This window comes from Gardnerella massiliensis, assembly GCF_003408845.1.
GTDB classification, from domain to species: domain Bacteria; phylum Actinomycetota; class Actinomycetes; order Actinomycetales; family Bifidobacteriaceae; genus Bifidobacterium; species Bifidobacterium vaginale_H.
In genome coordinates, this window is the sequence record NZ_LRTV01000001.1 from 547484 (window position 1) to 605154 (window position 57671).

Annotated in this window: 43 protein-coding genes and 1 tRNA gene (1 of these 44 cut by a window edge); 8 read left to right on the forward strand and 36 right to left on the reverse strand. The window is 47.1% G+C overall.

Annotated elements, in window-relative coordinates:
* Positions 1 to 183: 183 nt before the first annotated feature.
* A tRNA-Arg gene (locus AXE77_RS02165) sits at positions 184 to 256 on the reverse strand.
* Positions 257 to 401: 145 nt separating this feature from the next.
* A complete protein-coding gene (locus AXE77_RS02170) occupies positions 402 to 1595 on the reverse strand; it encodes an SLC13 family permease (protein WP_116711907.1) in 1194 nt (397 codons plus the stop codon).
* Positions 1596 to 1921: 326 nt separating this feature from the next.
* Between AXE77_RS02170 and AXE77_RS02175 the strand changes: the two genes are divergently transcribed.
* A complete protein-coding gene (locus AXE77_RS02175; protein WP_205727510.1) occupies positions 1922 to 3673 on the forward strand; it encodes an acetolactate synthase large subunit in 1752 nt (583 codons plus the stop codon).
* A gap of 76 nt (positions 3674 to 3749) precedes the next feature.
* On the opposite strand, the gene dnaG is transcribed toward AXE77_RS02175, so the two are convergent.
* The 10 genes from dnaG to AXE77_RS02225 form a co-directional block, all read right to left on the reverse strand.
* Positions 3750 to 5909 (reverse strand): DNA primase, encoded by a 2160-nt coding sequence (gene dnaG / locus AXE77_RS02180; RefSeq protein ID WP_430886645.1) that lies wholly within the window; start codon positions 5907 to 5909, stop codon positions 3750 to 3752.
* A 199-nt stretch (positions 5910 to 6108) separates the two neighbouring features.
* Positions 6109 to 7518: a hypothetical protein gene (locus AXE77_RS02185; RefSeq protein ID WP_116711909.1), complete on the reverse strand. Its 1410-nt coding sequence runs from the start codon at positions 7516 to 7518 to the stop codon at positions 6109 to 6111.
* A gap of 361 nt (positions 7519 to 7879) precedes the next feature.
* Entirely contained in the window at positions 7880 to 9193 is a 1314-nt protein-coding gene (locus AXE77_RS02190) for a deoxyguanosinetriphosphate triphosphohydrolase (RefSeq protein WP_430886638.1), read from the reverse strand.
* Positions 9194 to 9229: 36 nt separating this feature from the next.
* The gene (alr, locus tag AXE77_RS02195) at positions 9230 to 10582 is read right to left on the reverse strand and encodes an alanine racemase (RefSeq protein WP_116711910.1); all 1353 of its coding nucleotides are present in this window, start codon (positions 10580 to 10582) and stop codon (positions 9230 to 9232) included.
* A 140-nt stretch (positions 10583 to 10722) separates the two neighbouring features.
* Positions 10723 to 11265: an N-acetyltransferase gene (locus AXE77_RS02200; protein ID WP_116711911.1), complete on the reverse strand. Its 543-nt coding sequence runs from the start codon at positions 11263 to 11265 to the stop codon at positions 10723 to 10725.
* A gap of 24 nt (positions 11266 to 11289) precedes the next feature.
* A complete protein-coding gene (locus AXE77_RS02205; protein ID WP_116711912.1) occupies positions 11290 to 11784 on the reverse strand; it encodes an S-ribosylhomocysteine lyase in 495 nt (164 codons plus the stop codon).
* A gap of 102 nt (positions 11785 to 11886) precedes the next feature.
* On the reverse strand, positions 11887 to 13578 hold the full coding sequence (locus AXE77_RS02210; protein ID WP_116711913.1) for an ABC transporter ATP-binding protein: 1692 nt from the start codon (positions 13576 to 13578) through the stop codon (positions 11887 to 11889).
* 7 nt (positions 13579 to 13585) lie between these two features.
* Complete coding sequence (locus tag AXE77_RS02215) at positions 13586 to 14434, reverse strand: ABC transporter permease (protein WP_116711914.1); 849 nt, start codon at positions 14432 to 14434, stop codon at positions 13586 to 13588.
* 58 nt (positions 14435 to 14492) lie between these two features.
* Positions 14493 to 15458 carry an ABC transporter permease gene (locus AXE77_RS02220; RefSeq protein ID WP_116711915.1) on the reverse strand — a complete coding sequence of 322 codons (966 nt, stop codon included), beginning with the start codon at positions 15456 to 15458 and terminating at the stop codon, positions 14493 to 14495.
* A gap of 306 nt (positions 15459 to 15764) precedes the next feature.
* Positions 15765 to 17504 carry an ABC transporter substrate-binding protein gene (locus AXE77_RS02225; protein ID WP_116711916.1) on the reverse strand — a complete coding sequence of 580 codons (1740 nt, stop codon included), beginning with the start codon at positions 17502 to 17504 and terminating at the stop codon, positions 15765 to 15767.
* 530 nt (positions 17505 to 18034) lie between these two features.
* On the opposite strand from AXE77_RS02225, the gene pdxS reads away from it, so the two are divergent.
* The 4 genes from pdxS (at position 18035) to AXE77_RS02245 (ending at position 20800) form a co-directional block, all read left to right on the forward strand.
* Positions 18035 to 18868 carry a pyridoxal 5'-phosphate synthase lyase subunit PdxS gene (gene pdxS / locus AXE77_RS02230; protein WP_240612637.1) on the forward strand — a complete coding sequence of 278 codons (834 nt, stop codon included), beginning with the start codon at positions 18035 to 18037 and terminating at the stop codon, positions 18866 to 18868.
* Positions 18865 to 19479, forward strand: coding sequence for a pyridoxal 5'-phosphate synthase glutaminase subunit PdxT (gene pdxT / locus AXE77_RS02235; protein WP_205727511.1), 615 nt, complete (start codon positions 18865 to 18867; stop codon positions 19477 to 19479). The genes pdxS and pdxT overlap by 4 nt, the downstream gene beginning before the upstream one ends.
* Before the next feature lie 707 nt (positions 19480 to 20186).
* Positions 20187 to 20519 (forward strand): type II toxin-antitoxin system RelB/DinJ family antitoxin, encoded by a 333-nt coding sequence (locus AXE77_RS02240; RefSeq protein WP_116711918.1) that lies wholly within the window; start codon positions 20187 to 20189, stop codon positions 20517 to 20519.
* Positions 20520 to 20521: 2 nt separating this feature from the next.
* Positions 20522 to 20800 (forward strand): type II toxin-antitoxin system YafQ family toxin, encoded by a 279-nt coding sequence (locus AXE77_RS02245; protein WP_116711919.1) that lies wholly within the window; start codon positions 20522 to 20524, stop codon positions 20798 to 20800.
* A 162-nt stretch (positions 20801 to 20962) separates the two neighbouring features.
* Here the strand turns inward: AXE77_RS02245 and AXE77_RS02250 are convergent, their stop codons facing one another.
* From AXE77_RS02250 to map, 13 genes are all read right to left on the reverse strand, one after another.
* Positions 20963 to 24346 (reverse strand): BspA family leucine-rich repeat surface protein, encoded by a 3384-nt coding sequence (locus AXE77_RS02250; RefSeq protein ID WP_240612619.1) that lies wholly within the window; start codon positions 24344 to 24346, stop codon positions 20963 to 20965.
* A 421-nt stretch (positions 24347 to 24767) separates the two neighbouring features.
* Positions 24768 to 25535 carry a type III pantothenate kinase gene (locus AXE77_RS02255; protein ID WP_116711920.1) on the reverse strand — a complete coding sequence of 256 codons (768 nt, stop codon included), beginning with the start codon at positions 25533 to 25535 and terminating at the stop codon, positions 24768 to 24770.
* 141 nt (positions 25536 to 25676) lie between these two features.
* A complete protein-coding gene (locus tag AXE77_RS02260) occupies positions 25677 to 27113 on the reverse strand; it encodes an extracellular solute-binding protein (protein ID WP_116711921.1) in 1437 nt (478 codons plus the stop codon).
* A 16-nt stretch (positions 27114 to 27129) separates the two neighbouring features.
* Positions 27130 to 29085, reverse strand: coding sequence for a glutamine--fructose-6-phosphate transaminase (isomerizing) (gene glmS, locus AXE77_RS02265; RefSeq protein WP_116711922.1), 1956 nt, complete (start codon positions 29083 to 29085; stop codon positions 27130 to 27132).
* 177 nt (positions 29086 to 29262) lie between these two features.
* Positions 29263 to 30081 carry an amino acid ABC transporter ATP-binding protein gene (locus tag AXE77_RS02270; protein WP_116711923.1) on the reverse strand — a complete coding sequence of 273 codons (819 nt, stop codon included), beginning with the start codon at positions 30079 to 30081 and terminating at the stop codon, positions 29263 to 29265.
* A gap of 124 nt (positions 30082 to 30205) precedes the next feature.
* Complete coding sequence (locus AXE77_RS02275; protein WP_421778484.1) at positions 30206 to 31147, reverse strand: amino acid ABC transporter permease; 942 nt, start codon at positions 31145 to 31147, stop codon at positions 30206 to 30208.
* A 250-nt stretch (positions 31148 to 31397) separates the two neighbouring features.
* Positions 31398 to 32324: an ABC transporter substrate-binding protein gene (locus tag AXE77_RS02280; RefSeq protein ID WP_116711924.1), complete on the reverse strand. Its 927-nt coding sequence runs from the start codon at positions 32322 to 32324 to the stop codon at positions 31398 to 31400.
* A 534-nt stretch (positions 32325 to 32858) separates the two neighbouring features.
* Positions 32859 to 33356 (reverse strand): SsrA-binding protein SmpB, encoded by a 498-nt coding sequence (gene smpB / locus AXE77_RS02285; protein ID WP_116711925.1) that lies wholly within the window; start codon positions 33354 to 33356, stop codon positions 32859 to 32861.
* 70 nt (positions 33357 to 33426) lie between these two features.
* Positions 33427 to 34836, reverse strand: coding sequence for a CHAP domain-containing protein (locus AXE77_RS02290; RefSeq protein WP_165846028.1), 1410 nt, complete (start codon positions 34834 to 34836; stop codon positions 33427 to 33429).
* Between the two features lie 94 nt (positions 34837 to 34930).
* Positions 34931 to 35854, reverse strand: coding sequence for a permease-like cell division protein FtsX (ftsX, locus tag AXE77_RS02295; RefSeq protein WP_116711926.1), 924 nt, complete (start codon positions 35852 to 35854; stop codon positions 34931 to 34933).
* Positions 35854 to 37368 (reverse strand): cell division ATP-binding protein FtsE, encoded by a 1515-nt coding sequence (gene ftsE, locus AXE77_RS02300; protein ID WP_116711927.1) that lies wholly within the window; start codon positions 37366 to 37368, stop codon positions 35854 to 35856. The genes ftsX and ftsE overlap by 1 nt, the downstream gene beginning before the upstream one ends.
* A 76-nt stretch (positions 37369 to 37444) precedes the next feature.
* Entirely contained in the window at positions 37445 to 38587 is a 1143-nt protein-coding gene (gene prfB, locus AXE77_RS02305; RefSeq protein WP_116711928.1) for a peptide chain release factor 2, read from the reverse strand.
* A gap of 117 nt (positions 38588 to 38704) precedes the next feature.
* A complete protein-coding gene (gene map, locus AXE77_RS02310; RefSeq protein ID WP_116711929.1) occupies positions 38705 to 39478 on the reverse strand; it encodes a type I methionyl aminopeptidase in 774 nt (257 codons plus the stop codon).
* Between the two features lie 114 nt (positions 39479 to 39592).
* Between map and AXE77_RS02315 the strand changes: the two genes are divergently transcribed.
* Positions 39593 to 41734 (forward strand): M13 family metallopeptidase, encoded by a 2142-nt coding sequence (locus AXE77_RS02315; protein ID WP_116711930.1) that lies wholly within the window; start codon positions 39593 to 39595, stop codon positions 41732 to 41734.
* Positions 41735 to 41866: 132 nt separating this feature from the next.
* Here AXE77_RS02315 and AXE77_RS06710 read toward each other — a convergent pair whose 3' ends face one another.
* Entirely contained in the window at positions 41867 to 43132 is a 1266-nt protein-coding gene (locus tag AXE77_RS06710) for a CAP domain-containing protein (RefSeq protein ID WP_205727512.1), read from the reverse strand.
* Between the two features lie 327 nt (positions 43133 to 43459).
* Here AXE77_RS06710 and AXE77_RS02325 point away from each other — a divergent pair, with 327 nt between their 5' ends.
* Positions 43460 to 43945, forward strand: a complete 486-nt coding sequence (locus tag AXE77_RS02325; protein ID WP_116711931.1) for a single-stranded DNA-binding protein — start codon at positions 43460 to 43462, stop codon at positions 43943 to 43945.
* A gap of 506 nt (positions 43946 to 44451) precedes the next feature.
* Here AXE77_RS02325 and AXE77_RS02335 read toward each other — a convergent pair.
* A complete protein-coding gene (locus AXE77_RS02335; protein WP_165846029.1) occupies positions 44452 to 46284 on the reverse strand; it encodes a proline--tRNA ligase in 1833 nt (610 codons plus the stop codon).
* Here AXE77_RS02335 and AXE77_RS06615 point away from each other — a divergent pair.
* Entirely contained in the window at positions 46283 to 46564 is a 282-nt protein-coding gene (locus tag AXE77_RS06615; RefSeq protein WP_116711932.1) for a hypothetical protein, read from the forward strand. The genes AXE77_RS02335 and AXE77_RS06615 overlap by 2 nt on opposite strands.
* Here AXE77_RS06615 and AXE77_RS02345 read toward each other — a convergent pair.
* The 9 genes from AXE77_RS02345 to AXE77_RS02385 form a co-directional block, all read right to left on the reverse strand.
* Positions 46561 to 48033 carry a PIF1 family DEAD/DEAH box helicase gene (locus tag AXE77_RS02345; RefSeq protein ID WP_116711933.1) on the reverse strand — a complete coding sequence of 491 codons (1473 nt, stop codon included), beginning with the start codon at positions 48031 to 48033 and terminating at the stop codon, positions 46561 to 46563. The genes AXE77_RS06615 and AXE77_RS02345 overlap by 4 nt on opposite strands.
* A 21-nt stretch (positions 48034 to 48054) precedes the next feature.
* A complete protein-coding gene (orn, locus tag AXE77_RS02350) occupies positions 48055 to 48762 on the reverse strand; it encodes an oligoribonuclease (protein WP_116711934.1) in 708 nt (235 codons plus the stop codon).
* A 170-nt stretch (positions 48763 to 48932) separates the two neighbouring features.
* Positions 48933 to 50477, reverse strand: coding sequence for an IMP dehydrogenase (gene guaB / locus AXE77_RS02355; RefSeq protein WP_116711935.1), 1545 nt, complete (start codon positions 50475 to 50477; stop codon positions 48933 to 48935).
* A 249-nt stretch (positions 50478 to 50726) separates the two neighbouring features.
* The gene (locus AXE77_RS02360; RefSeq protein WP_116711936.1) at positions 50727 to 51830 is read right to left on the reverse strand and encodes an MraY family glycosyltransferase; all 1104 of its coding nucleotides are present in this window, start codon (positions 51828 to 51830) and stop codon (positions 50727 to 50729) included.
* Between the two features lie 117 nt (positions 51831 to 51947).
* A complete protein-coding gene (locus AXE77_RS02365; protein WP_116711937.1) occupies positions 51948 to 52640 on the reverse strand; it encodes an L-threonylcarbamoyladenylate synthase in 693 nt (230 codons plus the stop codon).
* Positions 52618 to 53553: a peptide chain release factor N(5)-glutamine methyltransferase gene (gene prmC, locus AXE77_RS02370; protein ID WP_116711938.1), complete on the reverse strand. Its 936-nt coding sequence runs from the start codon at positions 53551 to 53553 to the stop codon at positions 52618 to 52620. Before prmC ends, AXE77_RS02365 begins: the two co-directional genes overlap by 23 nt.
* 129 nt (positions 53554 to 53682) lie before the next feature.
* The gene (gene prfA / locus AXE77_RS02375) at positions 53683 to 54780 is read right to left on the reverse strand and encodes a peptide chain release factor 1 (protein ID WP_116711939.1); all 1098 of its coding nucleotides are present in this window, start codon (positions 54778 to 54780) and stop codon (positions 53683 to 53685) included.
* Positions 54781 to 54873: 93 nt separating this feature from the next.
* Positions 54874 to 55086: a 50S ribosomal protein L31 gene (rpmE, locus tag AXE77_RS02380; protein ID WP_004113085.1), complete on the reverse strand. Its 213-nt coding sequence runs from the start codon at positions 55084 to 55086 to the stop codon at positions 54874 to 54876.
* A gap of 129 nt (positions 55087 to 55215) precedes the next feature.
* On the reverse strand, positions 55216 to 57671 hold the final stretch of the coding sequence (locus AXE77_RS02385; protein ID WP_240612620.1) for an InlB B-repeat-containing protein. The gene runs 7870 nt beyond the window's last position; only the last 2456 of its 10326 coding nucleotides appear in the window; its start codon lies off the right edge, out of view; its stop codon occupies positions 55216 to 55218.

The window sequence follows — 57671 nt, forward strand, 5'->3', positions numbered from 1 at the left end:
ATTACTTTACAGCTGCGTAAAGGAAATAACGCTCGCGCGTTTGGATGGCTTGGATTGTGTGGTGCTCGCGCTTTAAGCGCTCGCTACCGAGCTTGCGTTGAAAGCACACCGTGCTTTCAACCCTAAGCAAGCTCGGCACTTTTAAAAAGCCCGAAATTCTAATAATTTCGGGCTTGGTAAAAGTGCCCCCGACGCGACTCGAACGCGCAACCAACGGATTAGAAGGCCGTTGCTCTATCCTTTGAGCTACAGAGGCAAACAAATGGTCATTATACCAAAACGGCACTATCAACGCGCCTATAACGCACCATACAATCCACAAATAACACTTATTTAAGTAAAACAAATCAACATTTATTCAGCGCAACAAACGCTACCAACAAACGCTATCAAAACAAACGCTACTCAATAATCCACGCAAGCGACATTAACACCGCAAGGAAGAACACGTTTACAATCGTATACGTAAGCAAATAGCGTCCCTTATGCTCAGCATACTGATGCGTAATACCCTTGTAGGAAATAAGCGAAGCCATAGACGCAATCAACGTACCCATGCCACCAAGGTTCGTACCAATAATCAGCATCTTCCACTGATCACAGAATCCAGAAAGCAAAATCGTCGTCGGCACGTTACTAATAAACTGGCTCGAAGCCACAGAAACTTCCATCGGATGCGTACCAACCCACATTTGCGCAAGATCGCTAAAACCTGGCACGCGACGCATATTACCAATAAAAATGAAGAACATAATAAACGTAAGCGGCAACGCCCAGTCGAGCACACGGAACACGTGGCGATCGCAGATCAGAAAAGCAACCACCATAATCACCAGCATCAGCCAGTCCGGAATCCAACCACTTACGCCGCACAAGCACACCACAAACAGCAGGCTATACACAACCACGCGCCAACGCGTAAAACTCATGCCGTAGCCCATCACACGAATCTCATCCGGCTGCGGATGGCCATGCGAAGGGGCCAGCACACTCTGCTCAATATCGTCCCCTTGCAATCCCGCAAACTGATCAACTTTACGCGACTTAAAGAAAACGAAAGCAAACGCAACCATCAACACTGCAGCAGTAACAGTGTACGGTGCCATAATCTTCAGAAAATCCTGCGTCGACATGTGCGTCAACGCTTTTAAGTACAGATTATGCGCGTTACCAATAGGAGTGAGCATACTGCCAACATTGGCGCCGATGGTCATCAGCGTTATCACAAGAATCGCTTGTTTTTCAGCATTTGCCATCACTAACACGGATAGCGCAAACGGCACAAACGTAACCAACGCAACGTCGTTCGTAATCCACATTGCAGAGAAAAACGTGAGCGACATAAGTACAAGCACAAGCCCGCGCTCCGTGCGCACATGCCGCAAAAGTCGCGCGCCAATCGAACGAAATACGCCAATACGCTGGAAGCCACACACAACCATCATTAAGCAAACAAGCTGAGAAATTGTGTTCACATGAATGTAGCCCAAATATTGAGAGTCTGGAGGCACGAAAAAACAAGAAATAATCGCTAAAATAGCCGCAACAATAAGAATGGTTTCACACTTGACCAAATTAAGTAGCCAGCGCTTCATCATTCCTCCGTACGGCAGCGAATACAACTTGTTCAATTATACTAGAAACCCATTCCCACAAGGCCCCTATTTTCCCGACCAAATCGTTGCAATAGCAACGTATTGAGCATTATGAAGGCCGAGATTTAGCCGCAAATACGTGAGGCAAAAATCCGCCCTTTTTCGTGACACGCGCGGCAAATAAGCATGTCGCGAAAGACAAGAATACGTATATCATATAGAAAAGAATTTGTTGACTACACAACTAAATAAATAAGTAGCTACACAACTAAATAGCTACACAACTAAATAGCTACACAACTACACAACTACACAAGAAGCGAAATATGGCAGAATCACAAGAAACAGAAAATCTGAATATTGCACAAAAACTTGAGCGACAGAAGCATCTTCGCGAAAACCATCAGCGCAACACTGCAGATTTAGTTGTTGAATGTTTGGTAAATGAAGGAGTTGAAGTAGTTTTCGGCATACCAGGCGAGGAAAATATTCCACTTCTTGAGGCAATTGAGCGCGACGGCCGCATTCGTTTTGTGCTCACTCGCCACGAGCAAGGCGCTGGTTTTATGGCGGCAACTTACGCTCATATTACTGGAAAACCGGGCGTCTGCCTGGCAACTCTTGGCCCTGGTGCGCTCAATCTTACGCTTCCTGTGGCTCAAGCAAACGCAAGCACTACCCCACTTGTAGCAATTTGTGCGCAAGGTAACGTTTCCAGATTGTATAAGGAATCTCACCAAATTATTGATTTGGTTGCACTGTTCCAGCCGATTACGCAATGGTCTTCTATGATGCTCGCTCCAGCTTCCGCGCCAGAAATGGTTCGTAAGGCGTTCTCTATTGCGGGCCGCAATCGTCCAGGAGCCACCTGCCTCGTGATTCCGGAAGATATTAGCGAAATGCCTGCGCCAGCCGACGCAAAGCCACTTCCACTGCCGCATCCGCTGCACATTATGCCTGCTCCGGACACCATTGAAGAAGCAGCGAAAATTATTAGCAAAGCAAAACAGCCTATTATTTTGGCTGGAAACGGCGTTGCGCGCTCTCACGCAGAAAATCAGCTTCTTGCATTTGCTGAGCAGCTTAACGTGCCAGTTGCTACTACTTTTGAAGGTAAGGGCGTTTTCCCGGATAATCATCCGAATGCGCTCGGAGTTGTTGGTTTTATGCATCGCGACTACGAAAACTTTGCGTTTGACACGGCTGATTTGATTATTGCCGTCGGCTTCTCGATTCAGCAGTTCGATCCGAAGAAAATCAACCCGAATATTGATAAAACTATTATTCATATCAATACTTTTGTGGAAGATACCGACGCACACTACCCTACTGCGCTGAATATTATGGCAAATATTGGCCAAACGCTTAAAACTCTTACGGAAGTGCTAAAGCAGCGCAACGTAACCTTCGACGTAAGTCACCCGCGTATTCGCCAAATGCTTACGGAAGAATTACATTCTTGCGAAAACGACGAGAGCATGCCAATGAAGCCTCAGCGTGTAGTTTACGATATTCGTCGCGCTGTTCCTGAAGGCACGAAGGTGCTGGTTGATACGGGTGCTTTGAAAATGTGGATGGCGCGCTTGTATCCAACTATGCACCCGAATACTTGCATAATCGACAACAGCCTTTCGACTATGGCTTGGACGCTTCCGGGAGCTGTTGGAGCTTCGTTCATTCGCGATAATTCCGGCAAAATGAACGCAAATCCGGTGCTGGCTGTGATGGGCGACGGCAGCTTCATGATGAACGTGCAGGAGATTGAGACAGCTGTGCGCGTTGGCAGCCGTATGGTGGTGCTGGTTTGGGAAGATAACGCGTATGGCTTAATTAAGTGGAAGATGGAGCTTCACGCCGGCGAGCACGAGTACGTGGACTTCCATAATCCGGACGTGCCAAAATTGGCTGAAAGCTTTGGTGCACGCGGGCACGCTGTTAAGAAGCCGGAGGATTTGTACAATATGCTTCGCGATGCGTTGGCGCAGGAAAGTGGCGTTGACGTAATTTCTTGCCCGGTTGATTACAGCGAGAATATGAAGCTTATTGAGAAGCTCGGCGATATTGACTTCAGCAACTGAGTCTTAATAATTTTTGTAAGCAAAAAGGTTACGCAACCAAACTAGATTGCGTAGCCTTTTGTTTTATGTTGGAAACTTACATTATTTGCGACTGAAGGTTTTTGCGAGCCGCTTCCATTGCAGTAATTTGCCCGAGAAGCGTAATCTTTTCTTGCCCATCCTGCAACTTCGCCATGCGCGCCCGAGCAGCACCAATGCGCCGCATGAGGCCAATATCGAGCAGACGAATCAACAGTTCGTTAGCATACTTGCTTTCCGCTGGCGTAGCCCTACGCACATAATCAGACGGAGACCCAGATACAGCCTGCTGATTCTGTTGGTACTGCTGAGATTGCGCACTATATTCGTCGCCAGCTACTGAAACTGATGAAGCTGATGAAGCTGCTGGAAGCGGTAACGGCATTACCGAAAGCTCCGTAATAACCGGCTCAAGCAGAGGTCCCGCAGACTTCGTCATTATATGAAGCCATAAACCTTGCGTAACGTTGCCAGTCGGCAATCCACCAGCAGCTACGAAAGCTTGGAATAAAGTGCGGAACACAGGCGTCATAAAATTATTCAACGTAAGCTGCGCAAATAATTTCTCGTCAAAAGCAAGCGGAACTTGCAACAGCAGCGCCATAAACTGCTGTTCACACATAAACACGGCATCGTCCACTCGATAATAATGCTGATTTTGCGCAGCACTGCGAGCTAAAGCCATGCGAGAGGTTTGATCAGAGGATTGAACATCTCTCAACTGCTGCCCGCCAAGCGCATCTGAATTATATCGAGAAGCGTAAGCGTCGTCGTCACGAACTTGCAGACGACGGCGAGCCGCTGCTACTTCGCGACGCATCACTGACAGATCAATTCCAATTCGACGCACTGCTTTGCGCGTGTACAAATCAAGTAACGAACGGTCACGAATCTGCGCAATAAGCGGAGCAACCGCCTTAACCGCACCCATTTGGCCGGTCGTAAACGAAGTATCAAAACGGTTAATTACCGTGTCAATAACAAAATCGTAAAGCGGACTTGCGTGCGCAACTAACGAACGCACAGCCTCATCTCCTCGCTGAATACGCAAGTCACACGGATCGAGATTGTTATCAGCCACCGCAACAAACGTTTGTGTCAAAAACGTGGAATCAAGACCAAAAGCGTGCAAAGCAGCCTTCTGCCCAGCCGCATCACCGTCAAAAGTGAACACAATACGCGAACTTACTGACTGTCCTTCAACTTTCAGCGGACCAACCAACTGAATTGCACCTAAGGAATCGTCCGCAATAAGGCGACGCACAATTTTCGCATGTTCCACGCCAAAAGCCGTACCACATGTGGCTACTGCCGTATCGACGCCCGCCACATGGCACGCCATAACATCCGTGTAGCCTTCAACAATTACAACTTGGCGCTTTTTTACAATATTTGCTTTCGCTAAGTCGATTCCATATAACACTTGCGTTTTGCGATACAGTGCAGTGTCGGGAGTGTTAATATATTTTGCGCTAATAGTATCGTCGTCGTATAGTTTGCGAGCGCCAAAGCCGAGAGTTCGGCCTGTTGAATCGCGAATCGGCCACGTTAAACGCCCTCGGAAGTAATCGTAAATACCGCGCTGGCCAAGGCGAGCAAGACCAGCATCGAGCAACTCTTGACGCGTAAAGCCTTTATTTGCAAGATATCGGACTAAATTATCCCATCCTTGAGGTGCGTAACCGCATGCGAAATGCGCACTTTGTTCCGGAGTAAAGTTGCGTCCTGCAAGAAGGTCGCGAGCGGGAGCTGCTTCTTTGGTATTGAGTTGCGAAACAAAAAACTTTTGTGCTTCTTCGTTTGCTGCAAGCAATCTAGCACGTTTAGATCCGGCGTGAGTTTGTGCGTCACCATCCTGCGATTGCTTGTAGTGCATTTCAATATGGTATCGATCCGCCAAAAATTCTACAGCTTCGCGGAAATCAATATTTTCTTTCTGCTCCACGTACTTAAAAACGTCGCCGCCGGCGCCGCAACCGAAACAATGCCACACGCCTAAACTTGGACGCACACTAAAGCTTGGTGTTTTTTCATCGTGGAATGGGCAAAGTCCTACGAAAGTGCCGGTTCCGGAAGGTTTGAGCGTCACCGTTGCGGACACAATATCGTATAAGTCTGCCACGGCGCGCACGCGCTCAATATCTTCTTTCACAATCATTCCAACCATGATATCTAGCTTATCGCAAACCGGCGGCGAGCGTGACACTTGTGAGTACAGAAGGCGACACTATTATTCCGCTTCAAACGCGAGAAGCACCCGCACGCGTTTCTAATCACAAACCCCTGTAGTTAAGCCCGTATAAAGAAGAGGCCTTACGTGCAAGCAAAAGCAAGCGCGCAAGGCCAAGGAGAAAGTACATATGAAGTTGTGTTGAAATTATTAACTGAAGATGACAAGCGGACGGAACCGCTCGATGTTACTCTGCGAGCAACGCGTCAAAATCAGCGTCAAGTAACGACTCAAGGGAGGAATGCAACTCATCTAAGTCCAAATCCTCGAAATCGAAATCGAAATCAGCCGAATCGGAAGACTTAGAATCGGCAGACTTAGAATCGGCAGCAGACTCTAATTCAGCAGTGAAGTCGGATTCGATAGTGCCAATAAGTTCATGGAATTCTGGCGTGTCAACATACTTAACTAATTCAGTCCACCAATCCTCGGCTTCTTCAGCTTCCGAAATTTCCGGCACTTCCGAAATTTCCGGCACTTCTGGTTCTACTTCTGCTGGAGATTCGGCCGCTGGAGCTTCTGGAGTTGCAGGAACTTCAGGGGTTTTAGCTTCTGGCGCCGCGTTTTCAGGTGCATTTGCTTCTGGCGCCGCGTTTTCAGGTGCATTTGCTTCTGGCGCCGCGTTTTCAGGTGCATTTGCTTCTGGTTCCGCAGGTGCCTTTACTTCAGGAGCCGCAGGAGCTGGAACAGAAGGAGCTGGAGCGGAAGGAACTGGTTTACCATAATTAGCAATGGCATCCTTAACAGCTTTAGACAATTTACCATTGAAATCTTTATCAGCAGCTTCAGCAGTTTTTGTATCAGCAAGTGTTAACTGCAAGAAAGTCTTATCACCGAATCCATTTTTAACTTCAAGGAATTTGCGGGCAGCTTCCTTTTCGCTTTCAGTAGAAGGAACTTTATTATCCCTAATCATTTCAGCTGCTTTAATATTCTTGTTATAAACGTCTTCCGAAGGCTGGCGCAACGTCTTTAGAGCATCGTTGTACTTTGCAATCTGCTTTGCTGAGATCTTTTTATCTGCACCATCTTTACCTTTACCGGTGATAAATGTGCTTTTGAATTCTTCAAAAGATATACCAGTTCTAGCAACAGATTCTATGGCGTTATCATCGCTGAAATCTGTTTCATCGTTTGAACCTGAAGGATTTACAGAACCAACTTTACCAACTCCGTTTGCAGCAGCTTGCTTAACAGCCTCCACATGAGACTTGGATGCAGCAACAGCCGCTTCCTTTAATTCTTTAAGCTTTTCTGCACTCTCACCATTTTTCAAGGCCTTTACGTAGGCATCGTTTTTCTTGAGAGATTCAGCGAATTTTGTTTCGCTGTTGCGTTTAATAGTAGCCTTATGAGCCAATTCCTTAAGATTTTTAAGTTCTTCTTCGCTCTTATTCTTAGATGGGTCCAAAGCCTCCACATAGTCTTTATTGGCTTTAAAATAATCGTTAAAAGAGCTAGAACTCTGAGCAACATGAGCGTTGTTGGCGACGCTGTGATCGTCAGCATACGCAGTATTGGTAAAACCACATACAGCTACAAAAGCTGAAACAGTCAGACCGGTGGCGGCAACAGTTTTCGTAAACTTGGTATTCATATTGTTCCTTAAATCCCTTTCTCCATGCAATCTACACGAAGAAATATTGCATTAGCATTTCTGTTTTACGGCGATGAGCCGCGCTTGTTAGTAAAACCTGAGTGAGAATTAAGTAAAACTATCAAGTACTAAAAATATACCATATACCCGTATACAGCAGTCAATAAAATAGAAAAAATATACAAAGGAGCAGAAATAATTATTCTTTTCTTGCGATTTTACAGAAAAATTTTCAGATTAAAGTAGGATTTAATTACCAATTTTCGGCATTATTAAGCCATTTATAACAGGACACGCCGAAACCCCCTCCCCCTAAGGATTTTGGCTTAACAAAAGCAAAAGCTAACTCAGCATACGGCGCCTAGCATAACGCCGCATGAAGCGCAGCAGCTGATCCATCCGTAAGACTTGCCACCTGATCAATCGCCACACGCAAACGCTCATTATCGTTACTGCACTCGTTCCAATCGCCCATAAACACTGCTTCCATAGCATCGTGCGCACGTGGCGACTTACTCATAAACACTTCCACCAAATCCGTCAGAATCTTCTGCTCACGCCTATAAAACTCGTGTTCTCTAGGCTCAATCACAAAATGCACTGCCAAACTTTTTAGCATTACAATCTCATACGAAGTATCTTCTGGAATCACCAAATTCGCCCGGTAACGAACCAGTGGACCGTCACCGTAGCAAGCGCGAGTGGCATGCTCGACAGATCTTGCGAAACGTCCAATCAGCGCACTCGTAATATTCTTAAGCTGCGCCAACGCTCGCCTGGAACCATCGAAAGAATCAGGGAACATGTTAAGAGAACGCAAACGACCCAAAGCCGCCAAAAGCTTGTCAGCATCCCACTGATTCCCATACCATGCGTGCATTTCGTCAATAACCTGATCCACTACGTGAGCATCCGCCACCAAAGCAGGGTCGAAAGCGCCCGTCACAATCGCATCTTCAACATCGTGCACGCTGTAAGCAATATCATCAGAAAGATCCATTATTTGACATTCCATTGGTTTTGCTTCGTGCGGAGCGCCACGTTTTAACCACTCAAAAACCTCACGATCGTCCGGGTAGACACAGAATTTTAAGTCTCGCTCTCCCTTGTCGTGAGCTTGAGCTTCTTCTAATCCCCACGGGTACTTTACGGCAGCATCAAGTGCTGCACGCGTAAGATTTACTCCGGCACTACGACCGTTTTCGCGGAAAACTTTCGGTTCCAAGCGCGTAAGTAAACGAAGCGTTTGCGCGTTGCCTTCAAAACCGCCAATATCCTCCGCAATTGCAGCGAGCGCACGCTCACCATTGTGTCCAAAAGGAGGATGCCCTAAGTCGTGCGAAAGGCAGGCGCAGTCAACCACGTCCGGATCGCAACCTAGCATCGCAGCAATTTGCCTACCAATTTGCGCCACTTCCAACGTATGAGTAAGCCGCGTGCGAGCAAAATCGTCCGATCCCGCCACAAACACTTGACTTTTAGCCCCGAGACGACGCAATGCCGACGAGTGAATAATGCGCGCACGGTCTCGTTCAAAAGGCGTGCGAGCGCGAGTGTGATGAGGTTCACTAGCCCAGCGTTCGGTATCGTGCTTGCTGTATTCGCCAACGACTTCGTTATCTGACGTAATCACTTCGTCGCTAATTACTTCGTCGCTAATCGCTTCGTCGCACATCGCAAACCTCTTTCATATTTCATATCAAGATTTATTTCATATCAGGCTTTGAGCGTCAAGTTTTGCAATATCGCAATCGTCCAACACTTCGTAAGCGTTACGATACAATCGCGGCACGCGAGGTCCAATACTAGTCATTATTTCGTAGCTTATTGTGCCGGCAGCCTCGGCCCAATCGTCCGCTGTCGGTTCGGCGTAATCTACTCCTCGCCCAGGTCCAAAAAGCGTTACCGTATCGCCTTCATGCACACCAAGTTCTTCCGCATTTCCCTTTAAATCTACGATGAACTGGTCCATGCATACGCGCCCCGACACATTCAGTATGCGCGCACCTTGCGTTGTTTCAACGCGCACAGGGCCTCCCGGCTTATCGACATGTCGTGTTCCTTGCATATCGAATCCAGAAGCGGAACGTACGATGCCGTCCGCGTAGCCGAGTGGCACAATGGCAGTGCTGGTGTTATCTGGGGTTAAGTAAGTGCGTCCGTAAGAAATTCCGTGCCCTGCTTCCACTGATTTTACTGTGCCGAGTTGGGCTTGAAGTGTCATTGCTGGAGTTAATCCGTACGTTTGCGATGTCCCCATTGAGGGGTCTGGCTCATATCCGTACAAACCAATGCCAGGACGCACAAGTTCAAAACGGATTTCCGGACGATTGAGCGTTGCAGCAGTATTGGCTAAATGACGGATTTGCGGCGCTACTCCAGCCTCACACATTCTGTGCGTAAACTCGTGGAATTGCTGAATTTGTCGATCGGTTGCGTCCACAAATTCTGGCACATCTGGAGAGTCTGCCACGGCCAGATGGCTCCATTGCCCAACAACTGTTATAACGCCTTCGTGCGCGTAGCTGCTGAGTTTGGCAAGCGCATTATTAAAGCCTGCTGGAGTGAAGCCGTTTCGCCCGAAACCGGTGTCTACTTTTACGTGCACGCGCGCCGGTTTATGTAAGGCTCGCGCCGCCTGCGCTACTGCATCAAGAGAGTCAAGGGAACCTACAGAAATGTCGATATTGTTGTCGATAAGATCAGCAAAAGGCGTGGTTGGTGCGCTGGTAAGCCACGTAAGAATATGGCAACGACTCTCACTGATGCCAGCTTTGCGCAAACGTAACGCTTCGTATGGTTGCGCTGTGCCGAGCCATGTTGCACCGCCTGCTAAAGCAGCCAAAGCACACGGCAATAATCCGTGTCCGTAGGCGTCTGCTTTTACTACTCCCATTACTTCTGGAGCGTGTTGCCCTGGTTCCACATCTTGCCCAACTCGCGAAACCAGCATGCGCATATTGTCGCGGAGCGCACGCAAATCAACAATTACCTGCCCTGGGTATAGCCGTAAAGCGCGAGCATAGTTTTCCGCCAACATTGTTGCAATATCGTTTGTATTCATCACTCACCTGTTACTTGTGCTCGTTATTACGCTTTACTTATTACGTAATTTTATAGTAGTAAATAGTAGTGGATAGTAGTAAATAGTAGTAAATAGCTGTAGATAGTAGAAGCAGTACGCGTACGCTTGGTACCGTCTATTTATTGCATCACATGGTTGCAAGAGCGCATCCATTGGTAAGCAATACGCGTCGCACTATGCGCTCGGTCAGGAATAACAACCAGTCCACATCGGCTAAAACCTGCACGCGTAATTACTTTTTGCATAATAAGATTGTCTGGATGCGTGTCGATACGCACGTTATTGTAGTGCTGCTTGGTCCATTGCAAGCATTCCGTCGCCATTTTTGGACGAATTCCGGAGGATGCAAGCCGGTGAATAGTAACGTACGGCAACACGTCGTCAAGCCACGCTCCGTCGATATGTGCGTATACTTCGTCAAGCCCCTCGCATACAGCAAACTGCGCTAGAATACGTTCTTCGCCGCTATCCGGGTCGATGTCAACAATTAAGTTGAACCGCCGCAAACGAATGTCTTCAATAACACTTGACATTAACGGAAAACTATTGCCCCACTGGTGCGGATTGCCCGTAGTGCGCATAAATTTGCGAGCATTTTCGTAAATATGTTCAATATTGCGCACGTCACCTAACGTCGCTTTTCTTAATGCTATATCTTTCATGCTAGCCTCTATACCAAGATTACTTCACACAATCTTACGTTCAAAAGGATCTGAACTAATTCCTTTCGCAAGAATATCTTTACACCACTGCTGAGCGCCAAATAAGCTATGATCTCGGTAATTTCCGCAAGATTCTATAGTGGTTGCAGGAACATCATCCCAAGTCGCCTTAAATGCAATAAACTCAAGCGATTCCTTCAAAGCGCGAGCAACATCTTCAGTACTGTGCTCACCCCACGTAAGTAAGTGGAATCCGGTTCGGCAACCAAATGGCGAGCAATCAATATAACCATCAATTCGCTCGCGAAGCAGCACCGCAAGAGTATGTTCAATCGTGTGCAATGCGGCCGTTGGTATCGCTTCTTCATTAGGCTGAGTTAAACGAATATCGTAGTTGGAAATTACATCTCCGTGAGGGCCGTGTTGCGTATCAATATAACGCACGTAAGGTGCCTTTACTTTTGTATGATCAAGTTCAAAACTTTCCGGACGCGGATGCGAAACCGCACGCTCACTCATAATCTATCCCTCACTTACTGTTGCGTTCCTATTACGTTTTCACTCTCTATATTAGACGGTACGCGTCAAATAAGTTGGGAAGATTGAGTTTAGAGCATTGGTTTAGAGCATTGACGCTTGTATAAGTGCGCGTGTGTAATCTTTTTGCGGGTGGTCAAGCACGTCGGCTACGCTTCCAGATTCAACAATTTTCCCTTCTTTAAGAACAATAACGCGCTCTGCTAAATGCTGGATCATACCCAAATCGTGGCTTACGAAAATGCAGGACATTTTTGGGCGATCTTTTCGAATAGCAGCAAAAGCGTCGAGAATACGAGTGCGCTCAGCAACGTCAATTGCGCTCATTGGCTCGTCTGCAACTAAAACGCGCGGATTGTTGATGAGTGCGCGGGCGATTGCTACGCATTGGGCTTGTCCGCCAGAAAGTTCGTGAGGGTATTTTTCCGCAAAATCATTTGGATTTAAGCCAACTAGTTTTAGCACGTCGTCAACTCGCTTATTAATAGTTGCGTCGTCTAATTGAAGCGATTTTTTCCAAATATTAAGCGGTTCTGCGACGCTTGAGCGCACAGTCCAACGCGGGTCGAGCGCAGCAAATGGGTGTTGAAAAACTATAGCGGTTTCTTTTCGAATATTTGCAGAAGATTTTGCAGAAGATTTTGCAGAAAAATCAGCAGAAGATTCAGCAGAATTTACTATTTTCCCGTCGTAACTAACGCTTCCTTCGCTAATCTTTTGAAGACCTAAGATTGCGCGAATAAGTGTTGTTTTGCCGCTTCCGGAACCGCCTATAATTGCTAACGATTCGCCAACTCGTAGGCTTAAATCTACACCTTTGAGTATTTCGGTACGATTTCTTTCGTGACCAAGTGTTACGTGAATATTTTTTGCAGAAAGTAAGATTTCACTACTTTCGTTACTATTTTCGTTATTTTCGTAACTTTCGTTATTTTCGTAACGTTTTTCGTTACTATTTTCGCTACTATTTTCGTAACGTTTTTCGCTACCAAACGTATCGCATTGTGTTACACGTAACGTAAGCTTTCTAGCAGCTTCAACAAGTTGCTTTGTTGAGGCAACTTGCGGATTTTTCAACAAATCTTGCACATCCGCACTATCGACCAATCGACCCGAATCAAGCACATAGCAACGTTGAGCTGCGCGAGATAACACTGAAAAATCGTGCGTTACGAACAGCATAGACGCACCCATATCGTCAACAAGCGAAGTCAACATATCTACCACATCGCGTTGAGTTACGGAGTCGAGTGCTGTAGTAGGCTCATCTGCGAGAATAAGCCGAGGAGACGTAATTAATGCCGTCGCAATACCAACTCGCTGCTGCTGGCCACCCGAAAGTTCAAAAGTACGCTGAGACGCAAGTTTGCTCGCCAACCCAACCTTTTCAAGCATAAGGCACACACGACGATGGACGTCTTGCGGATCAAGCTGATAATGCAAACGCAACGGCAGTGAAATCTGCTCTTCAACACTCAACATAGGATTAAGCGCACGATTTGCCTGCTGAAATACCACTCCCACGTATTTACCGCGAAGGCGCGCCAACAAATCATCCGAAGCACCAACCGTCTGCGTTTCGCCAAGCTTACACGAACCAGTAATATGAGCAGACGACGGCAACAAACCCGTAGCGGCACGAAGTAGCATGGATTTTCCAGAACCAGAAGACCCCACCAAACCAACGCGCTCACCATCCGCAACACTCAACGACACGTTGTTAAGAATACGAGTATCACCAAGGCTTAACGACAAATTTCGTATATCTAAACTCATATCCTGCCTACTTTACTTGTTTTCCTAGCGACGGGTTGGTAACTTCACGTATCACATCTCCAAAAAGATTGAGAGCAACAACCACCACCGTTACTATGAGTCCAGGCCAAACCACAGCCAAAGGATTGACGTGAATAAGCGTCACCGACGTCGCCAACACGCGTCCCCAACTCGGTACTCCCGAAGGCACACCTACGCCCAAGTACGTTAAACCACTTTCCGCTAAAATTACCGTTCCCGCAGAAAGCGAAAGTTGCACCATCGCAATCGGCATAATATTAGGAAATACGTGACGAAAAAGCACGTAGCTTCTTCTCGAACCTTGCGAAATTGCAAAAGTTACGTAATCGGATTGCAACACTAGTTGCGCACTTGGGCGCACAATACGCGCCAAATTAAGCCCGTAACCAACCCCGCACGCAAGCATAATCACAACCACACTCGCACCAAGCGGCACAGCCAGCATAAGAGCAATCAGCACCGTAGGAATAGAAATTAGCGCATCTACCGCCATAACACTTATCGCACTCACGAATTGCGAACGCGCAATCATCACACTTAATAAGCAAGCACCAATAGCAGACGCAATCAGCACCGTACACAGTACCAGCAACAGCTCAACGCGAGAACCAGCCATAAGCCAACTGAGCATATCCGAACCAGTACCATCCGTACCAAGCCAGTGCTTCCAAGACGGCTTCTGCCATACCTCGTACCCGTTTGTTTTCAGAAGTGGATAAGGCGTCCAAAATAGCGAAATTGCGGCAATAGCAATCCACAACGCAAGCACCACGCACACAAATTTCCCAAAAGCAGCGCGCCACACACTTTGCAACAAACGCAACAAATGACGCATATAAGTCACCTTCTTACCAACATTTGCCAACTTCTACCAACACACGAGACGACAACATTCAGTCATATACCTGCTGCGACAAACGCGGATCCAACGCACGATGCACTATATCAACCAACAACCCAACAAACAAAAACAGCGCAGCAAGCATGAACAGCTCCCCCTGAACCGCAATCAAATCACGCAAACCAACGTCACGCACCATACCCATACCCATGCCAGGTAACGAAAACAGGTTCTCAATAACCATCACGCCCATAACCATGTGAGCAAAAGTCAAACCGATAACAGACACAAGTTGAGGAAGCGCCAAACGCAAACCAACACGCCACATAACCCGCCTACGAGTCATGCCGCAAGCCATAGCCTGGTAAGCAATCTCACTGCGCGAAATATGCTCAAGAGTGGCAGCAGTATAACGCATAAAGCTAGAACCTACGATTATGCCAACCGTAAGCGCCGGCAACAGTAACGAAAGAAGCGCCTCACCACATTCACTCCAGCCATCAGTCGGAAAACCCTGAGTAGGAAGCAAACTAATAACGCCAATGCCGCGCCCAAATAGCAAAATCAGCAGCATACCACCCCACAGAGCCGGCACGGAACCAGCGGCGAGCGCCGTAAAACGAGCTACAGCTTGCGGCACCTTACCCTCATGCGTAACCTGCCAGCAACCAAGCGGAATGCCAAGAATAAGCGCAAAAGCGAGGCCTAGCAAAATCAGCGGAAACGTAATAGTCGCGCGAGCTGCAATCATGCTTGCTACGGACCTACCGGTAAGCATAGATACGCCGAAATCGCCTCGCAAAACTCCGAAAAGCCAATCGGTATATTGCGTAAAAAGCGGCTTATTTAAGCCAAGCTCAGCCCGCAGCTGCTCAACTTTGCCATGAGGGGAATTAAGACCAGCCATAACTTGCGCGACGTCGCCCGGAAGCACGCGAAGCGCAAGAAAAACGGCCGCAGAAATGCAAAACAGGGCTGCAATAAACAGCAGCAACCGTTGGCATATCATGCGAAACATAAATCGCCTCCTTTTTATGGGCTTACAGTCCAAGTGCAGCGCAAGTACGGCGCAAGCACAGCGCAAGTACGGCGCAAGTATACAATTCAGACACTAGCGCAGATTACGCGCTGCGTTAGTGTCCCATTTTGCTGATTTTGGGACACTAGTGCAGTCGTCGCGCTGCGCCAGTGTCCCATTTTGCTGATTTTGAGACACTAGCGCAGATTACGCGCTGCGTTAGTGTCCCATTTTGCTGATTTTGAGACACTCGCGCAGATTACGCGCTGCGCCAGTGTCTCTAGATTGCGACTAGCAAATCCAACATTAGCTAAGGCGCAGATTGTAAAGCGGCAAAAGCTCCTGATTCATGTCGAACGGCATACCCTCGAGAGCCTTCACTTTCGCAGTCACCACGCGATAATTAAACAGCCAATCAGCCGGCGCGTCCTTGCTAATAATGCGTGCAGCCTCAGCAAGCAATTTAGCAGAATCGCTCTCGGACGCACTAAGCATTGCCTTAGCGTACAAATCTTGCACCTGCTTATTGTCGTAACCGTAGTAGTAAGTAGGATCCGCCCACTGGCCAAAATCGTGGCTTTCATTGTGATCGACCATCGACAAATCGTACTGCTTATTCTTATACACATCCTGCAGCCAAGTAGTAAACTCAACCACATTCACTTTCAAATCAATGCCGGCTGGCTTAAGCTGCGAGCGCAATTGATCGCCAAGTTGCGTACCGTAAATATTCGGATAAGTAAGCGAAAGTTGCAACGGATGAGATTCGTCGAAGCCGGCTTCTTTCATAAGCGCCTTCGCACGACGCAAATCATGCGGATACAATTTCGTCAAATCCTCATAACCCGGGTCGAGAGATGGAATTGGGCCGCCAAGTGCCACATCCGTGCCTCCTCGAGACGCAATAATCTGCTTATGATCAATCGCGTAACGAATCGCCTCACGCACACGCTTATCCTTAGTGCGCTCACCCTTCATGTTCATTGCAAGCACAAATTTATCGGTGCCGTTCCCAGCTCGCACAACGTAACGCTTAGTATCATCCTTAAACGGCTTAGCAAGCTGCCCGGAAATAGGCGCTAACGCTTGCACAGCTCCGGAAGAAAGCGCGTCAACAGCAGCGTTGTCGTCCACAAAGTAGCGCACAACAATTTTGCTGGTTTTAGCAGGATGAATACCCTTATAGCGCGGATTTGCCTTCAAAACAACGCGATCGTTCGGCACGAACTTGTCAATTAAGTACGGACCGGAACCAACCGCCTGCGTTTTAGCATCGTAACTAGCGTTTCTGTCGAACACTAAACCGGAGCGGCTGCACAAAGCCCACAGCAGCTTAGCGTTAGGTTCCTTAAGCGTAATCTCGAAAGTATAATCGTCCTTCGCTTTTGCCGACTCAACTTTGCCAACCATATTCGAGCCGCGATACTGCTTAGAAACAAGCTCGTTAAACGACCACGCTGCATCCTTTGCCGTCAGTTTGTGACCGTTAGAAAACGCGGCGCCCTTACGCAAATGGAACGTGTAACGCAGGCCGTTTTTGCTAACTTCCCAGCTTTTTGCGAGAGATGGAGAAACTTGGTTTTTTGCATTTCGCGCAACCAAGCCTTCGTATACGTTGCCGATAAGCAGCTGGTCGAGTGAGGAACCGGACTGGTTGCGAATATCGAGGTTCGTAGGAGCAAGTTTGAGTCCGATTGTGACGGTTTTGTGCGACACGGTGTTTGCTGCGTTTGGAGTAGATTGACGCGGGCCGCCGGTAAACGTTGCAAAAATTGCACTAACCACCGCGATAGTAATAATGGCTAAACTGAACATCCAAGCTTTGCCAAGCTTACGTCGTGCGGCAGGTTGCGACGATTTTTCAGCATCGTTCAGTGAAGCGTCCGTGCTCGCGCCGTAAGCTGCACTCGTTGAACTTACGTGGCCTGCGTCTGTTGCGTTTGCTTTAGACGCACCATTTTGTGCTTCGCGCTGAGCCTTACCAGAGAATGTTTCGGTCGCGTCGTTTTCTTTGTACGCGCCTTCCTCGGGTTTCGTGTTACCCATACCATAAACCTTTCTAAATGGCATTGAAATATTAAATTGTTATCTTTAATTAAATTGTTATTTTTTATTGCGTTTTATTAAATTTTTTAATTGCTTGACGCTTGATTACATAGTGACACAAGTCGCCAGCCCTACCAATCGTAGTCTATTGACAAACCAGGCTCACCGTAGATTCCCTCAAAAAACTCATCAATAATTTGTACTAACACAACACAAAAAATTTATACTAACGAAATACGAGAATTTGTACTAACGTAATACGGCACAATACGAACGCAATATGAATATGATTTTAATCACACGCACTTGTGGCACGCGCGGTTGTAGTATTTATTAGGTATATCCTACGAATGTGGTTAAATTCCAACAGAACGTAAACTTGCAAACGTACGCAAACGCGCATAATACATCTAATAAAGCGAGGAATGATGTCTGAAAACTTGAATACTGCAGCAACCGTGAATGAATCCTCGGATCCGCAAAATAAGAGCGGCGAAGACCGCACCGCTTTGAACCGTCAGTTGGCTCAAATGCTTAAGGGCGGCGTGATTATGGACGTCACCACCCCTGAGCAGGCAAAGATTGCTCAGGATTCTGGAGCTTGCGCTGTTATGGCTTTGGAGCGTATTCCTGCGGATATTCGCGCAGCCGGCGGCGTTTCTCGCATGAGCGACCCAGCTATGATTCACGGAATTCAAGAGGCTGTGTCTATTCCTGTGATGGCAAAGTGCCGTATCGGTCACTTCGTTGAAGCGCAGGTTCTTGAGGCTATTGAGATCGACTACATTGACGAAAGCGAAGTGCTTTCCCCAGCCGACGACGTGTACCATATTAACAAGCGCGACTTTGCTGTGCCTTTCGTGTGCGGCGCCAAGGATTTGGGCGAGGCTTTGCGCCGAATTAACGAAGGCGCTTCCATGATTCGCACCAAGGGTGAGCCGGGCACTGGCGACGTGATTCAGGCTGTGCGCCACATGCGCATGATGAATTCCGCAATTCGCAAGCTCACCAGCATGCGTGAGGACGAGCTTTTTGAGGAAGCTAAGAATTTGCGCGTGCCTTTCGAACTCGTAAAGTACGTTGCGCAAAACGGCAAGCTTCCTGTAGTGAACTTCGCCGCCGGTGGCGTTGCTACCCCAGCCGATGCTGCTTTGATGATGCAGCTTGGCGCCGAGGGCGTATTCGTTGGATCCGGCATCTTTAAGTCCGGCGACCCAGCAAAGCGCGCGGCCGCAATCGTTAAGGCTGTAACTAATTACAAGGACGCTAAGCTGATCGCCAAGCTTTCCGAGAATTTGGGCGAAGCTATGGTTGGCATCAACGAGCAGGAAATTAAGCTTTTGATGGCTGAGCGAGGCGAGTGATTTTGTCAAACTCACCTATCAATACTGATAACTCCACTACTGGTAATTCCGCTCATACTGTAGCTGTTTTAGCTGTTCAGGGAGCTTTTCTTGAGCATCGCTTGATGCTGGAAAAGCTTGGCGCGCGGGTTATAGAGCTTCGCCAGGCGCGCGATTTGGAGCAGTCTTTTGACCGACTAGTGCTGCCTGGTGGCGAGAGCACAGTGCAGGCTAAGCTTCTTCGCGAGCAAAATATGCTCGAGCCTTTGCGCGAGAGGATTGCTGGCGGCATGCCGGTTCTTGGCACTTGCGCCGGCTTGATTTTGCTTGCAAAGAACGTGGAAGGTAACGAGGTTAACGGCTTCGGCACGCTGGATGTGACGGTTAAGCGCAACGCTTACGGCCGCCAGCTTGGCAGCTTCCACTGCGAGGCTGATTTTGGCGATCTTGGCAAGGTGCCTATGACGTTTATTCGCGCGCCTTATATTGCGGAAGTCGGCTCTAACGCTGAGGTGCTTGCAACTGTTGACGGTCACGTGGTGGCCGCGCGCCAAGGCAACCAAATCGGCACGTCCTTCCACCCGGAGCTTGACGACGATACGCGAATTCACCGGCTTTTCCTGGATTTGTAAATTGGATTTATAACTCCGGCAAATGTTCCATAAAAGGCCAAAACAGCAACAAACGCCGGGAATTTTCCGGCAAATGTTCCATAAAAAGGCCAAAATAGCAACATTTGCCGGAGAAAAAACTCCCGCAAATGTTCCAAAAAACGGTAAGCTCGCACGAGTTTACCGTTTTTCGTTACTCGCGCAGTTTGCGTACTGCGTTAGTAACGTATAATCCCGTTTTTTCGTTACTCGCGCAGTCTGCGTACTGCGTTAGTAACGTATAATCCCGTTTTTTCGTTACTCGCGCAGTCTGCGTACTGCGTTAGTAACGTATAATCCCGTTTTTTCGTTACTCGCGCAGTCACTCATCTGCACCAGTGTCCGAAGATTGCCAACCAGAGACAATAACGCAGAACGCAATCTGCAATAGCAACAAAGTTTTTAACGCAGACGTCAAAAAGTCATCAAAATCTAAAAGTTTTTAACGCAGACGTCAAAAACTTTGAATTTTATGTAAGTTGCACAGTAAACGTAAACGCACAGCAAACGCAATACAATTGTAATACAGTGTAAAACGTTTATAGCATATTATATAACAGTGCAACACATTGTAGAATGTAATAACAAACGTATTTAACATTTACTTAAGTGCAAAATACTAAATACTAAATACTAAGTGATACGAAAATCCGAGTACATATAACTAAAAACTAGTAAGGAAGCATATTATGGCAATCAGCGCAACCGCAACCGCAACCGCAACGAAATCAAAGACTACAGCGAAAACCGCAAGCATCAACGTGCGCGTCACCAAGGAAGTTAAAGCGCAGGCAGAAGAATTATTCGCCAGCTTCGGCATAACTCTCAGCGACGCAATCAACATGTTCTTACACAAGTCGCTTATGGTAGAAGGACTCCCATTCGACTTAAAGCAGCCAAAATACAATAAAGAAACAATCGCCGCGTTTAAGGAAGCAAATGATATTTTATCCGGGAAAATTCCAGCAAAACGCTATGACTCAGTATCCGAGATGATGGATGACATTTTTAAGGAAGACTAATCATGCTTACTTTAACATACACTTCACAGTTCAAAAAAGACATGAAGCGAATCAGAAAACGCGGTTATGACACTCGACTTGTTAATGCAATACTAGAAAAATTGCGCAACGAAGAGATTCTTGACGAATCGTACCAAGATCATCCTCTTAAAGGAAAATATTTAGGCTTCCGCGAATGCCATGTAAAATCAGACTGGCTATTGATTTACATAATTAAGGAAAACGAGCTTGTTCTAACAGCATCTCGCACGGGAACGCACTCAGACGTGTTCAACGAATAACGCTCCGGCCACAACAAAATCCCAATAAACCACCACACAACTCTGCCCTGCCTTCGTCAATCGAGACGAAGGCAGACCTCGCTTGCGTTGAAAGCACCCCGTGCTTTCAACCCTTAGCAAGCTCGGCGCTCCGAATTGCCTTCGCGCGCTAAATCGCAGCGCTCAGGCAGATCGTCGCGCAAACGCCCCAGCAACAGCGAACATTGAGAACAGTCCAATAGACAAGAACGTAAACATAACAGCCGACTGGCCGCCAGTATGCGGCAAAGGCACCGGCTTAACAAAGGTCTCCAAATAGTACATTGTAGTGAAGAACACTAAAGGCGACTTTGGATTACTAATAGGCACAGCATCATCGCTATCGCCAAGTTCTGTCCATGTGCAAGTGTTTCCGCTCGACTTCTTAAACATGATTTTATAAGTACTGCCCTGTTCTTCTTCAGGCGATTCAGGATCTACAGGAGCTTCCCCTCCTTCACCCTCGCCATCTCTTACAGATCGCGATTTCCTTGCGGATCGCAATTCCTTTACACGCGATTTCCCTACACGCGATTTCAACTTTGCACTACGCGGTTCAGAATCAGTATCAGTATCGGAAGGATTATCAGTATCTTCGTTCGCTTGAGAATCATCTATAGTGCTTCGCAACTTTGATGCGAAACTATTTTTTACAATTCTGTACGCATAATCCTGCGATTTTTCATCCTGCTTCTTCTCTAACTTACTCGAATTATACAGTGCAGGAACATAGTAAGTATAAGTAGTACCACCCGAGTCTATATTGCAATCACATGTCATATTGTCATTTTTTATATCGCCAGGCTCCATTAGCTTGGCTTTAACAGGAATGTAGTATGCAATATTTTTAAAATCATCATCGTTTGAAATTGTATCTAAAATCGTAACATTATTAGTTACGACTATATTATTGCTGTGATAATTCTCATCGAGGGAGAATATTCCACCCGTAGCAAAATTACTTTTGATAGGATCATCATCAGGATGATCATCAAAACCTTGAGACTCCCATCCATTCGCAATCAACGTGCCTTTAAAACCACCAAACATACCATCAACAGAAACAGTAGTAGACTCAGAATTAGTAGGTTTTGTAAAGTTCTTATTGCTGAAATCTAATATAAGACTGTCGCCACTTTCTGCTCCTGCATTGGAAAACATCGAACCAAGATCCGTAACTTTTGAAATATCCCACTTGCTTAAATCTGCAACGCCGGTAAGTTTTTTGCAATCAGAAAACATGCTAGACATATTCGTAACATTGCTAACATTCCACCCTTCTAGACCTTTAAGATTACCCAAGCGAGTACAACCACTGAACATGTTAAACATATTCGTTACACTGCCAACATTCCAGCCACTCAATGCACTTATATCAGTCAATCCTGTTATTTTTATTATTACATCACCTTTTTTGTTTGTATGCTCAAAGTAGCAATCGGAGAACATGCTGCCCATGTTCTCAACACTGCCAACATTCCACTTTTCTAGACCGCTAAGATTACTCAAGCTATGACAACCGCTGAACATGCCACTCATGTCCGTGACACTGCCAACATTCCAACCGCTCAAAGGTTGAAGACTGGTTAAGCCATTACAACCGCTGAACATGCCACTCATGTCCGTGACACTGCCAACATGCCAACCGCTCAAAGGTTGAAGACTGGTTAAGCCATTACAACCGCTGAACATGCTACTCATCTTCTCAACATTGTCAACATTCCAGCCGCTCAAAGGTTGAAGACTAGTAAGACTGCCACAACCGTCAAACATGCTGCTCATGTTCTCAACACTGCCAACATTCCAGCCTCTCAAAGGTTGAAGACTAGTAAGAAAACTGCAGCCATAGAACATTCTAAACGTGCTAGCTAATTGGTCTGTACTGCTCTTACCTGTTTTATTCCAATTAGATAATCCACTGATACTATTGAGCTTAGAGCAATATGCAAACATGCCATCCATTTTTTTAACGTTACTTACATCCCAATTTCCTAAGCCTTCAGTACTTTCGATGTTGCCGCACAGCGCAAACATTACCATCATGTATTCAACGTTCTTTACATTCCACTTTTCCAAAAATTTAAGCGAACTCATACTCTTGCAATATTCGAACATACCGCTCATTGCCGAAACGCTTTTAGTATTCCATTCTTTCAAACCGTCAAAATCTTTTATCTCGGTGCAACCCTCAAACATTCTGTTCATGTTCATAACCTTGCTAACATTCCACTTACTTAGAGGTTCAACCGAAGTAATCGCCATCTCACTTGCATACCCTTCTACTGGATTCAAAGCATCATGTTTATCTTGGTCCTTAATAACAGACGCGAACATTCCAGACATATTTCTAACATTGCCGACATTCCAGTTACTCAACGCACTTATATCAGTCAATCCTGTTACACCAGTGATCTTGCCATCATCATCGTAGATACGCCTAGCACAACCACTGAACATGCCACTCATGTTCGTAACATTGTCAACCTTCCAATTAGCCAAACCTCTAATATCACTTAAACCAGCGCACCCCTCGAACATGCTCTCCATATTCGTAACCTTGCTCACATCCCACTCACTCAAAAAACTAAAATCAGTTAATGAGGAATCCTTAAATAGATAGGACATGTCTGTAACGTTACTTACATCAAACCTGTCGTCGTTGCCAATTCTACTAATATTTTCCCCTGAAAAAAGACCTTCCTTACCTTTTGACAAACTACCGTAGCCATACGCTTTAACACCGTCTCCAAAAACGATTTCGCCACCACCAGCAGGGAGAGACTTAATTTTTTCACGAATAGCACCAAATGCGCCACTCTTCCCATTGGCACTGATAGCACATTTAGCTTCCCCTGATGAAGACGTAATCGTGACTTTAGTATTATCCTCGTTAACTTTAGCCACACAAGCAGGAAGTGCTTTAACTTGTTCTAGGCTTAATTTCTCCATAGCCCCAGTGCTGCGATCTTGATCCTTAGCTTTTTTATCTTTGCCATCTTTTTTGGCATCTTTTTTGGCAGCCTTGCCATTAGCTTTGTCAGATTTGTCTTTACCCTTGTCGGCACCTTTGCCATCTTTTTTAGCGTCTTTGACAGATTTTGCGCCATTCCCAATAGTATCGCCAGCAGTTTTCCCGGCACCATTGCCAGAATTATTCTTATCTACAGACCCCACCCCATTAGGATTTTCACTATTCCCATTACCAACTTTATTGTCTGTTACTTTATTGTCTACATTATTATTTTTACCAGTTTCCCCCTTAACTTCCCCTTTAGTCTCTTTTTTATTATCAGTTTCGCCTTTAACAACTCCCCCTTTAGCCCCTTCATTACCGGCTCCCCCTTCACCCGACTTACTCTGACCCTTATCATTCTCAGTAACAGCAGCCAAGGCAGCAGCAAACAATGGATTCTTCGTTATGTTGGCATAAGCCACCCCAGGCAGCACGGTTACGCTTAAAATCATAGAAACTACGCATAAAACGGCACCAATTGTCGAAAGAATACGATGCTTCCTACTCTCCTTCATCAATCTTCCTCTCATGTGAGCAAATCCCCTGCCGGCGCATAAACGATGCACAAAAAACAAGCGCGCATCAAAGAAAGTTCACCGGCGAACGCAATCTTTACACATAACTATTCACTAGTGTACGCCTAAATGCGAAAAATTGGTATAACAAAATCGCTATAACAACCTACTGCAACAAACTTATAGTTCAAGTACATCTTAATTTCGCATAATTCAGTAGTAGGGATATTAACGTGGCGGAGATTTGAGATTTTTCGCGCTGAGCGAAGGACGCTCGCGCGGATTGCGACGCGCTCGCTACTGAGCTTGCGTTGAAAGCACCCCGTGCTTTCAACTTGAGCAAGCTCACGCTCCGAGTTGCTTTCGCGCGCTACGCTCTGAGCGCGAAAGCAGGTCGTCGCGCAGACAAATTCGCATTATATTACCGCATATTACGCTTATAAATTTCATCCATACCTTTGAAAATCAAGTCAGGATCGTAAAAGTCAATCGTTTTCACATCCTTCTCAAACAATCTACCCAAACCGCCAGTAGCAATTACCTTAAACGGCTCGTTAATCTCAATCTTGAACTGCTCAATCGTGCGCTCAATTCCGCCCAAAAAACTGTAGTATAAGCCAGCTTGCATCGCAGGTCTAGTTGATTTTGCGAGAACAGACTTCGGCCGCGCAATCTCAACTTCCGGAAGCTGAGCCGTGTTATCCCACAGTGCTGCAGCCGCAGTTCGAATGCCAGTGCAAATCAAACCGCATGTAATAGCTCCGCTTTTATCAACATAGTTGTAAGTGGTTGCAGTGCCGAAATCTATTACAAGCGCTGGCCCACCGTACTCATTAAACGCACCAACGCAATCAGCCAAGCAATCAGCTCCAAGAGAACGCGGCTCGTCAATTCGAATATTCATGCCTGTTTTAACGCCAGGGCCAACAATCATAGGATCAACATGCAAAAACTTTATAATACTCGCGCGGAATGAGTGCATAACTTTTGGCACTACTGACGCAACAATAACGTCCTCGACATCGCTCACCTTAAATCCGCTTAAATTAAGGAATTGCGTAATCATAATTCCGTACTCGTCGGAAGTGCGGTTTGATTTAGTTGTCATGCGGTAGGTTCCCACAATGCGATTGTTTTCCAAAAAACCAAGCACAATATTCGTGTTACCAATGTCGACTGCTAGCAACATAAGAACTCTCTTTCCTTAAAGTTTTTATATTCTTAAGTAATTATTTTAATATTCAACTTACTTTAATAAGTAACTTAATTTAATAAGTAACTTACTTTACTAATTAACTTACTTTAATAAGTAATCACTTTAATAATTAAGTTACCTCATAATAAAGCCCTGATTGTAGCCGTATTCTTGCAAATCCTTGCTCCACAGCTTAAGCCCGTCTTTTAAGGAAATTCTAGGGCCAGGATCGTCCGGAAGCCAAAGTTGACTTCCGTCGTCCTGTGTAATTCCAGCATCAATCATTTCTTGAACATTCAGGCGCGCGCGCGATTTTCTACTCCAATCGTACGCTTGACCAATAGTCGACCGAAAATCACTACGCGAATACACTTCAAACGGCAAATACCGGTACCCCGTACTTACACGGTTAGCAGCCTCAGCAAATACGCGATTAAACTTTTGACCACCAAAATACGGTATGTCAATTCCGCGCGAATCACGAATAGTTGTACGATTCAAAAATGCTGAATCCCCAAGCGTCACAACATCCGCAGGAAACGCTCCACCGCTCACGCGCGTATTAATACCCTGCATGTCATGGCACACAAAATTCACGAAACGCATAGCCGCTTCCGGCTTTCGGCTTGACTGCAACACCGACAGCGCAGAACCGCCCATTTCCGCATTGCGCTTTTCGCCGTGCAAAGTAGGAACTTGCGCAACTTTCCACAACCCTGCTGTACCAGGCACATTCTCAAGCAGCAGCGACGGCATCCACGCTCCAGCAAATACGGACGCAATTTTGCCAGCCCCAACACCATTCTTCCAACGCTGCGTCCACGTAGTAGTGCGCGTATCAATTAAGCCTTCGTCAATCATAGACTGCCAAAACTTAGTAAAAGCCTGAGTTCCCTTGTCGTACCCTAGTCGAACAGTCACCGTTTTGCCGTCGTGCGAAGTAATAAAAGGCTTACCTCCCGCCAACCAAATCATAGCGTTATAAAAGCTCGCATCCCCCGAATCTGCAGCAATATACACGCCAATGTCTTTCAGCTTTCGAGCGGCGTGACGATAATCTTCCCAAGTGTGTATTTGCGTTGCGTCCACGCCAGCCTGCTTAAAAACGTCGTCGTTATAAAACCAAGCCATTGGCCCAGAATCCATAGGCAAACCGTACACGCGCCCGCCCAATTGCACAGACGACCACGTACCAGGAGTGTAAAACGTTTGCGTACCTTGCACGCGATCCGTAATATCTAGCAACTGACCGCTAACAGCGTATTGCGGAAGCGCAAAATACTCAAGTTGCGCAACATCTGGCATACCGTAGCCGTCTTGAATAGCGCTGTTGAGATTGTTGTATCCACTAGTATCCTTGACTACTACGCGAACGTCCGGATTAAGCCGCTCAAATTGCACCGCAAGCCGCTTCATGCTTGGCTCCCACGACCACACGGTAATGCTCGTGCGAGCGTCCGCATGAGAGCAGCCTGAAGGAAGCGTTATCGCAAACACGCATAAAACTAGCAGCAGTAGCCGCTGCAAACGCTTGCCCAGCTGCAAAATTGTTGCGAACACACGCACACGCATAAAACAGCCGCCCGCACTATTCCACAGTTACAGATTTGGCGAGATTTCGCGGCTTGTCGACGTCGTAACCTTTCAATTTCGCCATATCCATAGCAAATAATTGCAACGCAACTACGTCAACAAGCGGACTTAAAAGCGTCGGGCACTCAGGTCTCCAGAACACAATATCCGCATATCTTGCAGCGTCCGGATCACCTTCTTCCGCAACCGCTATAGTAAACGCTCCGCGCGCTTTTACTTCTTCAATTCCAGAAATCACTTTCGCGTGCAAAACGTCGCGTCCGCGAGAAGACGGCACAATTACCACCACCGGCTCACCGGCATCAACCAGCGCAATCGGACCATGCTTAAGCTCGCCTGCTGCAAAACCTTCCGTAAACGTGTACGCAATTTCCTTAAGCTTCAGAGCGCCTTCCATAGCAACCGGGTACCCTACGTGACGACCCAAGAACAGGAAAGACTTAGCTTCCAACGTATGCTCAGCCGCTTTCATAATTGCGTCAGATTGAGTATCGAGAACCTGCTGGATTTTACTTGGCATAGTTTTAAGTTGCGCCACAATTTGCTGAATTTCGTCGCGATACATCGTGCCTTTTACTTGCGCCAAATAAAGACCAAGCATATAAGCTGCTACGATTTGCGCTACAAAAGCTTTCGTAGAAGCAACAGCAATTTCCGGACCAGCATGCGTGTAAAGCACAGCATCGGATTCGCGCGGAATACTAGAACCCTGAGTATTACAAATTGCAAGCACACGACTTCCCTGCTCGCGCGCGTGACGCAAAGCCATAAGCGTATCCATTGTTTCGCCAGATTGCGAAATAGCAACAACCAACGTGCGATGCGTCAAAATAGGATCGCGGTAGCGAAACTCGTGCGCAAGCTCCACCTCAACCGGCACACGCACCCAATGCTCAATCGCATATTTTGCAACCAAACCGGCGTAACTTGCCGTGCCGCAAGCAACCACAATAATCTTGTCAATCGCGCGCAACACATCCTGACCAATATGCACTTCGTCAAGAACAATATTTCCTTGCGCATCAAAACGACCGCGCAAAGTGTCGGCAACGGCGTGTGGATCTTCATGAATTTCCTTATCCATAAAGGAATCCCAACCGCCTTTTTCAACAGCAGACGCATCCCAATCAACTGTAAAACACGTAGGATTTTCCACGACTTTGCCGTCAAAATCAGTAAGTAGCAAGCTAGCTTTACCATCGCCGTCAACATCGCCGTCAACAGCGCCGTCAACAGCGCCGTCAACAGCGCCGTCAATATTGCCAATGCAAACAGCCTGATCTTGCCCGACTTCCAAAACACGATCCGTATAAGCTACAAAAGCAGCCACATCCGAACCCAAGAAGTACTCGCCCTCGCCAAGGCCCACAACCAGCGGCGAATCATGACGAACAGCAGCAACAATACCTGGCTGACGAACGTCCACAGCTAAAAGCGTAAAAGCACCCTTAAGCATTTTCGCAGTGCGACGAATAGCCGTAAACAAGTCCGGCTTACCGGTTTCTTCCACGATTTCGTTCGCGACCTTACCAAGCAATTTTGCCGCAACTTCCGTGTCAGTTTGGGAAGAAAACTCGTAGCCTTCTTCGTGAAGTTGCTCTTTTAATACCACAGCATTTTCAATAATACCGTTGTGAATAAGCGCGATTTTGCCGTCAGCACTCGTGTGAGGATGCGCGTTTACGTCGCAAGGAGCACCGTTAGTAGCCCAGCGAGTATGCCCAATTGCGGCACTCGCTTCCGGCATAGGATTTGCGCTAATATCTTCTCGCAATACTGCAAGACGACCTGCCTTCTTGCGCACAGCAACGCAATCCATTCCAGGAGCAACCAACGCCACACCTGAAGAATCATATCCGCGATACTCTAAACGCTCTAATCCACCTAAACAAACTTCCAAAGGTTTTGCGCAAACTTTTCCAAAACCTGCGTATCCTACAATGCCACACATAATCTTCTATTGTACGATATGCGAGCGAGCGCACGCCAGAGACGCACATAACAACACGCAAAAAAGTGATGCAAGTTACGCCTAAATTTGCGCAAGTTACGCCTAACGCTGGTTAAGTTGATTAAGTTACGTATAGCGCTACTTAAGTTACGTTTAACGTATAGTGCTGCGCAAGTTTTATAAAACGTGCTGCAGAAAATCTTGGAAACGCTCAGTTTGTGGATTCGTAATAATATCAGCCGTGCCCTGCTCAACTATGACGCCACCATCCATGAACACAACTTGATCCGCGACTTCGCGCGCAAAACCAATCTCGTGCGTTACTACAATCATCGTCATGCCGTCTTTTGCAAGATCGCGCATAACGTTAAGCACTTCGCCAACAAGCTCCGGGTCGAGCGCAGAAGTAGGCTCATCAAACAGCATAATCTCCGGCTTCATAGCAAGCGCACGCGCAATAGCCACACGCTGCTGCTGACCGCCGGAAAGCTCCGCCGGGTAATGATTCATGCGCTCAGCCATACCAACGCGTTTAAGCTCTTCAACAGCTAAGTCGTGCGCTTCTTGAGTGTTCATACGCAATACGTGCACAGGCGCTTCCATAACGTTTTCCAAAGCCGTCATGTGAGGGAAAAGATTAAAACGCTGAAAAACCATACCGAGTTTCGCACGCTGTTGAGCAATCTCTTTATCGTTAAGCGCTTGTAAACACTGCTTTCCTTTACGCGTCACTTGCTTTACACCAATACGCTCGCCATAAATGCTTATACTTCCCGCAGTCAACGTTTCAAGTTGGTTAATTAAGCGCAAAAGCGTGGATTTTCCAGATCCGGAAGGCCCTAACATTACCGTTACGCTACCCGGGTTTACTTCCATAGTAATGCCGTTTAATACTTGCAAGTTACCAAATGATTTGTGCACGTCCTTAATTACGACTGCCGGAACGTTTGCTGCTGGAACGTTTGCTTCCGGAACGTTTGCTGCTGTATTTGTCATCTTTCAAAATCCAATCTAACCGTTATTTCGCTACGTTATTTCGCTACGTTATTTCGCTACGTTATTTCGCTACGTTATTTCGCTACGTTATTTCGCTACGTTATTTCGCTTTATTAAGTACTTATTAAGCATTAAAACCGAGCATAGTAGCGTCGTTACGTCCTTTAACATTCTTTTGTTGAGCATGCAAAGACTGGTCGCCGCGCTGACCTTTATCAGTGTCTAACTGAGCATGTTTCACAATATCTCGCGCTTCAAAGCCCTTGCCAAAATGCTTCTCCAACATAGATTGCAAAACCATCAGAATAGAAGTAATAACCAAATACCAAATACTCGCCACAAGAAGCAACGGAATAGGCTTATAAATACGATTAGCTATAGCATTCGTAGCAAACTGAAGCTCCAGCGTAAACGGTACTGCAAGAACCAAAGAAGTAGTTTTCAACATGCCAATAGTTTCGTTTCCAAGCGGCGGCACAATAATGCGCATTGCCTGCGGAAGAATCACTCGCCTCATCGTTAAAGCTCTACCCATGCCAAGCGCCTGAGCCGCCTCAACCTGGCCCACGTCGACAGCTTCCAAACCAGCTCGCACAATTTCCGACAAGTACGCTGCTTCGTTCAGCGACAAGCCCACAACAGCCGCCGTCAGCGAAGTCATAATTACATTAGAATCAATAGACCAAAACTCTATGGATGTAAACGGAATACCAATGCTCAATCGCGGCACAAGCACCGCAAACATACCCCAAAACACGAGCTGCGTGTACACAGGCGTGCCACGGAAGAACCAAATAAAGAACCAGCTCACACCGCGAAGAACCGGGTTTACTGACTTTCGCATCATCGCTAAGCCTATGGCGAGTACGATAGCAATCACCATAGCGAGTAGCGTAAGGAGTAACGTCCAGCCAATACCGGTAAGTACGTTGTCGCTTATAAGATACACGCCTACTACTTGCCATTCAAATCGCGGATTCGTAATGATGCTGTACAGTAGCGAGCACGCTAGGATTGCGACGATTATGCCAGCTACGATTGGTCCCGGTTTTGCTACCGGCAAAATATGTTCAGCTTGGGACTTTCCGAACTGGGCTTTTTCGTACTGAGACTTTCCGTACGGAATTGTGGAAGATTTCTTAAAAGAGTCCAACTTATGCTCCCTGTAAATACGTTTATTTTGATACAAGTATAGTAAAACGAAACAATCTGAGCCACGAGAAAAGTCGTGACTCAGAATAGAAATCAAAATTTATGGAGAGACGCGAATCAAACACTCAATCAAACGCGAATCAAACGCGCAATCAAACACGCAATCAGACCTGCGGATTTACTACCGTCTTTTCAATTGCTACGTCTTCCACGCCCCACTTCTTCAAAATCTCCTTATAAACACCGGACTTCATCAGCTTATCAATGCCAGCTTTTACAGCCTTCAGCATTGCAGTGTCGCCCTTCTTAACTGCTGCACCCATTGGTTCGGAATCCTTGCTGTTTTCGAGGATTTCGAGCTTACCAGGATTCTTAACAGCAGCGTAACCAGCAACCGGAGTATCGGCATACATAACGTCAGCGCGACCGGAAAGAAGTGCGGTGGTTGCGTCAGTCTGTTCCTTGAAGCTCATGATTTCTAGCGGCTTATCGTTATTTGCAGCGCACTGTTTCTTAGCTTCTTCCATAATTGGTTCGCCGACGGTGCCAGTTTCCAAAGTTACTTTTTTGCCGCAAAGATTCTTTGTATCTACCTTAGTAGGATTGCCTTTGCGCACTTCGAAAGACAAGCCCGCGTTTGCGTAAGCAATAAAATCTACTGACTTCATACGTTCAGCATTAACAGTAAAGCCGGAAATACCAACGTTATATTTGCTGCCGATTGCAGGAATAATAGAATCGAACTGAGCGTGCATAATTTTTGCGTTCAATCCCATTACTTTTGCCAAGGCTTTAGAAAAGTCGATTTCGTAACCAACTGGAGTCTTGCCGTCTGCTGCAAAGAACTCTGCAGGAGCGTAGCTCACGTTGACGCCGACGGTCAGCTCACCAGTCTTCTTAACTGCTTCTGGAACTAATGCCGCTACTGCATCGTCCTTCTGAACTTTGCTTACGTCGTAGCTACGTGCAATATCTGGATCAGATGCTTTGGAATCAGCAGGTCCGCAGGCAGCGACGCTACCGATTAATACCAAAGACGCAATAGCTGCAATAGACTTAATGTACTTAGTAGACTTAGTAGACTTGAACATTTTTCTTCTCCTAAAAGTATTTAAAATTTATAATTTGCATTGATGTGTATAACTATACACGACAACCCTACTATTTTCGCAACTATTTATGCAAAATATGTATATACAGAGATAAGTATGCTGTTTATTAGTGAAATACTTGGCTTTTTGCGAAAACCTAACGCATATTATTCGCAATACTGAATATTATACGGCGTGTCGCTTTATTCGCGCGAGAGTTTTGGTGCTTTTATGGAACATTTGCGGGAGTTTTTTCTCCGAGGTTTGCGCTGACGACTGCGCGAGGGTCCGAAGAACGGGATTAAGAGACCCTAACGCAGCGCGACGACCTGCCTGAGCGCTTGTTCCTTTACACGCACGTAAAGTTTCTGTCGCTTTTCAGCGAGATTCCGACATTTACTGTACACGCGCGTAAAGTTTCTGTCACTTTTTGGCGATATTTCGACATTTCCTATACACGCACGTAAAGTTTCTGTCGCTTTTAAGTGAGATTCCGACATTTACTGTACGTGGCTGTAAAGTTTTTGTCGCTTTTTAGTCAATACTTCTAGAACGCAAGTTTCTGTAACGCATAGCGCGCAACGCCTCGCGCTTATCCTGCTCCTCGCGCAACGCTTGACGCTTATCAAACTCCTTCTTACCGCGAGCAAGAGCAATCTCAACCTTCACGTAACTTCCCTTAAAATACAGCCGCAAAGGAACAACAGTGTAACCTTTGGCCTCAGTTTGCCTAGAAAGCTTAGCGATTTGCGCAGCGTGAAGAAGCAGCTTGCGTTTGCGCTTTGGAGCATGATTGTTCCACGTGCCGTTCAAATACTCGGGAATATTTGCGCCTTCAAGCCACATCTCGCCGCGACGATCAATATTGACAAACGATTCGGCTAAGGAAGCTCGCCCTTCGCGCAACGACTTTACTTCCGTTCCCGTTAAAGCAAGACCGGCCTCGTAACAATCTTCAATAGCATAATCGTGATGCGCCTTACGATTTTGAGCAACCGTAACCGTACCATCTTGAGCAGGCTTATGGACCATAACACCCCCATACACAAATCTCAATGTGCGAAACGCAACAAAATAGCGATGCAATTAGTAGTGCTAATTTCTAGTAGTGCACATATTCGTAGGCACCAGGATTATGAATGGTTTCGTAAGCTGGGAACGTTGGGAAGCCAACGCCACCTTCAGAAATCAGCACAGAACCATCCGCATTCACACGCTCAACAACCGCCACATGCCCGTACTGCCAATCAGCATTCCACGTGCCAGCACTCTGACCTCGAGCAAACACCATCACCGCGCCAACATGCGGCGTGCGATTTACCAAATATCCCAAACGACGGCCGGAATTAGCCCAGTCCGCACCATTACCCATAAAGGAGCCGACAGGAAGACCGAGCTGCGTACGACGCAAATAAGCCCACAATGTGCACTGACGAGCAGGATATGCAGTACCGCCAACAGAATTGCCGGTATTGTGACCGTAGCAGAAGTTGGAACGCTCAGGGCAATTACCAGGAACCGTATAAGACATGCCGTTAGCAGCACCGTTAGAAAGCGGCATAGGAGGAAGCGACACGTTGCCGCCAAATCCGCCGCCCCTCACCTGCTGACGGTTGCCAGAATTAGGATTGGCGCGCGCAACAGCTTTATTAGCAAGAGCGCGAGCCTGAGCATCAATCGCAGACTTCATAGCAATAATTTCCGCGGCTTCTCGAGCGGACTGAGAAGTTAAACTCCCCTTCTGACTCTCCAATTGCTTGCGAATATTCTCACCCTGATCACGTAAACTCTGCAAGGCTTTCTTGCGATCGTTAGCAGCCTTAGCAGCAACCTGCGCACTTTGAGCCTGCACATCCGCTTGCTGCTTGAGCTTGGCAATTTCCGTTTCAATAGCAGCCAAACGTTGGCGACGGTTCATAGAAGTGTTCAACTTTACTGCAGCATCATTGGCAGCGTTAGCTTCACTACGTGCAACAGCCGCCTCTGATTGTAACTTGCCAACAAACTGTTCAGTAGTAGTAGATTTCGTAACAATATTCATAATGTCGGAAGCTTGAGAACCGTGGAAGCTATTACGAGCAAGTTGCGCAACCGCAGCCTTAGCATCATCAAAATCTACACCAGTTTTTTTAATTTTCTCTTCCAAGTCACGCTTATCTTTTTGAGCTGATTCCAAACGCAGCTGAGTGGATTCAGCAAGGCTAAGAGCCTGAGCCGCTTGTTCGTCAGCCTGTTGCGCTGCACGAATTTGATTAGGAATTTGGCGCTCGTTTAAATCATTCAGCTCAAGAATCTTATTCGCTAACTGCTTATTCACGCCCGCAAGCTGACGTTTCAAATTCTCATTATGCTGAACTTTACGGTTATAATCGTTCATATTTACCGCATGCGCAGTAGGTGCAACCATCAACGAACCAACCACACTAGCAAGCATCATCATGCCAGCAACTAGTAAACTCATTATTGTATGAGTGCGCCGAATTGCGACTACGCCACGTCGAGCCTCGCTCATATCACTTCCCTTTCAACATCACTACTGCGAATTATAGCGTTAAATAAGCAGCCACGCGAGTTAAGCCATTGTATTATCCGTTTTTAAGCCGTATTTAAGCCTTCAAGTAGCGTCTCAACGCAACAGCAGAAGCAATTACCGACAATACAACAGCACCCGCTACCAGCATAGGAACGCACAACCAAACGGTAGATTGCGTCACAAACGGCATCCAACGCACGTTTTGCGCAAGCCAATCTGTTACGAAAACCTTAACAACTAAGCTCAACGCGCCGCCTGCAAGCAAAGAACCAGCACACGAAGCGAACGCACCCTCAAGTATAAACGGCATACGAATTGTCCAGTTGGAAGCACCAACCAAACGCATAATTTCAGTTTCTTGACGACGGCTTGCAGCAGACATACGAATCGTAGTACCAGTAAGCATAATAGCAACTACAACCATAACCGCAGCAAGCACAATCGTTACCGCAGTAGCACGATTGAGCACGTTAAAAACGGGATCGAAAATCTGACGCTGATCTACAACTTCTTCAACGCCGTCACGCCCAGAAAGTACTTCTGAAACGACTTGATACTTCATAGGATTCGTAAGCTTTAAACGAAGCGAATCCTGCATATCTGCCGCTGTCAACGTGCGGCCTTGGTACATTCCGTTAGGATACTGTTTTAAGAAAGTATTTTTGTAGAATTCGTTACGACTTACATACGTTATGTTGGAAACGTCGTCGCCTAACTCTTGGTGAATAATATGCTCAAGCTTCACGATCTCAGCATTGGTAGGAGCTTTTCCGGCAGCGCACGAAGGTGACTGACTCGTACCATCCGGACACAGCCACGCAACAACCTCCACCTTGTCGTACCAGTCGCCTTTTGCTTTAGTAATCTGCGCTTGCATGAGCACCGAGGCGCCAATAAACAGGAATGAAATAAAGGTCACGAGCATGACTGAAAGAATCATCGAAACGTTGCGGCGTAAGCTAATGCAAGTTTCGGAAAAAATGAATCGTAAACGCATTATTTCGCTCCTTCAGCTCGGTGCGTGTTGTCGTCAGCATGAGTATGGCCGGTGGTTGGCGGCTTAGGAGGGGCCGGAGGCATAGGAGGAAGTGCGTTTGCCGACGCTTCTTCGTGATTTTGAGGCTGATGCGCTTGCGTTTCGGTTCCTTGCGTTTCGGTTTCGTACGTCACTTTAGACACTGATTCAGATTCTTCAGATTCTTCGAATTTTTCGGATTCCTCAGCTTCCTCAGATTCTACAGATTCCTCAGCTCCCTCAGTTTCTACAGTTTCCTCAGATTCTTCAGATTCTACAGCTTCCTCAGATTCCTTAACTTCTTCCGCTTGCGCTTGAGCCGTCTCATTATCTACGTTAGGAGAAGTGTGTTCAGCGAGACCTTCAGCAGCGTTAGCACTATTTTCAGCAGCGTCAGCACTATTTTCAGACGACTTTTCGCTACTTTCTTCCTCATGCGCAAGTTTGGAATCTTCCTCAAGATCCTCACTGTCATCTTTCACAATCAAGCCGCGACCCCACGTCATGGTCGTTTCTATAGACTGGAACACCTCACCATAGCGGCCAGTTCGACCAGAATGAACCGACTGCGCAAGGCGCGCAATCCCCTCATTTTCAGCTGAATTATTGCGCAAGGATTGCGTCACCATTTCAACAGCTTCACGAGCCTGAGCAGCGCGACGAGCTTTCTTAGAGAGTCGCCTATGACGTTCAACATGATCAGGCTGATCATCTGCAGATATGCTTACGCTACTACGATTTTGGTCATGCTCAACAGCCTGCTGCGCTTTTGACTTCTGCTCAACGTCAGAATCAGGGAAGTACAGTGCAGAATCGTAGGATCCTTCACGTTCGTCGCGCACAATCTTTCCTGTATGAAGTTCGACCACGCGCTTACGCATTGAATTCACGATTTCCTCATTATGCGTAGCCATCACAATCGTGGTACCCGTACGATTAATAGCATCCAGCACTTCCATAATGCCGAGAGAAGTCGTAGGATCCAAGTTACCAGTAGGCTCGTCGGCAAGAAGAATTTGCGGATGATTTACGTACGCGCGAGCAATAGCCACACGCTGAGCCTCACCACCAGAAAGTTCGTGAGGATAATTGTTTTCCTTACCCGTTAAACCAACTGTTTCCAAAACGCGCGGCACAAGCGAACGAATAGTCGCCCTACTCGTACCAATCACTTCCAAAGCAAAAGCAACATTTTGGTACACGGTTTTGTTATTAAGTAACTTATAATCCTGGAAAATAAAGCCAAGCGAGCGACGATACTGCGGCACCTGGCGGTTAGAAAGTCGTCGCAAATCGTTGCCAGCTACGTGAATTTCGCCACTATTTGCTTCTTCTTCGCGAAGCAGCAAACTAAGCAATGTAGTTTTCCCAGAACCGGAAGCACCAACCAAAAACACAAAATCTCCACGATCAACATGCAAAGACACATCGTCTAATGCCGGACGCGTACCTCGAGGGTATATTTTTGACACATGATCTAATGAAATCAGCGACATTTTCAATCCTTCCGAAGATTATGTGTAATTGAGATTATGTGTATTTGTTGGTTTTTAGTTCTAAATTAACTTTAGTTTAAGATTCTTTTTCCGCTTCAGCTTCTTTTTGAGCCGCAACTCGCTGCTCGTGACGCCAGCGAATACCAGCTTCAATAAAACCGTCAATATCACCGTCAAAAACAGCTTGAGTTTGCGAAGTTTCGTAACCAGTGCGCAAATCCTTCACCATTTGATACGGGTGAAGTACGTAAGAACGCATCTGATCTCCCCAACTTGCCTTAATATCTCCAGCAAGCTCCTTCTTTTTCGCAGCTTCCTCTTGATGCTTAATCACAAGCAAACGCGACTGCAAAACAGCCATTGCGGCAGCACGATTCTGGATTTGGCTTCGCTCATCTTGCATAGAAACAACCAAACCGGTTGGCAAATGCGTAATACGAACAGCAGAATAAGTAGTATTTACGCCTTGTCCGCCAGGGCCTGAAGCTTGGAAAGTATCCACGCGAATGTCAGAATCTGGAATATCGATATGATCCGTAGCTTCAACAAGAGGAATAACTTCCACAGCACTAAATCCAGTTTGACGACGGCCTTGATTGTCAAATGGCGAAATACGAACCATTCTGTGCGTGCCACCTTCTACAGAAAGGCGACCATACGCGTAAGGGGCATCCACTTGGAAAGTTGCGGATTTAATACCAGCTTCTTCCGCATAAGACGTGTCCATCATCTTAGTTTTGTAGCCGTTACGCTCCGCCCAACGCAAGTACATACGAAGAAGCATTTGCGCAAAATCAGCAGCGTCAACACCGCCTGCGCCCGAGCGAATCGTAACAACTGCAGAACGAGCATCGTATTCGCCGTCAAGAAGAGTCTGCACTTCCATATCGTCAAGTTCGTGAGCAATATTTCCAAGCTCCTCTTGGGCCTCGCTCATAGAATCAGCATCGCCTTCTTCTTCACCAAGCTCAATTAAAGTTTTAGTATCCTCAATTCGCTGCTCGACAGCTTGCAAACGCTTCAGCTGAGACTGAGCTGCAGAAAGCTTACTCGTAACTTGCTGAGCATGCTCAGAATCGTCCCAAAGTCCAGGCTCCGCAGCCTGCTTTTCTAAATCAGCAATCGTAGCCTTCAACGAATCAACGTCTAAAGCTTTAGAAATCGAAGAATACTTTGCTTCAACATCATTTAACGCTTGGGAAAAATCAAATTCCGCCATTTACTTAACGTACCTCTTTACATACTCAATAACTCGTCTTACGCAATCACTATTCGCAAAACTCTTAGCAAATAAACTTTTTTACTTTTTGCTATTTACTTTTTACTCTTTACAAGTTTAACGTACAGTCAAAATCTCAGGACCATTCTCCGTAATTGCAATCGTATGCTCGCTGTGAGCGCCGCGAGAACCATCCGAAGAACGAAGCGTCCAACCATCTTTTGGATCCTGATAAATTTCGTCAGTAGTCTTTAAGAACCACGGTTCAATAGCAATCACCAAGCCCGGGCGAAGCTTGTAACCGTGGTGAGCACTGCCATCGTTAGGAACGTGCGGATCACCATGCATAATGTGTCCTACGCCGTGGCCGCCAAACTCAAGGTTTACGCTGTAACCATACTCGTGAGCAACGCAACCAATAGCTGCAGAAATATCGCCAAGACGGTTGCCTGGCTGAGCCATGTTAATGCCAGCTTCCAGCGCTTCCTCAGTGCACTTAATCAAACGCAAATCCTCAGGATCCGCATGCTTTCCAACCACAAAGCTAACAGCAGAATCTCCAACCCAACCGTCAACGTTAATCGCCAAATCAAGAGTCAGCAAATCGCCGTCTTTAAGATTGTAATCGTATGGAACTCCGTGAAGAACAGCATCGTTTACAGAAGTGCAAATGTAGTGCGCAAAAGGACCAGTTCCAAAATCAGGAGCGTAATCGACATAGCAAGAAGACGCACCTTTACGGCTCACAATACGCTGGCGAACGAAGTCATCAATCTCAAGAAGATTCGTGCCAACTTTGGTCATTGCTTGTAAGTCTTTAAGAATACTACCGACGAAGCGACCTGCAGGTTTCATCGCTTCAATTTCAGCTGGAGTTTTCAGTTCAATCATGATTTAAGACTAACGCGCAGGCACGAAAACGGCGCAAAATATGGCGAAAATACGAGGAACATATAGCGAAAATACTAACTGAATAGTGTCGCTTAATAGTTGTAAGCTAAGCTCATGTTTAATAACAATGAAGATAATAACAACAATAATAAGGAATCACAGAAAGAAATTTCTGCTGTAGATTTCGACCCTGCCTCCTTCTCATCCGTTACCCGACCACAAGACGATTTATTCCGTTACGTAAACGGTCCTTGGATTGACACTTACACTCTTCCAGAAGATAAGCCAATGTTTGGTGCTTTCTACAAGCTTTCAGAAGATGCAGAGACGCAAATTCGAGATATTTTAGAAAGCGAAGATTGCCCAGCCAAAAAGTCGCAAACTTTGTACCGTAAATATTTGGATACTGCAGCTATTGAAAAAGCTGGGATTACGCCAATTAAAAGCGATTTAGACGCTGTTGATGCGGCGGCCAGCAAAGAAGATTTGGTTCGCACTATTGGTACCCTTACCCCGTACGGCGGACCAAATGCAATGTTCGCTTTTGGCGTTTACGGAGACCCTAAAGACCCTAAAACAAATGTTATGCATATTGAGCAGGGTGGATTGGGCTTGCCAGACGAAGCGTACTATCGCGAGGATAGTTACGCTCCAATTCGCGAAGAATACGTAAAAATGGTGGCTGCTTTGTTGCGCTTAGCTGGATACGGTGATGCCGCCGCTAGCCAGGAACTTGCCGAGCGCTTTTTGAAGGTGGAAACACAAATCGCAAGCAACCACTGGGATAACGTAGCAACTCGCGATTCTCAAAAAACTTATAATCCTTACAATTATGCTGATTTGGCAAAAACGTTTGAAGCGCTGAATCTTGACGCATTCTTGGACGCTGCTCAAAAATCTTACGACAATTGCGAAGAAGCAAAGAATCAGCCAATCAATGTTCGCAAATCTTTTAGCAAAGTGATAGTTCACGAGCCAAGCTTTATAGAAGGATTAAATAAGGTTTGGCAAGAAGCCGACTTAGAAGATCTAAAGCTTTGGGCACGCGTACACGTGATTTTGTGCTGGGCAAGCATGTTGAGTGAAGATTTTGCACAAGCCCGATTCGACTTCTACGGCAAGGTGCTTTCTGGAGCTACTAAGCCACGCGACCGCTGGAAGCGTGCAATCGGAGTTGTTGACGATGCTTGCGGCGAAGAAGTTGGCCGCGAGTACGTGCGCTTGCACTTCCCTGAGTCGTCTAAAAAGTATATGGAAGGCTTAGTTGGCAATCTTATTAACGCCTACCGCGAGTCGATTTCTCACAGCAGCTGGCTTGGCGAGGAGACTAAGGCAAAGGCCTTGGAAAAGCTTAGCAAGTTTGAGCCAAATATTGGTTACACAAACCATTGGATCGACTACTCTGCGCTCAATATTAAGGAAGACGCTGGCTTAATTGATAATATGCGCGAAGTTTCTCGATTTGTGTTTGGTAGGTATACTGCAAAAGTTGGAGAACCTGTGGACCGCGAAGAGTGGCAGATGACTCCGCAAACCGTAAACGCTTACTACGATCCGTTGCTTAACGTAATCGTGTTCCCAGCTGCGATTTTGCAACCGCCATTCTTTAACCCGAGTGCTCCAGACGCAGCAAATTACGGTGCTATTGGTGCAGTAATCGGCCACGAAATCGGCCACGGTTTTGACGACCAAGGTTGCGAATACGACGGCGACGGTGTGCTTAACAATTGGTGGACAGAAGAAGACAAGACCAACTTTACTGAGCGCACTAAAAAGCTTATTGAGCAATACAATGCGTTTACACCAACGCAGCTGATTGTTAAATACTCTCACTTAAAGAGCAAAGAAGAGCGCGATGCAATGCCTCACGTAAATGGCGCTTTAACAATCGGTGAGAATATTGGTGATTTAAGCGGCGTAACTATTGCGCTTAAAGCCTACGCTTTCGCTTTGCAAAAGAGCGAAGGGCGAGAGATTGACGGAAGTGACGATGCGATTCGCGAAACTTTGCTGAACGCTCCTGAGGTAGACGGTTTCACTGCTTTGCAGCGATTCTTCTTAAGCTACGCGCTTGTGTGGCGTTCAAAGTCTCGTAACGAGATTGCGGAACAGTACCTTCAAATCGACCCGCACTCCCCTGCAGAATGCCGCACTAACGGTATCGCGCGCAACGTAGACTTGTTCTACGATGCCTTCGACGTTAAAGAAGGCGACGAAATGTGGCTTGCTCCAAGCGAGCGCGTACACATTTGGTAAGTCGCGGTAACTACGTATAAATAAAGCCTGCACGCGTTTTATTGAAACGTTTGCAGGCTTATTTTTTATTGTGTGACAGCGAACTTTTGGCGACGTCACGTTTTATTTTTAACTGAATTTACTTTGCTAAATTTACTTGGTTGCGGAAGACTCAGCAGATTCGGAAGATACGGAAGTTTCAGAAGATTCAGAATCTGCGGAAGATTCGGAATCTGCAGAAACCGCAACTTTCTTTCGCTTAAGTAAGTAGAACCACATGCCGTAACCTATTGCCGCACACAGCACAATCACAAGCAAAACAGTCCACACTAAAGTTGAAACTGAACTATTGTTCCGGCTCTGCTTTGTAGCATCAACAACTTTGCCACTCACATGCAGCGCGCGATGCTTACCAACCGCAATGCGATCGTGCGCGTTACGATCATCCTTACTCTCTTTTTTACTATCTTCTTTGCCCTGCTTTTTCTGCTTGCTATCTGACTTCTTATTATCAGACTTTTTGCCATCCGACTTTTTAGCAGCATCTTTCGCATGAGAGTCGCGATTCTTACTACGACTACCGTTCTCCTGCGTTTCCTCGTCTTGAGAGAAAGTATGCTGCGGAGCCGTGGAATCACCACTCACTTTTCCGTCTGGAAAATCAGTATCGCCGTTATATAAAGACAATGTAAGTGCTGAAACTATACCGTAAGGGCCACCAGGAGCCTCACCGTAGCCGAAAGAAAGATTTCTAGGGTTCAAAATTTGGTACAAATGACCATTATTTTCAGTAAACATTCCACCGGCGGCACGCAAGGATGCTTCTTCGTCCGGAATCCACATCTGCACGGAACCAGCAAGATCCGTTCCCCAAGCGAGATCCTCACCCCAAGCCTTGCGACCAGCGTAATTAGGTGCGCTCACGCCGTCTGGTCCAAAATGACCAAACTGCCCGTGTTGCGCAGTTTCTTGCGCGCGACGATACGCATCATCCTCATTTTCAGAATCGTACTGAATATTATTAACGTAAGCCGCCTTCGACAATCCGTAGCGACTCACGTAATCTTGCAAAGGCATGCCCTCAAAGTACATACTGCGATCGTCGTACAAACGCGAGCGCGCATTACGAATAGCGGCAATAATATAGCGAGCTGTGCCGTAAGAGCGTACGGAAGTTGCGATAGCGTTATGATTTGGTTGAATTATTGGTTTTTGAGAAGATACAGTGGAATACGAAGCAGAAGAAAAGTCTGAACGGCGTGCTGTGGAGTAGGAAGCTACGCAACACGACATAGCAACAACTACACAAGCGACCAAAGCAGCCAAAACCGCATGCTTTACACGCAGCAATCGCGACGTTTGTGCATCGTTTCTCATAGTGAGACTATGTATTGAATTTTGCGGATTGTTCTGAATCATAAAATATTCTTCTTCACTTTATATAACACTTTATATAACGTTTTACTGACGCTTTTGCCTAATACTACCTTGTCATAAGGAATAAGATACGACACAATACGGCACAACTTGCCTACAACTTATGCGTAGAATTGTCAACTTTCGTAGTCGATTGTGCATAACTTTTAGCTTTTAACCACAACGGAGAAATTTTCTGGCAGAACTGTTGCGCAACGTTAATAGTAGATACTACTGCGGCATTTCCTCATAGCTGCGAAGCTCAGAGGCAATGGTGGCTCTGTTTTCGGGGCTGAAATGGCTGCAGTCCAATTCTTGAAAGGATAAAATATGGCACAACAACAGTCAACAGTGACAATTAGCGGATATGTAGGCGCAGAACCGGTGTGTTTTGGCAATAACGAATATTCGCCGGCTTGCTCGCTAAGAATCGGCAGCACTCAGTCCTATTACCGAAATGATGAGCAACAGTGGCACGATCGTCCAACTACGTGGATGACAGTGAAAGCGTATCGCACTTTGGCTTCAAACGTGCTGAAAAGTGTGCATAAAGGCGACGCCATCGTAGTTTACGGCACTTTAAGTACCGAAAGTTGGACTAAAGACGGCAATAATTACAATCGCGTTGTTGTAGAAGCACAGACTATCGGTCATGATTTGAATCGCGGAACCACACAATTTACAAAAGGAAACGCTGAAACTGCTAAAAATGGGCAGACGAAAGACAGCAATCAGTCACAAAACGAAAAAATAGAATGTACTGACTCTCACTCAGACAGCACGGACGACGAATATGGAGGTGATGCTGATATCTAAAGAAAATACTTATTACCAGTGTGGTAGAGATTTGAGATTTTTCGCACTGAACGAAGGACGCTCGCGCGGATTGCGACGCGCTCGCTACGAAACTCGCGTTGGAAGTCCACTGGACTTCCAACTTAAGCGAGTCTCCGCTCCGAGTTGCCTTCGCGCGCTACGCTTCAAGCGCTTCGGCAGGTCGTCGCGCAGAGCCGAAGGCTACTGACAAGCCGAGCGAAGAAGAAAAATCGAAAAATCTCTGCGATAAAACACGGTTATTAACGATCAAACACGCAGAGTTTGGGGGATTTCTCTACGAGAACTAAAAGAGGACTGAGGAAGCAACATTCTTTAAAGAACAAAGCAGACATAAAAAGCCTCTAACAGTCAGAGCGACGAAGGACGGGACGTTCGAGGAGAGAAATCCCCCAAAACTCGCGCCACAGCAAAGAATAAAATGCCACCAAGAATAGTGATATTCCTGGCGGCAAATTACGAAAGAAAGTTGTTACGAAAGCAAAGCGTTACGCAAGCAAAGCGTTTACTCGATCAGCGATGCGGCTTGCAGCTTCGTCAACTGGAACTGCTTCGACGTTGGAACCGTTGCGATCACGGATTTCAATCGTGCCATTGTTCACGGTGTCGCGTCCTGCAACTGCAATAATCGGCACGCCAACAAGCTCTGCATCTTTGAACTTTACGCCTGGAGAAACCTTTGGACGGTCGTCAAAGATTACTTCGATGCCCTGCTTGCTGAGTTCTTCAACAACCTTTTCAGCAGCGTCGAAAGCAACCTGATCCTTGCCGGTTGCAACAACGTGAACTTGAGCTGGAGCAATTGCCATTGGCCATGCGAGACCAGCGTCGTCGTGATGCGTTTCCGCAAGGCAAGCGATTACGCGGCTCACGCCAATACCGTAGCAACCCATCCACACTGGCACAGCTTTACCGTTTTCGTTAAGAACGCTTAAGCCCAAAGCCTTGGAGTACTTTAAGCCGAGCTGGAACACCTGACCAATTTCCACGCCGCGCTCGAAACTAAGCGGTCCGGAACCGTCTGGGCTCATGTCGCCGTCGCGCACTTGAGCTGCCTCAACAACGCCGTCCGCCTCAAAATCGCGGCCGTAGACAGCATGGTACACGTGCTTTCCTTCTTCGTCGGCTCCTGTAATCCACTCACTGCCCTTTGCAACGTGAGCATCCATCAAGTAACGAACTGGGCAAGCAATTTTGCTGCCATCTTTGCGTGCCTGCGGACCGAGCACACGAGCGCCAATATAGCCCTTAACAAACTCAGGATGCGCCTTTAAATCATCCTCGGTTGCTTCTTCAATTTCTGCTGGAGCAAACTGAGCTTCAAGACGCTTCATATCTACCTGACGATCACCCGGAATACCAATAGCCACGATTTCGCGCCAAGGCTCCTCATGCTCGCCACCTTCAGCATCAGCCGGATGCTTAACAGCAATAATCAAGTTCTTCAAAGTATCGCTTGCTTGCCAATCGCGGCCGTCCTCTCGAGGATGCAAATCGTTAGAAACCTTAACCAAAGCCTCAATTGTCTTAGCGTCTGGAGTTTCGAGAGCTTCCATTGCTGGAGTTGCTGAGCAGTCCACGTCCGCAACTTCTGGAGTGGTTAAAGCCTCAACATTCCAAGCTTTTCCGGAAGGTGCGAGCGCAAAAGTATCCTCACCAATCGGCATAGGAGCAAGGAATTCTTCAGAATCAGAGCCACCCATAGGGCCGGAAACAGCGTGAACAATCACGTATTTAATGCCCAAACGGTCGAAAATACGAGCGTAAGCAGCACGCTCCTCAACGTAAGCCGACTTCAAACCATCTTCGTCAATCGAGAACGAATAAGCATCCTGCATAATAAACTCGCGTCCGCGGATAAGGCCTGCGCGAGGACGGAATTCGTCGCGATACTTCGTTTGAATCTGATACAAAGTAACAGGCAAATCCTTGTAAGAAGAATACATATCCTTAACAAGGAGCGTAAAAACTTCTTCATGCGTTGGAGCAAGAAGGTAGTCAGCCTCATGGCGATCCTTAAGGCGGAAAATGTTGTCGCCGTATTCTTCCCAACGGTTGGTAGCCTCGTAAGGCTCGCGCGGAAGAAGCGCCGGGAAGTGAACTTCCTGAGCACCGATGCCGTTAATTTCGTCGCGAATAATTGCCTGAACTTTGTTCAAAACCTTAAGTCCGAGCGGAAGCCAGGTCCACACGCCTGGAGCGGATTTGCGAATATAGCCTGCGCGCTGCATAAGTTTTGCGGAAGTCACGTCCGCGTCTGCAGGATCCTCGCGCAGCGTACGAAGGAACAGCTGAGACATACGAAGTACATTGGAATTCATGCGTTCCAATCTATTTGTGCATGAGGACATAAACATTTGTTTACGCGCATCAACAAATAAGCCAAAACAACAACAAATGCTGGAGTTTTTCCGGCAAATGTTCCAAAAACCAGCCAAAACAACAACAAACGCCGGAAAATCTCCCGCAAATGTTCCAAACACCAGCCAAAACAGCAACAAACGCCGGAGTTTTTCCGGCAAATGTTCCAAAAAAAGGCCAAAACAACAACAAACGCCGGAGAAAAATCTCCGGAGAATGTTCCACAAAAAATCGCACTAAAACTCGTCGTCGAAAGAAAATTCGTCCTCTTCGCTACTACCGCTGCCAACGCTGCTACCGCTGGCAAAAATATCGAACTCCTGCTGATCCGCAGAATCGGCTTCCGCAGTATTCGTTACGAAAGCAGCTGCTCCGTCGTCAGCAAGCAGCTCACTCGCACGCTTTGAAGCCTCACGCAAGGATCCGTCAAGCAGCACAGCGTCAGCAGAAACACTAAACGCGCGATCGTTAATACCCTCTAAGTAAAGCCCGCCCAAATTTTCCACGCGCGAAAGCGCCACATATCCCATTCCGGGAGCGAAAGTCCTACGCAAATCCATTACCGCAGCATCGAGCGTCATACCTTGCGACTTATGAATCGTAATTCCCCACGCGCACCTAAGCGGCACTTGATTCACGCTTGCAAGCACCGTTTCGCCGTCCGTCATTTCCCAAGCAGCCGGCTTAAGAGTCACAATATTGCCGTTTTCAAACTCAACAATCGGCCAGCCGCCCTTAGATTCAGGAGCAAAACGCAACACGCGTCCAACCGAACCGTTCACATACTGCCGATCTTGGTCGTTACGCAACGCCATCACAGCAGCTCCGGCCTTCAAAACTAAACGTTCCGGAGCGAGCATATTCTTCTTTAAGCGTTCAACAAGATTTTTAGGCCCGGCTTCCGTTGCTACAAACTCGTGAGATTCAGCGTCTATTGCCGCAAGTTTAGTATTATTCAGGCCGTCAGCCTGCGAGTTAGTAGGGAAAAGATGCACCGCAACTTCGTCGTCTTGAGGATATTCGCCAAGCCTGCCAGCAAGCACTTGCTTATCGTCTTCACTTACGCAACCGCAACGAATATCCGTTAAAACGTCAAGTAACTTGCCGTCGTCCTGACGATGTTGCTCTGTCAAATAGCACACAACAGGCTTCAACGCGTCCCACGCAAAGGATTCCGTAATATAGCCTTCCGGATTTTTGCCGGCGGCAGCATACTTTTCGCGCGACTCAATAAACTCAGGGCTTGGTTCGAACACGTCCCGATTTCGCATAGAAGTGCTAACCGGCGGCAGTTGGAAGAAGTCACCTGAAATAACTACTTGAAGTCCACCGAAAGGCGCTGGATTTTTGCGCACCTTCCGGCACACTTCGTCAACCATGTCAAAAAGCCACGCGTGAATCATGGAAACTTCGTCCAGCACGAGCACGTCCGTAGCTTTTATGCGCTTTCCTCGCCGCGATCGAATAGTTTTCAGCAGGCTTGCGGTAAGTGCATTTGCCACCCCGGTTCCGCTCCATGAGTGAATGGTTTGACCGTTCAAATGAGTTGCCGCAATGCCTGTAGAAGCAGTTACTGCCACGCTTAAACCGTCTTTTCGCATTGCGCGAATAGCTTCGTTTAATACATAAGTTTTGCCGGAACCCGGGGCGCCGGTGATGAACGCGCTTGAGCCGGCGGCAATTATTGATAGGGCTTCGGATTGTTTCATTGGCAGTACCTTGTGCTGTTTTTAGTAGTCGCGCTTTTCTGCGGAATTTACGTCCTCTAACGCTTCTCCACGACGCTCGTAGTCGCGAAGTAAGCTCGTACTTTCAATATGCTGCGCACCCGCCTTTGCCTGTGCCTCGCTTGGTCCTGGAGCTGGCACGAACATCATACCGCGGTAGTAACGAAGCTCATCAATCGACTCAATAATATCCGCGAGCGCGCGGTGACCACCGTGTTTTGCCGGCTTATTGCGGTAAACGTCCGGGTACAGTCTGCGCGAAATCTCCTTCAACGTGCTCACGTCGATTACGCGGTAGTGCAGGTTTGCCATTAAATCTGGCATGTAACGGTCGAGGAACTTTTTGTCGGAACCAACTGAGTTTCCAGCAAGATGCGCTTTTCCGCGAGCTGGCAGGAAGCGCTTTACGTACTCAACTACCTGCTTTTGCGCTTCTTCCAAAGGTAAACCGTTCTTATTCCACTCGTCAACAAGTCCGGAAGAAGTGTGCATATTGCGCACAAAATCGTTCATGTGAGCCACAGCAGCTTCGCTTGGCTTAATCACTAAATCAATGCCGTCGTCAAGAACTTTCAGATTAAAGTCGGTTGGAACTACAGATACTTCGCATAATTCGTCGTGGAAAATATCGAGGCCTGTCATTTCGCAATCAATCCAAATTAAGCGCGATTCTTCCGGCGTAAACGTAAGATCTTCCTTAGCTTCAGCCATTTTCGTTCCTTTCCTAATATTTTTTCGAACCCATCAGCCTACATCTTCGTACAGACGAGGCGCGTATTAAAAACGACGAAAAGCTGGCAAGTTGTAGGTAACTTGCGTAACTTTTCGCCGTTTAAGATAGTTGCGATTTATACGCGACTTATACGCGACTTATACGCAATTTAGTTGTGGAAACCGCTGTAGTTTGGCGCTTCTGCAGTCATCACAATATCGTGAGGATGCGATTCGCGAAGGCCAGCATCCGTAATGCGAATAAAGCGGCCACGCTCCTGCATTTCCTTAATATTGTGCGCACCAACGTAGAACATGGACTGGTGCAAGCCGCCGAGAAGCTGGTAGAGAACAGCGTTAAGTGGACCGCGATATGGAACTTCGCCTTCAACGCCTTCTGGAACCACCTTGTCGGAGCTGGTAACGTCTGCCTGGAAGTAGCGATCCTTAGAATAAGACTTCTTACCGCGAGGAGCCATTGCGCCAAGCGAGCCCATGCCACGGTAAAGCTTGTACTGCTTGCCGTGAAGAAGAACCTTCTCGCCTGGAGCTTCCTCACAGCCGGCCAAAGTGCCGCCGAGCATAACGGTGTCCGCGCCCGCAACCAAAGCCTTAGCAATATCGCCGGAATAGTGAATACCGCCGTCAGCAATGCACGGAACGCCAGCAGCCTTGCAAGCCTGAGCTGCGTCGTAAACCGCGGTAAGCTGAGGCACACCAACGCCAGCAACAACGCGCGTGGTGCAAATAGAACCTGGGCCAACGCCAACCTTTACAGCGTCGACGCCAGCGTCAATCATGGCTTGCGCGCCCTGACGAGTGGCGATATTGCCACCAATAATCTGCACGCCATCGAAAGCCTTATCTGCCTTAATTCTGCGAATCATGTCGAGAGCCAAGCGAGCCTCGCCGTTTGCGGTATCAACTACGAGCACGTCGACGCCAGCTTCCATAAGCGCGCACGCACGCTGCCAAGCATCTCCAAGGAAGCCAATGCCAGCAGCCACACGCAAGCGGCCCTGATCATCCTTAGTAGCATCCGGATACTGCTCAGTCTTCACAAAGTCCTTAACAGTAATCAAGCCCGTAAGCTTACCTTCGGCATCAACCAAAGGCAACTTTTCAATCTTATTATCCGCAAGCAAGCGGTGAGCATCCTCTTTGGAAATATCGGAAGGACCAGTGACGAGATTTTCGCGAGTCATCACGTCCTTCACCTTCAAGCGGTCGTAATCTTCGGAAGCAATAAAACGCATATCGCGGTTGGTAATAATACCAACTAAACGATTTTCACTATCTACTACCGGCAAACCCGAAATATGGAAACGCCCGCACAATTTATCTAAATCTGCGAGCGTTGCGTCTGGGTGAACAGTAAGTGGGTCGGTAATCATGCCCGACTCGCTGCGCTTAACAATATCAACCTGCGCAGCTTGATCATCAATAGAAAGATTGCGGTGAAGTACGCCAATACCGCCGTTACGCGCCATGGCAATAGCCATATCGGACTCGGTAACAGTATCCATAGCTGCCGAAATAGTCGGCACTTTCATGGTAATTTCGCGAGTCAGACGAGTGGAAGTGTCCACTTCGGACGGGATAACATCAGTTTCGTTTGGAAGCAGCAGCACGTCGTCGTAAGCGAGACCGAGCTTCTCGAAAATTGGTGGAACAGGAGCATACACGGATTCCGTGTTCATATCAGTTGTAGCCATAGGGTTACTATACGTTTTCGCTATGACGTTTGCCGAAACTCCGACATACCAATAAAATTTTTAATTGCGTTGCTCTAGATTCACAAATATTCGTGTGGTGAGATTTGAGATTTTTCGCACTTAACTCGGACGCTTGTGCTTGTAAAGAAACTAACGGAATCTCGCCAAAAAGCGACAGTTACTATACAAGCGTGTAAAGAAAATGTTGAAAACTCGCGCCACACCAAGAAAAACAAAATTACGCAGTTGCTACGAATTGCGAAGCTCGGGCAGACGACGGCGCAAGTACGGCAGCATTGTGAGCACAGTAAGCAGCGCAGCAGCAACAATCATGCCAATCAAAACGTACATAGCCTTAAAGAACAGAATCATAATAGAGCCAAACGCAATCAGCGCCGCCCATCCCCATAAAATCAGCACCGCACCTTGCACGGAATGTCCGATGCGCAGCATGCGGTGATGCAAGTGCATGCGGTCCGGGTGCATTGGCGACTGACCTTTGGCAACGCGCCGCGTAATCGCCAGGCACATATCGAGAACCGGCAGGAACAGCACCAAAATCGGCAGCAGAATCGGCATAAACACAGGCAAATAAATGCTGGTGTGCACGGCAGAAGGATCCAAATGGCCGGTCATAATAATTGACGCGCACGTAATCAAGTAGCCGATTAGCATGGAGCCGGAGTCGCCCATAAAAAGTTTCGCAGGATGCCAATTGTGCAAAATAAAGCCGACGCACATTCCCACCATTGCAACGTCTATAAGCGTTGCCATTGATGCGTAGGATGGCGACGTGCGCGCGAGCATGTAGGAGTAGGTTGCGAAGGCGATGCCGCCGATTGCTACGATTCCGGAAGCGAGGCCGTCGAGTCCGTCCACGAAATTTACTGCGTTAATTGATGCCACGATAAGTATGGCGGTTATGGCGATTGACACGCTTGGCGAGGCCGTTACGAGGGAGCCGAGCGGCAAAGTTACGATTTGCAGCCCTCCCCACGCAACGAACACGGCTATAAGCAGCTGGCCGGCGAGTTTAAGCATCCAGTCTAAATCCCAAATATCGTCGCATACCCCAAGCAGGCATATCATGACTGCTCCGGCGAGCACCACCCACGGCTGGTGAGTTCCAGCAAAAAGCCCGGAAATAAAGGGCATTGAGCTTGCGAAAGCCATGGCGACTGCGAAACCAAAAAGCATACCCACCCCGCCCATTCGTGGAGTAGGAATCGTGTGCACGTCGCGCGCGCGAACTTTGCCGACGGCTCCCACTTGAATCGCAAGATGGCGCACAAGCGGCGTAATCAGCCACGTTGCTCCACCTGCAATTGCGGCGATAAATAGGTATACCCTCATCGGCTATGTCTTTCTGCTATTTTGATATTCGCTTGACTTTATTTGATTGTATCGATTTGACGGTACCGCAAAATTAGTAAATTATTTTCGCTACTTTCGCAACTTTCGCTACTTTCGTTACTTTCGCAAAGCCTCGCGGATTTCACCTTCCGAAATCACGCCTTCACGCAAAATCACGATGCCGTCTTCGTCGTTTGAATCCGCGCCAACTACCGTGCTTGCCACATGCGAGCGAGTTGGCCCCGCGTTCAAATACAGCGGAATTTCGTTGCCGAAAGCCGCAAACGCTTCTTCCACGCTGTCTGCACTTTCGTTACCACTGCGATTCGCGCTAGAAGCAGCCAAAGGGCCGGTAACGCGCAAAATTTGCATTAATTCCGGGCAATCCGGCACACGCACGCCTTGAGTTGCTTCAGTTTCTTGAGTTTGCGCATCAGTTTGCGCATCGTTTTGCGCATCGTTTTCATTCATTTTGCACAGCGTTGCAAGATTTGAAGCAATCGAACCTTTTTTCGCGCGCGCAATCGGAGAATATCCGCCCGGAAGGAACTTTTTAGCTAAAATATCCAGCGGAGACGGCAAATACAGCCCAAGTTTTTCTAAGTCCCCCACTCCGCTCATTAAAATTTGCAGCGCCTTTGTGCGCGGCCTGCGCTTAAGTTCGTAAATTTTGGCAACCGCGGCTTCATTGAACGGGTCGCAAGCCACGCCGTAAACGGTGTCGGTCGGCACTACGATTACGCCGCCTTCGTTAATAATTTGCGCTGCCATTTGCAGTGATTCTTCGCTAATATTGCAAATTTTGCTCATTTTTTGCCTCTTTTTCGCATATTACAAATCTTGCTCTGTTTGTTAAATCGTTTTTGACTTTTGCGCTGATAAATCCTATGTTTTTTGCATAATCTGCAAGCGCCTCACCTTGCGAAATATCGTGCTCCATCACCATCGCTCCCCCGCAACGAAGCAGCGCAAAAGCCGCGCGCATAATTTGCTCCGGAATACGCAAGCCGTCCACAGAACCGCCGTACAACGCAACCGGCGGATCGTATTCTCGCACCTCAACCTGTTCCGGCACCTGATTTTCCGGCACGTATGGAGGATTCGTGATTACTAAGTCTACTTTGCCGCAAATTTGCGCGAGTTCCGGCGTTAAATCCGAAATATGCGCTTTGGTTGCGTCTGCAAGCACAGCGTGATAGCGACTGGGAATCTGCAGATTTTCCTGCTTTTTTGCAGTTTCTTCAAAATTTTTTCGCAAATATTGGAAGGCTTCGGGAGATTTTTCTACAGCCCACACTTGCGCGTCCGCAACTTCCGTCACCACCGACAATCCAATCGCTCCCGAACCTGCGCATAAATCAACTACCGTGGGCTTGCTAATACCAGATTCTCGCAACCAATCCAATCCAGCTTCAACAACAACTTCTGTTTCGAGCCGCGGCACAAAAACGCCTTTTCCAACCTGCAAATCCAAGTAGCGAAAAGGCGCGCGACCAACAATATGCTGCAACGGCTCTCTTGAAGCACGCCTAGTTACAAAATCACTATATTTGCCAGCATAATCAGGCGAAAAATCACCTAAATCGCCAAGTATTAGCGCCTTGTTCAGCTCAGCTAAGCTCACGCCGCACGCCTTAGCCAGCAGCAAACGCGCGTCGTATTCCGCCGACTCCACGCCTGCTTTACGAAGACGCGCAATAGCATTTTGCAAAAGTTCGCGCATTTTAAGAACCGTTTGGAAATTTTATTTAGTTTACTTAACTTACTTACTTAACTTACTTACTTAACTTACTTACTTAAGTTACTTACTTAAGTTACTTACTTAAGTTACTTACTTAACGTACTTGGCTACTTACTTGGCTTGCGCTAAGCGGTCGGCTTCATCTGCTTGAATATCGCTGTCGATAACCGGCTGCAAGTCGCCGTTAAGCACCTGGTCAAGATTGTAAGCTTTGTAGTTCGTGCGATGATCCACAATACGATTTTCTGGGAAATTGTACGTGCGGATTCGCTCAGAGCGGTCGAGAGAACGCACCTGCGAGTGGCGCATATCCGCCGCCTCCTGAGCCTCCTGCTCGTGCTTCATGGCAAGCAAACGCGACTTTAACACGCGAAGTGCTGCCGCACGGTTTTGAATCTGCGACTTTTCGTCTTGCATGCTCACCACAATGCCGGTTGGAATATGCGTCATGCGAACTGCGGAATAAGTAGTGTTCACGGACTGTCCGCCAGGGCCGGAGCTCATGAAAATGTCGATTTTCAGATCTTTTGGATCGATTTCGATTTCGTCGTCATCTTCGTCTGCTTCTGGGAACACGATTACGCCGGCTGCGGAAGTTTGTATGCGCCCCTGCGATTCCGTAACTGGGATGCGCTGCACGCGGTGAACTCCACCCTCATACTTCATGCTTGCCCACACGCCGTCTTCTGGAGCAGGCGTGCCTTTTGCACGAATCGCAAGCTGCACGTCTTTTACGCCGCCAAGTTCAGTTGAATTTTCGCTTTGGATTACGGTAGTCCAGCCGCGCTTTTCTGCGTAGCGCATGTACATACGCAATAGATCGCCAGCAAATAGAGCCGCTTCCTCGCCGCCCGTGCCAGCTTTAATTTCCATAATCATATCGCGCGCGTCGTCCGGATCCCTAGGGATCAGTGCCGTGCGAAGCTTTTCTTTTGCTGCTGGAAGTTGCGCTTCTAAACGCTTAGCTTCTTCAGCGAAATCTGGGTCGTCGCTTGCCATTTCGTTTGCTGCTTCGAAGTCGTCGCAAAGCTGCTTGTAGTTGAGGTAAGCGTTTACGATTGAGCCGAGTTCTGCGTGCCTACGGCCGAGTTTGCGAATGGCGTCCGGATTTGACGCAACTTCCGGGCTTCCCATACGACTTTCAATATCGCGGTATTCTTCTAACGCGGTAACTGCTGCCGGGAATTGTTCCTCTACTGACTCAGCCATCATATTCCTTAAGTTGAAAGTATTTAATTGAGCACACAAAACGCCAGCCCCGATTCCGCGAGTTACACGAAAGCAGGGCTGGCGTCACAAAAGCTACTTAGTCTTCTTACCGTAGCGCTTCTCGAAGCGAGCCACGCGGCCGCCGGTGTCGAGAATCTTCTGCTTGCCGGTATAGAATGGGTGGCACTTTGAGCACACGTCAACCGTCATGTGATCTCCATCAGCGGTGGAACGGGTTACAAAAGTGTCTCCGCAAGAGCAGGTAACCTGCACTGCGTGATAGTCGGGATGAATACCCTGCTTCATAATGTCTCCTATGGAATTCGGGCGACCCGGGTCGCAAAGCCCCAATAGCTTAGCGTGAACCGGAACCTTTGCGATTCTAGTCACCACCCTCGACTCACGTCGATTAGCTTTCTCGGTTAGCTTTCTCGATTAGCTTTCTTTAGACCGACGCTTGCGATGGTGCTTACCAGTTTTTGTTATGGAAATACCGAGTGCGGCGAGCGCTGCGGACCATGCGGTAGCTGCCATTGCGGCAGTTGTGTCGCTACCAGTGTTGGCGAGCTTCGGCTCCGGCTTTGCTTCCGACTCCGGCTTTGCTTCCGAATCTGGCGTCGTGACTGAATCTTTCGGCAAGGCATTTGCGCCTGGAAGCGGGCACTCGCACGGCTCAGGATTCACACAAGATCCCTGATCTGGCGTTGGCTCATCATCCAAATCGATGTCGAAGTCCCAATCTGGCGTCTCATCTTCTTCTGGGGTTGGCTCCGGAGTTGGCGTTGGCTGCGGTTCCGGCGCTGGTTCAGGCGTTGGCGCTGGCTCAGGCTCAGGAATCACATCAATTTCCATAGTAACTTCCGCTTCGCGACCGTACTCGTCGGTAGTAGTAAACGTTAGCTCAACTTTTGGCTTGCCATTCACAATCTTCGGAGTGCCGGAAATTGTGCATGCAGTGCCATTGCAGTCTGCGCTAATGCCGTTTACAGAAGTTAAGCCTTTAGTAAGCAACTGACTAATAGCTTGCAAACTAAAGTTCGTGAAAACACCCTCGCGAACAGAACCACTAAACTTGAACTTCATCTTCTTCATCTTCTCGAAGTTTGCAGTAATAATGGTTTCGCTCGTTGATTGAGACTTTGGAAGCGAAATCTCTGGATTTACGCCAGCATCACGCAAAAGCTGCTTCAACTGCGCAAAATTGGCTTCACGATTTCCACGAATCTTCGCTGCAAGTGTTGGATTACCTGCTTCATCAGCAAGCTCAGCAAGCACTTCTCGCTTATTTTCAAAAGCCTCCCTATTAATCTCAATATTGAGATTAATATTACTCAAATCTATTCCAGCTTCTCGCGCCAAATTCTTCAACGCTTCTATTGAAGAATTCTTGGAATTGGAGATTTGCTTGGCAATCCATGGCTTTCCAGCATCTTCAGCAAGTTTTACAAGCGCTTCTCGCTGTTCGTCAAAAGCATCACTGTCAATTTCATTCCCTAGATCAGCATGTCTCAAATCTATTCCAGCTTCTCGCGCTAAATTCTCCAACGCTTCTATTGAAGAATTCTTGGAATTGGAAATTTGCTTGACAATCCATCGCTTTCCAGCATCATTAGCAAGTTTTACAAGCAAAGCCTTTATACGCTCAGTCTCAGCAGCTTTGTAAACATCACTGTGCTCTTTACGAAGCTTTTCCCTAATATTTTGCAAGAAATCATTAGAGTTACGAATTTCATCAGCTAGATCACTATAACCCTTATCTTCAGCAGCCTTAGCTAATGCTTCACGCTGAGCAACGTAGTCATTGTAGATTTGCTCCTTATGTTCCTTTCGCGCTTCTTCTAACAGATTTTGCAAAGCCACAAGCGTAGAGTTATGGGAATTACGAATCAGCTTAGCCATATATGGCATACCATCCATAATTGCCATTCGAGACAAAGCTATACGCTCTTTACTAGTAGCTTTATGCTGATCTGCTGGAGCTACTGGCTTTTCGATCGTCTCAGACGACCAATCCTTAAACACATAGCCAGCATTTGCAAGCACATCTGGAATGTAATCCTTTATTGCAGACTCTTTGCCATTACGCACCCAGTATGTGTGCATTGGCGACCGCATGGTTCCGCCATTGCCAGCTACATACGTCACCTTTGTGTAGTTTTCAGCAATAAATTCATATTCCTTCGTACCTTTTTCTGGCAAATCTTGATCCGCAATCACTTGTGGAAGCACGCGAATATGTACCTTAATCGGAACAGTATCAATTCCTCCCTTATCATTCCTGCGACTAACGTTTACTACAACCGTGGTAATACCCGGCTTAGCAATTTCTTCGCCAGCTTTGTTCACGCCAGCACCTTGCATACCAACAATACTAGGGTTCGAATCAGCATCCTTTCCGCGCACAAGACCATAAGGACCAGGCATGCCGTCGCCAACACTCAGAATAATATCCGACGCGTTCACATCGTCAACATGCGCCTGGTTTGCAACATATACGCGAGTTTTCTTTTCATTATCATTACTTGACGGAGCATTGGATTTTTTACCAGCAGCATCATAAATAGACCAGCCACCAAAACCAACAAGCTGTTCTTCTAATGTATCAGCTTTATTCTTAATGTCACCGTAATAGTTTTTACTATTTGGATCGAAGTAGAACACCTTCGGATTGTAAGTACCGTCAGTCCACCTTCTACCAAAACCTGGTAAGAAGACATACGGCACGTAATTATCCGGAATTTTCTCTTTGCCGCCAGGCTTCAACACGTTATCCACTTTTCTAAAGACAGCTCTAAACTTAGTGTCTTCAGTAAACCGCATCGTAGCAATTTGTTCTTTAGTGTAAAGCTTTGTATTTGGCGAGCTATCCGTATTAACAGAACGTTCTTCAG

What these genes read in the sequence shown, in the direction of transcription:
- AXE77_RS02200 (WP_116711911.1), bottom strand. Translation starts at nt 11,265, where the DNA reads ATGAAAGATATAGCATTAAGAAAAGCGACGTTAGGTGACGTGCGCAAT.
- AXE77_RS02185 (WP_116711909.1), bottom strand. Translation starts at nt 7,518, where the DNA reads ATGAATACCAAGTTTACGAAAACTGTTGCCGCCACCGGTCTGACTGTT.
- AXE77_RS02190 (WP_430886638.1), bottom strand. Translation starts at nt 9,193, where the DNA reads ATGTGCGACGAAGCGATTAGCGACGAAGTAATTAGCGACGAAGTGATT.
- AXE77_RS02215 (WP_116711914.1), bottom strand. Translation starts at nt 14,434, where the DNA reads ATGCGTCATTTGTTGCGTTTGTTGCAAAGTGTGTGGCGCGCTGCTTTT.
- glmS (WP_116711922.1), bottom strand. Translation starts at nt 29,085, where the DNA reads ATGTGTGGCATTGTAGGATACGCAGGTTTTGGAAAAGTTTGCGCAAAA.
- AXE77_RS02360 (WP_116711936.1), bottom strand. Translation starts at nt 51,830, where the DNA reads ATGAGGGTATACCTATTTATCGCCGCAATTGCAGGTGGAGCAACGTGG.
- AXE77_RS02345 (WP_116711933.1), bottom strand. Translation starts at nt 48,033, where the DNA reads ATGAAACAATCCGAAGCCCTATCAATAATTGCCGCCGGCTCAAGCGCG.
- ftsE (WP_116711927.1), bottom strand. Translation starts at nt 37,368, where the DNA reads ATGTCGCTGATTTCATTAGATCATGTGTCAAAAATATACCCTCGAGGT.
- alr (WP_116711910.1), bottom strand. Translation starts at nt 10,582, where the DNA reads ATGAATACAAACGATATTGCAACAATGTTGGCGGAAAACTATGCTCGC.
- prfA (WP_116711939.1), bottom strand. Translation starts at nt 54,780, where the DNA reads ATGGCTGAGTCAGTAGAGGAACAATTCCCGGCAGCAGTTACCGCGTTA.
- AXE77_RS02315 (WP_116711930.1), top strand. Translation starts at nt 39,593, where the DNA reads ATGTTTAATAACAATGAAGATAATAACAACAATAATAAGGAATCACAG.
- AXE77_RS02335 (WP_165846029.1), bottom strand. Translation starts at nt 46,284, where the DNA reads ATGAATTCCAATGTACTTCGTATGTCTCAGCTGTTCCTTCGTACGCTG.
- AXE77_RS02260 (WP_116711921.1), bottom strand. Translation starts at nt 27,113, where the DNA reads ATGCGTGTGCGTGTGTTCGCAACAATTTTGCAGCTGGGCAAGCGTTTG.
- AXE77_RS02225 (WP_116711916.1), bottom strand. Translation starts at nt 17,504, where the DNA reads ATGGGTAACACGAAACCCGAGGAAGGCGCGTACAAAGAAAACGACGCG.
- AXE77_RS02205 (WP_116711912.1), bottom strand. Translation starts at nt 11,784, where the DNA reads ATGAGTGAGCGTGCGGTTTCGCATCCGCGTCCGGAAAGTTTTGAACTT.
- AXE77_RS02270 (WP_116711923.1), bottom strand. Translation starts at nt 30,081, where the DNA reads ATGACAAATACAGCAGCAAACGTTCCGGAAGCAAACGTTCCAGCAGCA.
- ftsX (WP_116711926.1), bottom strand. Translation starts at nt 35,854, where the DNA reads ATGCGTTTACGATTCATTTTTTCCGAAACTTGCATTAGCTTACGCCGC.
- AXE77_RS02210 (WP_116711913.1), bottom strand. Translation starts at nt 13,578, where the DNA reads ATGAGTTTAGATATACGAAATTTGTCGTTAAGCCTTGGTGATACTCGT.
- AXE77_RS02220 (WP_116711915.1), bottom strand. Translation starts at nt 15,458, where the DNA reads ATGTTTCGCATGATATGCCAACGGTTGCTGCTGTTTATTGCAGCCCTG.
- AXE77_RS06710 (WP_205727512.1), bottom strand. Translation starts at nt 43,132, where the DNA reads ATGATTCAGAACAATCCGCAAAATTCAATACATAGTCTCACTATGAGA.
- AXE77_RS02365 (WP_116711937.1), bottom strand. Translation starts at nt 52,640, where the DNA reads ATGAGCAAAATTTGCAATATTAGCGAAGAATCACTGCAAATGGCAGCG.
- AXE77_RS02170 (WP_116711907.1), bottom strand. Translation starts at nt 1,595, where the DNA reads ATGAAGCGCTGGCTACTTAATTTGGTCAAGTGTGAAACCATTCTTATT.
- AXE77_RS06615 (WP_116711932.1), top strand. Translation starts at nt 46,283, where the DNA reads ATGCGTTCCAATCTATTTGTGCATGAGGACATAAACATTTGTTTACGC.
- prfB (WP_116711928.1), bottom strand. Translation starts at nt 38,587, where the DNA reads ATGGCGGAATTTGATTTTTCCCAAGCGTTAAATGATGTTGAAGCAAAG.
- guaB (WP_116711935.1), bottom strand. Translation starts at nt 50,477, where the DNA reads ATGGCTACAACTGATATGAACACGGAATCCGTGTATGCTCCTGTTCCA.
- AXE77_RS02175 (WP_205727510.1), top strand. Translation starts at nt 1,922, where the DNA reads ATGGCAGAATCACAAGAAACAGAAAATCTGAATATTGCACAAAAACTT.
- smpB (WP_116711925.1), bottom strand. Translation starts at nt 33,356, where the DNA reads ATGGTCCATAAGCCTGCTCAAGATGGTACGGTTACGGTTGCTCAAAAT.
- AXE77_RS02290 (WP_165846028.1), bottom strand. Translation starts at nt 34,836, where the DNA reads ATGAGCGAGGCTCGACGTGGCGTAGTCGCAATTCGGCGCACTCATACA.
- AXE77_RS02250 (WP_240612619.1), bottom strand. Translation starts at nt 24,346, where the DNA reads ATGAAGGAGAGTAGGAAGCATCGTATTCTTTCGACAATTGGTGCCGTT.
- pdxS (WP_240612637.1), top strand. Translation starts at nt 18,035, where the DNA reads ATGCTTAAGGGCGGCGTGATTATGGACGTCACCACCCCTGAGCAGGCA.
- AXE77_RS02280 (WP_116711924.1), bottom strand. Translation starts at nt 32,324, where the DNA reads ATGTTCAAGTCTACTAAGTCTACTAAGTACATTAAGTCTATTGCAGCT.
- prmC (WP_116711938.1), bottom strand. Translation starts at nt 53,553, where the DNA reads ATGCGCGAACTTTTGCAAAATGCTATTGCGCGTCTTCGTAAAGCAGGC.
- AXE77_RS02245 (WP_116711919.1), top strand. Translation starts at nt 20,522, where the DNA reads ATGCTTACTTTAACATACACTTCACAGTTCAAAAAAGACATGAAGCGA.
- AXE77_RS02325 (WP_116711931.1), top strand. Translation starts at nt 43,460, where the DNA reads ATGGCACAACAACAGTCAACAGTGACAATTAGCGGATATGTAGGCGCA.
- AXE77_RS02240 (WP_116711918.1), top strand. Translation starts at nt 20,187, where the DNA reads ATGGCAATCAGCGCAACCGCAACCGCAACCGCAACGAAATCAAAGACT.
- orn (WP_116711934.1), bottom strand. Translation starts at nt 48,762, where the DNA reads ATGGCTGAAGCTAAGGAAGATCTTACGTTTACGCCGGAAGAATCGCGC.
- map (WP_116711929.1), bottom strand. Translation starts at nt 39,478, where the DNA reads ATGATTGAACTGAAAACTCCAGCTGAAATTGAAGCGATGAAACCTGCA.
- rpmE (WP_004113085.1), bottom strand. Translation starts at nt 55,086, where the DNA reads ATGAAGCAGGGTATTCATCCCGACTATCACGCAGTGCAGGTTACCTGC.
- AXE77_RS02255 (WP_116711920.1), bottom strand. Translation starts at nt 25,535, where the DNA reads ATGTTGCTAGCAGTCGACATTGGTAACACGAATATTGTGCTTGGTTTT.